The 53,149-nt window shown below is 68.7% G+C and carries 55 protein-coding genes and 1 riboswitch; of the genes, 17 read left to right on the forward strand and 38 right to left on the reverse strand.

Annotated elements, in window-relative coordinates; genetic code table 11:
• Nucleotides 1-9: 9 nt before the first annotated feature.
• From AC1D2H_RS27865 to AC1D2H_RS27875, 3 genes are read right to left on the reverse strand one after another with little or no spacing between them, the layout of a single operon-like run.
• A complete protein-coding gene (locus AC1D2H_RS27865) occupies nt 10-1,284 on the reverse strand; it encodes a 3-deoxy-D-manno-octulosonic acid transferase (RefSeq protein ID WP_478013135.1) in 1,275 nt (424 codons plus the stop codon).
• The gene (locus AC1D2H_RS27870) at nt 1,284-2,039 is read right to left on the reverse strand and encodes a tetratricopeptide repeat protein (RefSeq protein WP_478013136.1); all 756 of its coding nucleotides are present in this window, start codon (nt 2,037-2,039) and stop codon (nt 1,284-1,286) included. Before AC1D2H_RS27870 ends, AC1D2H_RS27865 begins: the two co-directional genes overlap by 1 nt.
• A 50-nt stretch (nt 2,040-2,089) precedes the next feature.
• Nucleotides 2,090-3,487 carry a phosphomannomutase/phosphoglucomutase gene (locus tag AC1D2H_RS27875; protein ID WP_478013137.1) on the reverse strand — a complete coding sequence of 466 codons (1,398 nt, stop codon included), beginning with the start codon at nt 3,485-3,487 and terminating at the stop codon, nt 2,090-2,092.
• Between the two features lie 136 nt (nt 3,488-3,623).
• On the opposite strand from AC1D2H_RS27875, the gene AC1D2H_RS27880 reads away from it, so the two are divergent.
• From AC1D2H_RS27880 to AC1D2H_RS27920, 9 genes are all read left to right on the forward strand, one after another.
• On the forward strand, nt 3,624-4,754 hold the full coding sequence (locus tag AC1D2H_RS27880) for a sensor histidine kinase (RefSeq protein WP_478013138.1): 1,131 nt from the start codon (nt 3,624-3,626) through the stop codon (nt 4,752-4,754).
• A complete protein-coding gene (locus AC1D2H_RS27885; protein WP_478013139.1) occupies nt 4,751-5,509 on the forward strand; it encodes a LytR/AlgR family response regulator transcription factor in 759 nt (252 codons plus the stop codon). The genes AC1D2H_RS27880 and AC1D2H_RS27885 overlap by 4 nt, the downstream gene beginning before the upstream one ends.
• A 29-nt stretch (nt 5,510-5,538) precedes the next feature.
• Entirely contained in the window at nt 5,539-6,264 is a 726-nt protein-coding gene (locus AC1D2H_RS27890) for a substrate-binding periplasmic protein (RefSeq protein ID WP_477929696.1), read from the forward strand.
• 73 nt (nt 6,265-6,337) lie between these two features.
• Nucleotides 6,338-7,780 carry an Ada metal-binding domain-containing protein gene (locus AC1D2H_RS27895; RefSeq protein WP_478013140.1) on the forward strand — a complete coding sequence of 481 codons (1,443 nt, stop codon included), beginning with the start codon at nt 6,338-6,340 and terminating at the stop codon, nt 7,778-7,780.
• The gene (locus AC1D2H_RS27900) at nt 7,777-8,268 is read left to right on the forward strand and encodes a methylated-DNA--[protein]-cysteine S-methyltransferase (protein WP_478013141.1); all 492 of its coding nucleotides are present in this window, start codon (nt 7,777-7,779) and stop codon (nt 8,266-8,268) included. The genes AC1D2H_RS27895 and AC1D2H_RS27900 overlap by 4 nt, the downstream gene beginning before the upstream one ends.
• Nucleotides 8,265-9,149, forward strand: a complete 885-nt coding sequence (locus tag AC1D2H_RS27905; protein WP_477929690.1) for a DMT family transporter — start codon at nt 8,265-8,267, stop codon at nt 9,147-9,149. Before AC1D2H_RS27900 ends, AC1D2H_RS27905 begins: the two co-directional genes overlap by 4 nt.
• A gap of 79 nt (nt 9,150-9,228) precedes the next feature.
• On the forward strand, nt 9,229-11,067 hold the full coding sequence (locus tag AC1D2H_RS27910; protein ID WP_478013142.1) for a right-handed parallel beta-helix repeat-containing protein: 1,839 nt from the start codon (nt 9,229-9,231) through the stop codon (nt 11,065-11,067).
• A 13-nt stretch (nt 11,068-11,080) separates the two neighbouring features.
• Nucleotides 11,081-11,494 (forward strand): VOC family protein, encoded by a 414-nt coding sequence (locus AC1D2H_RS27915; RefSeq protein ID WP_478013143.1) that lies wholly within the window; start codon nt 11,081-11,083, stop codon nt 11,492-11,494.
• A 117-nt stretch (nt 11,495-11,611) separates the two neighbouring features.
• Entirely contained in the window at nt 11,612-12,787 is a 1,176-nt protein-coding gene (locus tag AC1D2H_RS27920) for a Tle-like phospholipase domain-containing protein (RefSeq protein WP_478013144.1), read from the forward strand.
• 40 nt (nt 12,788-12,827) lie between these two features.
• On the opposite strand, the gene AC1D2H_RS27925 is transcribed toward AC1D2H_RS27920, so the two are convergent.
• From AC1D2H_RS27925 to AC1D2H_RS27990, 14 genes are all read right to left on the reverse strand, one after another.
• Nucleotides 12,828-14,633 (reverse strand): secretin N-terminal domain-containing protein, encoded by a 1,806-nt coding sequence (locus AC1D2H_RS27925; protein ID WP_478013145.1) that lies wholly within the window; start codon nt 14,631-14,633, stop codon nt 12,828-12,830.
• On the reverse strand, nt 14,630-15,028 hold the full coding sequence (locus tag AC1D2H_RS27930) for a hypothetical protein (RefSeq protein ID WP_478013146.1): 399 nt from the start codon (nt 15,026-15,028) through the stop codon (nt 14,630-14,632). Before AC1D2H_RS27930 ends, AC1D2H_RS27925 begins: the two co-directional genes overlap by 4 nt.
• A complete protein-coding gene (locus AC1D2H_RS27935; RefSeq protein ID WP_478013147.1) occupies nt 15,025-15,786 on the reverse strand; it encodes a hypothetical protein in 762 nt (253 codons plus the stop codon). Before AC1D2H_RS27935 ends, AC1D2H_RS27930 begins: the two co-directional genes overlap by 4 nt.
• Nucleotides 15,783-16,460, reverse strand: a complete 678-nt coding sequence (locus AC1D2H_RS27940) for a PilN domain-containing protein (protein WP_478013148.1) — start codon at nt 16,458-16,460, stop codon at nt 15,783-15,785. The genes AC1D2H_RS27935 and AC1D2H_RS27940 overlap by 4 nt, the downstream gene beginning before the upstream one ends.
• A 76-nt stretch (nt 16,461-16,536) precedes the next feature.
• Entirely contained in the window at nt 16,537-17,520 is a 984-nt protein-coding gene (locus AC1D2H_RS27945; RefSeq protein WP_478013149.1) for a hypothetical protein, read from the reverse strand.
• Nucleotides 17,520-21,131 carry a DUF6701 domain-containing protein gene (locus AC1D2H_RS27950; RefSeq protein WP_478013150.1) on the reverse strand — a complete coding sequence of 1,204 codons (3,612 nt, stop codon included), beginning with the start codon at nt 21,129-21,131 and terminating at the stop codon, nt 17,520-17,522. Before AC1D2H_RS27950 ends, AC1D2H_RS27945 begins: the two co-directional genes overlap by 1 nt.
• Nucleotides 21,104-21,544: an agglutinin biogenesis protein MshP gene (locus AC1D2H_RS27955; protein ID WP_478013151.1), complete on the reverse strand. Its 441-nt coding sequence runs from the start codon at nt 21,542-21,544 to the stop codon at nt 21,104-21,106. The genes AC1D2H_RS27950 and AC1D2H_RS27955 overlap by 28 nt, the downstream gene beginning before the upstream one ends.
• Nucleotides 21,545-21,627: 83 nt before the next feature.
• Nucleotides 21,628-22,452 carry a type II secretion system protein gene (locus AC1D2H_RS27960; RefSeq protein WP_477929670.1) on the reverse strand — a complete coding sequence of 275 codons (825 nt, stop codon included), beginning with the start codon at nt 22,450-22,452 and terminating at the stop codon, nt 21,628-21,630.
• Between the two features lie 2 nt (nt 22,453-22,454).
• Nucleotides 22,455-23,018, reverse strand: coding sequence for a type IV pilus modification PilV family protein (locus tag AC1D2H_RS27965; RefSeq protein WP_478013152.1), 564 nt, complete (start codon nt 23,016-23,018; stop codon nt 22,455-22,457).
• Nucleotides 23,019-23,055: 37 nt separating this feature from the next.
• Nucleotides 23,056-23,505 (reverse strand): prepilin-type N-terminal cleavage/methylation domain-containing protein, encoded by a 450-nt coding sequence (locus tag AC1D2H_RS27970; protein WP_478013153.1) that lies wholly within the window; start codon nt 23,503-23,505, stop codon nt 23,056-23,058.
• Entirely contained in the window at nt 23,505-23,879 is a 375-nt protein-coding gene (locus AC1D2H_RS27975; RefSeq protein ID WP_478013154.1) for a prepilin-type N-terminal cleavage/methylation domain-containing protein, read from the reverse strand. Before AC1D2H_RS27975 ends, AC1D2H_RS27970 begins: the two co-directional genes overlap by 1 nt.
• Nucleotides 23,880-24,031: 152 nt before the next feature.
• Nucleotides 24,032-25,261 (reverse strand): type II secretion system F family protein, encoded by a 1,230-nt coding sequence (locus tag AC1D2H_RS27980; RefSeq protein ID WP_477929662.1) that lies wholly within the window; start codon nt 25,259-25,261, stop codon nt 24,032-24,034.
• Nucleotides 25,262-25,499: 238 nt separating this feature from the next.
• Nucleotides 25,500-27,233: a GspE/PulE family protein gene (locus AC1D2H_RS27985; RefSeq protein ID WP_478013155.1), complete on the reverse strand. Its 1,734-nt coding sequence runs from the start codon at nt 27,231-27,233 to the stop codon at nt 25,500-25,502.
• A 17-nt stretch (nt 27,234-27,250) separates the two neighbouring features.
• Entirely contained in the window at nt 27,251-29,791 is a 2,541-nt protein-coding gene (locus AC1D2H_RS27990; protein ID WP_478013156.1) for a GspE/PulE family protein, read from the reverse strand.
• 107 nt (nt 29,792-29,898) lie between these two features.
• Here AC1D2H_RS27990 and pcp point away from each other — a divergent pair, with 107 nt between their 5' ends.
• A complete protein-coding gene (gene pcp / locus AC1D2H_RS27995; RefSeq protein ID WP_477929657.1) occupies nt 29,899-30,552 on the forward strand; it encodes a pyroglutamyl-peptidase I in 654 nt (217 codons plus the stop codon).
• On the opposite strand, the gene AC1D2H_RS28000 is transcribed toward pcp, so the two are convergent.
• The gene (locus tag AC1D2H_RS28000; protein WP_478013157.1) at nt 30,553-30,747 is read right to left on the reverse strand and encodes an anti-sigma factor family protein; all 195 of its coding nucleotides are present in this window, start codon (nt 30,745-30,747) and stop codon (nt 30,553-30,555) included. It lies immediately after the preceding gene.
• The gene (locus tag AC1D2H_RS28005) at nt 30,744-31,325 is read right to left on the reverse strand and encodes a sigma-70 family RNA polymerase sigma factor (RefSeq protein WP_477929653.1); all 582 of its coding nucleotides are present in this window, start codon (nt 31,323-31,325) and stop codon (nt 30,744-30,746) included. The genes AC1D2H_RS28000 and AC1D2H_RS28005 overlap by 4 nt, the downstream gene beginning before the upstream one ends.
• Nucleotides 31,326-31,426: 101 nt before the next feature.
• Between AC1D2H_RS28005 and AC1D2H_RS28010 the strand changes: the two genes are divergently transcribed.
• The 5 genes from AC1D2H_RS28010 to AC1D2H_RS28030 all read left to right on the forward strand — a co-directional run bounded on the left by AC1D2H_RS28010 (nt 31,427) and on the right by AC1D2H_RS28030 (nt 35,110).
• Nucleotides 31,427-31,687, forward strand: coding sequence for a BufA1 family periplasmic bufferin-type metallophore (locus AC1D2H_RS28010; protein WP_478013158.1), 261 nt, complete (start codon nt 31,427-31,429; stop codon nt 31,685-31,687).
• A gap of 4 nt (nt 31,688-31,691) precedes the next feature.
• Nucleotides 31,692-32,552: an MNIO family bufferin maturase gene (gene bufB, locus AC1D2H_RS28015; RefSeq protein WP_477929649.1), complete on the forward strand. Its 861-nt coding sequence runs from the start codon at nt 31,692-31,694 to the stop codon at nt 32,550-32,552.
• Nucleotides 32,549-33,247, forward strand: a complete 699-nt coding sequence (locus AC1D2H_RS28020) for an HvfC/BufC family peptide modification chaperone (protein ID WP_478013159.1) — start codon at nt 32,549-32,551, stop codon at nt 33,245-33,247. Before bufB ends, AC1D2H_RS28020 begins: the two co-directional genes overlap by 4 nt.
• Nucleotides 33,244-33,744: a DoxX family protein gene (locus tag AC1D2H_RS28025; RefSeq protein WP_478013160.1), complete on the forward strand. Its 501-nt coding sequence runs from the start codon at nt 33,244-33,246 to the stop codon at nt 33,742-33,744. The genes AC1D2H_RS28020 and AC1D2H_RS28025 overlap by 4 nt, the downstream gene beginning before the upstream one ends.
• 94 nt (nt 33,745-33,838) lie before the next feature.
• Nucleotides 33,839-35,110: a response regulator gene (locus AC1D2H_RS28030; protein ID WP_477929643.1), complete on the forward strand. Its 1,272-nt coding sequence runs from the start codon at nt 33,839-33,841 to the stop codon at nt 35,108-35,110.
• A gap of 18 nt (nt 35,111-35,128) precedes the next feature.
• Here AC1D2H_RS28030 and tolA read toward each other — a convergent pair whose 3' ends face one another.
• From tolA to AC1D2H_RS28120, 18 genes are all read right to left on the reverse strand, one after another.
• Nucleotides 35,129-35,983 (reverse strand): cell envelope integrity protein TolA, encoded by an 855-nt coding sequence (tolA, locus tag AC1D2H_RS28035; protein ID WP_478013161.1) that lies wholly within the window; start codon nt 35,981-35,983, stop codon nt 35,129-35,131.
• A 1-nt stretch (nt 35,984) separates the two neighbouring features.
• On the reverse strand, nt 35,985-36,419 hold the full coding sequence (gene tolR / locus AC1D2H_RS28040) for a protein TolR (RefSeq protein ID WP_477929639.1): 435 nt from the start codon (nt 36,417-36,419) through the stop codon (nt 35,985-35,987).
• Nucleotides 36,420-37,094 (reverse strand): protein TolQ, encoded by a 675-nt coding sequence (tolQ, locus tag AC1D2H_RS28045; protein ID WP_477929637.1) that lies wholly within the window; start codon nt 37,092-37,094, stop codon nt 36,420-36,422.
• Nucleotides 37,091-37,489 (reverse strand): tol-pal system-associated acyl-CoA thioesterase, encoded by a 399-nt coding sequence (gene ybgC, locus AC1D2H_RS28050; RefSeq protein ID WP_478013162.1) that lies wholly within the window; start codon nt 37,487-37,489, stop codon nt 37,091-37,093. The genes tolQ and ybgC overlap by 4 nt, the downstream gene beginning before the upstream one ends.
• Complete coding sequence (locus AC1D2H_RS28055) at nt 37,486-38,664, reverse strand: pyridoxal phosphate-dependent aminotransferase (RefSeq protein ID WP_478013163.1); 1,179 nt, start codon at nt 38,662-38,664, stop codon at nt 37,486-37,488. Before AC1D2H_RS28055 ends, ybgC begins: the two co-directional genes overlap by 4 nt.
• A 7-nt stretch (nt 38,665-38,671) precedes the next feature.
• Nucleotides 38,672-39,163, reverse strand: coding sequence for a transcription antitermination factor NusB (gene nusB / locus AC1D2H_RS28060; RefSeq protein ID WP_477929611.1), 492 nt, complete (start codon nt 39,161-39,163; stop codon nt 38,672-38,674).
• Complete coding sequence (gene ribH, locus AC1D2H_RS28065; protein ID WP_477929609.1) at nt 39,160-39,633, reverse strand: 6,7-dimethyl-8-ribityllumazine synthase; 474 nt, start codon at nt 39,631-39,633, stop codon at nt 39,160-39,162. Before ribH ends, nusB begins: the two co-directional genes overlap by 4 nt.
• A gap of 16 nt (nt 39,634-39,649) precedes the next feature.
• Complete coding sequence (gene ribBA, locus AC1D2H_RS28070; protein WP_478013164.1) at nt 39,650-40,747, reverse strand: bifunctional 3,4-dihydroxy-2-butanone-4-phosphate synthase/GTP cyclohydrolase II; 1,098 nt, start codon at nt 40,745-40,747, stop codon at nt 39,650-39,652.
• Between the two features lie 24 nt (nt 40,748-40,771).
• On the reverse strand, nt 40,772-41,803 hold the full coding sequence (gene ribD / locus AC1D2H_RS28075) for a bifunctional diaminohydroxyphosphoribosylaminopyrimidine deaminase/5-amino-6-(5-phosphoribosylamino)uracil reductase RibD (RefSeq protein WP_478013165.1): 1,032 nt from the start codon (nt 41,801-41,803) through the stop codon (nt 40,772-40,774).
• Nucleotides 41,804-41,823: 20 nt separating this feature from the next.
• A complete protein-coding gene (locus AC1D2H_RS28080) occupies nt 41,824-43,146 on the reverse strand; it encodes a type IV pilus modification PilV family protein (RefSeq protein WP_478013166.1) in 1,323 nt (440 codons plus the stop codon).
• A gap of 11 nt (nt 43,147-43,157) precedes the next feature.
• Complete coding sequence (locus tag AC1D2H_RS28085) at nt 43,158-44,492, reverse strand: PilX N-terminal domain-containing pilus assembly protein (RefSeq protein ID WP_478013167.1); 1,335 nt, start codon at nt 44,490-44,492, stop codon at nt 43,158-43,160.
• Nucleotides 44,489-45,223, reverse strand: a complete 735-nt coding sequence (locus AC1D2H_RS28090) for a PilW family protein (protein WP_477929600.1) — start codon at nt 45,221-45,223, stop codon at nt 44,489-44,491. Before AC1D2H_RS28090 ends, AC1D2H_RS28085 begins: the two co-directional genes overlap by 4 nt.
• Nucleotides 45,223-45,837 (reverse strand): pilus assembly FimT family protein, encoded by a 615-nt coding sequence (locus tag AC1D2H_RS28095; RefSeq protein ID WP_477929598.1) that lies wholly within the window; start codon nt 45,835-45,837, stop codon nt 45,223-45,225. Before AC1D2H_RS28095 ends, AC1D2H_RS28090 begins: the two co-directional genes overlap by 1 nt.
• Nucleotides 45,838-45,839: 2 nt before the next feature.
• Nucleotides 45,840-46,313 carry a type IV pilin protein gene (locus AC1D2H_RS28100; protein ID WP_477929596.1) on the reverse strand — a complete coding sequence of 158 codons (474 nt, stop codon included), beginning with the start codon at nt 46,311-46,313 and terminating at the stop codon, nt 45,840-45,842.
• Nucleotides 46,314-46,412: 99 nt separating this feature from the next.
• Nucleotides 46,413-46,964 carry a GspH/FimT family pseudopilin gene (locus AC1D2H_RS28105; RefSeq protein ID WP_478013168.1) on the reverse strand — a complete coding sequence of 184 codons (552 nt, stop codon included), beginning with the start codon at nt 46,962-46,964 and terminating at the stop codon, nt 46,413-46,415.
• 145 nt (nt 46,965-47,109) lie between these two features.
• Nucleotides 47,110-47,553, reverse strand: a complete 444-nt coding sequence (gene nrdR / locus AC1D2H_RS28110; RefSeq protein WP_477929592.1) for a transcriptional regulator NrdR — start codon at nt 47,551-47,553, stop codon at nt 47,110-47,112.
• Nucleotides 47,554-47,564: 11 nt separating this feature from the next.
• Nucleotides 47,565-48,818, reverse strand: coding sequence for a serine hydroxymethyltransferase (glyA, locus tag AC1D2H_RS28115; RefSeq protein WP_477929590.1), 1,254 nt, complete (start codon nt 48,816-48,818; stop codon nt 47,565-47,567).
• Between the two features lie 58 nt (nt 48,819-48,876).
• A riboswitch (ZMP/ZTP riboswitch) is annotated at nt 48,877-48,986 on the reverse strand.
• A gap of 87 nt (nt 48,987-49,073) precedes the next feature.
• Nucleotides 49,074-49,922: a lytic transglycosylase domain-containing protein gene (locus tag AC1D2H_RS28120; protein WP_478013169.1), complete on the reverse strand. Its 849-nt coding sequence runs from the start codon at nt 49,920-49,922 to the stop codon at nt 49,074-49,076.
• Between the two features lie 221 nt (nt 49,923-50,143).
• Here AC1D2H_RS28120 and ubiD point away from each other — a divergent pair, with 221 nt between their 5' ends.
• Nucleotides 50,144-51,682 carry a 4-hydroxy-3-polyprenylbenzoate decarboxylase gene (gene ubiD, locus AC1D2H_RS28125; RefSeq protein WP_478013170.1) on the forward strand — a complete coding sequence of 513 codons (1,539 nt, stop codon included), beginning with the start codon at nt 50,144-50,146 and terminating at the stop codon, nt 51,680-51,682.
• A gap of 152 nt (nt 51,683-51,834) precedes the next feature.
• On the opposite strand, the gene AC1D2H_RS28130 is transcribed toward ubiD, so the two are convergent.
• The gene (locus AC1D2H_RS28130) at nt 51,835-52,644 is read right to left on the reverse strand and encodes a YdcF family protein (RefSeq protein WP_478013171.1); all 810 of its coding nucleotides are present in this window, start codon (nt 52,642-52,644) and stop codon (nt 51,835-51,837) included.
• A gap of 16 nt (nt 52,645-52,660) precedes the next feature.
• Between AC1D2H_RS28130 and AC1D2H_RS28135 the strand changes: the two genes are divergently transcribed.
• Nucleotides 52,661-53,149, forward strand: a 489-nt coding sequence (locus tag AC1D2H_RS28135) for a DUF748 domain-containing protein (RefSeq protein WP_478013172.1), incomplete at its 3' end; no start/stop codon positions are given.

Consider the following 53,149-nt stretch of genomic DNA (forward strand, 5'->3'; position numbering starts at 1 on the left):
GTGCTGAAGTCATCGTGTGCTGATTGAAAGCAGGGCGGCCGCCATGCGAGCGGCCGCGCCCTGGTGGGCTCGGGAAAAGACCTGCGCGCGCGCCGCCATGGCTTGTCGGGCTGCCGCGTCGCCGCACAGGGCCAGGCCCCGGCCAACGGCATCAGGCAGATCGGCGCAGCGCAGCGCCGCGCCGGCCGCCACGGCCAGTTCGGTCGCTTCGGCGAAATTGAAAGTGTGAGGCCCGGCCAGCACCGGGCAGCCGCAGGCGGCGGCCTCGATGAGGTTCTGGCCACCCAGCGGCTCGAAGCTGCCGCCCAGCAGGGCGACGCCGGCCAGGCCGTAGTAGAGCGGCATCTCGCGCATGGAGTCGCCCAGCCAGACATCGGCGGCCAGCGCCTGCTCAGGCGGTTCGTCGCCCCAGCTGCTGCGGCGCGCCAGCGTCAGGCCGGCGGCCTCGATCAGCGCGGCGATCTCGTCGAAGCGCTGGGGGTGGCGAGGCACGATGGCCAGCAGCGGGCGAGGGGAGGGCTGGCGGACCCAGGCGTCGAGCAGCGCCTGCTCCTCGCCTTCACGGCTGACGGCCAGCATCAGCACGGGGCGGCTCAGCAAAGCCGCCCAGGCCTGGCCGCGGGCGATCAGGGCCGGGTCCATCGCGATGTCGTACTTCAGGTTGCCGGCCACCTCGACGCGGGCCATGCCCATGGTGCGGATGCGATCGGCATCGGCCTCGGTCTGCGCCAGGGCCAGCGTCATGCGGCGGGCCGCCGGTCGCATCAGCGCGGCAAGCCGCTGGCCCTGGCGCAGGCTTTTCTCGGACAGGCGCGCATTCGCCAGCACCATGGGCAGGCCAGCCTTCTCCGCCTCGCGCTGCAGCGTCGGCCAGACCTCGGTTTCCATCAGCACGCCCACGCGCGGCTGCCAGTGGCGCAGGAAGCGGCGCACGGCGCCGGGGGTGTCATAGGGTAGCCAGGTCTGGGCATCGCCCTTCCCCAGGAGGGCCTGGCCGGCTTCGTGGCCGGTGGCGGTGGAATGGGTCAGCAGCACCCGGAGCGCCGGGTCGCGGGCGCGCAAGGCGTCGATCAGGGCGCTGGCCGCACGCGTCTCGCCCAGCGACACGGCATGGATCCACAGCCGCCCGGGTTGGGCTGCGGCCTTGTAGAGGCCCAGCCTTTCGCCCAGGGCATGGCGGTAGGGCGCCTCCTTGGCGCCGCGCCGCCACAGCCGCAGCAGGTAGAACGGCGTCAGCAGCCGCAGCGCGGTCGCGTACAGGGCCAGCGCGAGGCCCTCAGGCATCACCCACCCTTGCGGGCCACTTCGTGCGCGGCCCTCAGGCGGCGCATGACTGGCGCGTTCAGCTCGCGGCTGACCGGGTTCCAGAGTTGCACCTGGCGATCGATCTCGGTCTGCAGGCGGGCCGCCGTGGCGGCGTCGCCGGTGGCGAGCGCCCAGATCGAGTACTCGGCATTGGCCTCGAAGCTGCCGAACTGGCGCACGGCGGCCTCGAAGCTTTCGCGGGCCTCGGCCTGCCGGCCGGTGCCGGCGAAACAGCGCGCCAACAGCAGCAGGACCTGGTCGGGCCGGTAGTCGGGCCGCTCGGCCTTGAGCACCTGCAGATGGCTGAGCGCCGCGTCGAAGCGCTGGCATTCGACATGGGCGCGCACGGCGCCGAAGCGCAGGTCGGGGTCGCTGGCGAACGGCCCCTTCAGCGTGCCCTCGTACAGCTCGGCCGCCTCCCTGGTCTCGCCGGCGTTCAGCAGGGCTTCGGCCAGGCGCATCTGGTTCTGTGCCGAGGGCGACACGTCGTAGACGATGCGCGCCTCGCGCACGTCACGGCCGGGGTCCATGGCCCGCGCGGCGGCCGACACGGCCTTGCGAGCGCCGTGGTCCAGCCGCGAGTTGGGCAGGTAGATGGCGAAGAAATAGACCACGCTGCCCAGCAGCGGAAACGCGAACAGGATGAAGAGCCAGTACAGCTGCTGGCCGCTGCGCACGACATGGACCGCGCAGAACAGCGCGATCAGGATGTGCAGGCCTCCGATCAATGGCATGAGGTTCTCCCTGGGGTGTGGTTTGAATCGGCTCTGCGGCCGTTATTCGTTCAGTGCCCGGCTGCGAAGGTCGCGTCGGGCTTCACGAGCTTGAGCTGTTCGAGCACGTCGTGCTGGATGCGATCCAGCGCCGCTTGCGTGTGGCCTTCGAAGCGCAGCACGAGCACGGGCGTCGTGTTGGACGGGCGGATCAGGCCGAAACCGTCGGCGTATTCGATGCGCAGGCCGTCGATGGTGATCAGCTCGGTCGCACCGGGGAAGCTCTCCAGCGTCGTCTGCGCCTTCAGCGTCTTGACGACCTCGTGGTGCTCGCCTTCGGCGCACGGCACGTTGATCTCGGGCGTGTTGAAGCTGTTGGGCAGGGCCTTCAGCGTCGCGCTCGGGTCGGCGTCGCGGCTCAGGATCTCCAGCATGCGGCCGGCCGTGTACATCGCGTCGTCGAAGCCATACCAGCGCTCGGCGAAGAAGATGTGGCCCGACAGCTCGCCGGCCAGCGGCGCGCCGGTTTCCTTCAGCTTGGCCTTGGCCAGCGAATGGCCCGTCATCCACATCAGCGGCTTGCCGCCATGCTCCCTGATCCACGGGGCCAGGCGCTGGGTGCACTTGACGTCGAAGATGATCTCGGCGCCCTTGTTGCGCTTCAGGATGTCGGCGGCCAGCAGCATGATCTGGCGGTCCGGCATGATCATCTCGCCGTCCTTGGTGACGATGCCGAGGCGGTCGCCGTCACCGTCGAAGGCCAGGCCCAGCTCGGCACCGGTGGCGTGGACGATCTTCTTCAGGTCCTCGAGGTTCTCGGGGCGCGAGGGATCGGGATGGTGGTTGGGGAAGTCACCGTCCACCTTGCTGAAGATGTCGATGACCTCGCAGCCCAGGGCGCGCAGGATGGCGGGTGCCGAGGCGCCGGGAATGCCGTTGCCGCTGTCGACGACGACCTTCATCGGGCGGGCCAGCTTGCAGTCCCTGACGATGCGGGCCGAGTACTCGGCGCCGACGTCCATTTTGCCGACGCGCCCTTTGCCCTTGGCGTAGTCCTCGGCCTCGATGCGCTCACGCAGGCCCTGGATCTGCTCGCCATAGACGGCGGCGCCCTTGAGCACCATCTTGAAGCCGTTGTAGTCCTTGGGGTTGTGGCTGCCCGTGACCATGATGCCGGAGTTGCAGCCGTGCTTGATGCGCGTGGCGGCGACGTAATAGAGCATGGGCGTCGTCACGGCGCCGATGTCGACGACGTCCAGGCCAGTGCTGGCCAGGCCGCGGATCAGCGCGGCAACGAGGCCGGGGCCGGACAGGCGGCCGTCGCGGCCGACGGCAACGGCCTTCTCGCCCAGGGCCTTGGCTTCGGTGCCGAAGGCGCGGCCCAGGTGCTCGGCGAGCTGCTCGTCCAAGGTTGTTCCGACGACGCCGCGGATGTCATAGGCCTTGAAGATGGTTGCGTTGACCTGCATGGAATGCCCTCGAAAACTGGGTTTGAAATCGCGGCGGATTGTAGGCAGGGCCGGTGGCTCTCCATTTGTCGCCTGCGCTGTCGATTCGTCGCCCATCCAGGGGTCAAGCCCGTGGCCCTTCCTACACTCGCGCTCCATGACATTCACCGAGGAATTCGCCCAGGCCCTGCGCCACCAGCGGGTGCTGATGAAGCACCGGCCCGATCGGGCGCGCTTCAGGTTGCTGGTCTACCTGATCTGGACGCTGGGCTTCGGCACCTTCTTTGCCGTCATGGCAGGGCTGCAGCGCGGCAACCTGGGGGCGCCCGACTGGTGGCGGGAACAGGTGCCGGGCAATCTGCTCGTCAGCTTCTGCGTGATGGTGAGCTTCTTCGTCTGCTTCCGCGGCTTCGAGAAGCTGGCCCCGCAGCGCTGGCTGGACACCATTTCGGGCTGGCGCGATTGGCGCTCGGGCATGTTCTATTCGGTTGCGTCGATCGCCTGCGCCTTGCTGGGCGTCATCATCGGACTGTGGTTCGTCGACCGCATCTGGTCGGGCCAGAACCTGCCGCAGATGCTGGGCAACCTGGGCTTCTGGCGCCAGTTCCTCATCGTGTCGGCGGTGATCTCTGTCGTGCTGGGCTGGCGGTATCGGGCCCGCTGGAAGCAGGAAGCCCTGCAGGCCCGCGTCACCGAGGCCCATCTGAAGCTGCTGCAGGGCCAGATCGAGCCGCACTTCCTGTTCAACACGCTGGCCAATGTGCAAAGCCTCATCGATTTCGACCCGGAGCGGGCGAAACTGATGCTGGAGCGCTTCACCGACTATCTGCGCGCCAGCCTCGGCCAGTTGCGCGGTGACGCGACGACGCTGGCCCAGGAGTTCGCAATGCTGGAGGCCTATCTCGGCCTGATGCAGTTGCGCATGGGTGAGCGCCTGAAGGTAGAGCTCTCCCTGCCGGCCGATCTCGGTGCGGTGGCGCTGCCGCCGCTGCTGGCCCAGCCCCTGGTCGAGAACGCCATCCACCATGGCCTGGAGCCCAAGATCGCGGGCGGCACGGTGACCGTCAGCGCCAGGCGGGTCGACGGCCGGCTGTGGATCGAGGTGGCCGACGACGGCCAAGGGCTCGATGCTCCCAGGCGTCGCGGCGGCAATGGCGTCGCCGTCGACAACATCCGCGAGCGCCTGAAGGCCCGCTTCGGTCCCTCCGCCACGCTCGAACTGCTGCCGCGCGACGGCGGCGGTACCCTCGCGCGCATCCAGCTCCCTCTGTCCACCCACACCTCATGACGACAGCCCTGATCGCAGACGACGAACCCCATCTGGTCCAGTATCTGAAGGCCCAGCTCGCCCAGGCCTGGCCCGAACTGGAGATCGTCAGGACCGCCGCCAACGGCGTCGAGGCCGCCGAGGCGATTGCCGAGCTCGAGCCCGACCTGGCCTTTCTCGACATCCAGATGCCCGGCCTGACCGGCCTGGAAGTGGCCCAGGGCATCGAAGGCGCGACGCGCGTCGTCTTCGTGACGGCCTATGACCAGTACGCCATCGAGGCCTTCGAGGCGCGCGCCGTCGATTACCTGCTCAAGCCGCTGAAGGCCGAGCGCCTGGCGGCCTGCGTGGCGCGTTTGCGCCAGCAGGCTGCGCCAGCCAGCGACGATGCATTGGCCGAGACCCTCAAGCGCCTGCTGCCCGGTGTGGCGACGATGGCAGCCGCACCGGCGCGGCTGCGCTATATCCGCGCCGCCCAGGGCGAGCTGATGCACCAGATCCCCGTCGACGAGGTGCTGTTCTTCCACGCCGACGACAAATACACCGTCGTGCAGACGGCGACGGCCGAGCACCTGATCCGCACGCCCATCTTTGAGCTCAGCGGCCAGCTCGACCCCGACCGGTTCTGGCAGGTGCACCGCTCCACCATCATCAACCTCGACCACCTCGCCGGGACGCGCCGCGACGAGCAGAGCCGGCTCTTCGTGCGCGTCCGCGGCCAGGCCAGGGAGCTGCCCGTCAGCCGGGCCTACGTCCATCTGTTCAAGGCGATGTAGGGCCGATGGGCTGGCGCTAGAGTCGGCCCATGCCCCTGTCACGTCGCTGCCTGTTGCTCGTTGCCCCGGCATCCCTGCTGGGCACGGCGCAGGCTGGGCCGCAGCTGGAATGGGTGGCGGGGGATCTGCCGCCCTTCGCCTGGTCGACGCCCGGCGGGCCGCGCGGTTTCGGCCATGAACTGGTGATGGCGATGGCGCAGCGCCTGGGCCGCCCGGAAACCGTGCAATACCTGCCCTGGGCGCGGGCGGTCCGCATGGCCGAGCAGGGTGGGCACTACGGCGTCTTCCCGCTCGCGCGCACGCCCGACCGCGAGACGCGCTTCCAGTGGCTGGCCCCGCTGATGACGGTGCGCTATGGCCTCTACACCCTCGCGACCGAATCGCGCCTGGACCTCGACCAATTGCGCGGCATGCGCGTCGGCGTGCTGCGCGGCTCGCCCATCGCGGCCAATCTGCGGGCCGAGGGGTTCACGACCCTCATCGAGTCCAAGGACTACCGCGACCTGCTGCGCCAGTTGCGCGGGCATGCACTGGATGCCGTCTATGCCGGCACGCCCATGCTCGAGTCGGCGATGGACCAATACGCCCAGCCCCGCATGCTGTTCGTCCTGCAGACGACGCTTGGCGAGGCGACGCTCTACCTGGCGGCCTCGCCGAACCTGGATGCCGCGGAGGCGCAGCGCTGGGTGGGCGCCTTCCGCCAACTGGAGGAAGACGGCACGGTCGCCCGCATCCGGCGCCGTTACATCCACTGAGCCAGGCGCCGGCCTTTAGGGGCATGTCCGAAAACTGCCAGGATCTGGCAGGGCCGCGGCCTAGACTGGCTGCATGTCCTCCGAACTCCTGCCCCCCGAAGCCGCCTACGCCGTGCTCCAGTCGCACGACGTCCGCTTCGACGGCCGGCTCTACGTCGGCGTCACGTCGACGGGCATCTACTGCCGCCCCGTCTGCCGTGTCCGCCTGCCGCGGCGGGAGAACTGCCGCTTCTTCGCGACGGCCGCCCAGGCCGAGGCCGAACGCTTTCGGCCCTGCATGAAGTGCCGGCCCGAACTGGCGCCGCGCGCCTTGCCCTGGACGACGATGGACGCCTCGCGCACGCTCGCCCAGCAGGCCGCCGCCTGGCTGGACGCCTGCGACGACGCCGAAGCCAGCGTCGAAGACCTGGCGGCCCATCTCGGCATCACGAGCCGCCACCTGCGCCGCATCTTCCAGGCCGAACATGGCGTCTCGCCGCTGCAATACCTGCAGACACGCCGCCTCTTGCTCGCCAAGGCCCTGCTGACCGACAGCACGCTGCCCGTCAGCGAGATCGCCTTCGCGGCCGGTTTCGCCAGCCTGCGCCGCTTCAATGCCGCCTTCATCGAGCATTACCGCCTGCAGCCCACGGCCCTGCGCCGGGAGGGCGGCGGTACGGCGTCCATGTCCCGGCTGCGGCTGAGCTACCGCCAACCCTATGACGTGGCCGGCGTCCTCGCCTTCCTGGCGCCACGCGCCATCGCCGGTGTCGAAAGCGTGGGGGAGGGCGGCGTCACGCGCAGTCTGGCCCTGATGCATGCCGGTGACCGCCATGCCGGCTGGCTGCGGGTGCGCTTCGACAAGCCGGGCGAGGTCGGCGTCGAGCTCTCGCCCACGCTGTGGCCCGCCGTCGGCTCGCTGTTGCCGCTGCTGCGGCGCTGGCTGGACCTGGATGCCGACCCCGAGACCATCGCCACGGCCCTGGGCGAGAGTGGCGTGCCGGGCCAGCGCCTGCCGGGTTGCCTCGATCGCTTCGAATTGACGGTGCGCGCCGTGTTGGGCCAGCAGGTCACCGTGGCCGCTGCGCGGACGCTGGCAGGCCGTTTTGTCGATCGCTTTGGCGAAGCCTTGCCGGATGCCCCCGAGGGCTGCCAGCGCCTGTTCCCGACACCGGAGCGCATCGCCACCGCGACCCGCGACGACATCGCGTCGCTGGGCATCATCGGCCGCCGCGCCGACAGCCTCATCGCGCTGGCGCAAGCCTGGCCGACGCTGGCCTTTGCGCGCCGCGAGGGCTCGCCCGATGCGGCCGCGGCGGAGTTGACCGCCATCCCAGGCATCGGCCCCTGGACGGCCAGCTACATGCTGATGCGCGGCTGGAGCTGGCCCGATGCCTTCCCGCCCGGCGACGTGGTGCTGCGCAAGGCGCTCAGCGCCGGCGGCGACCTCGTCTCGCCCAAGGCCTATCTCGAAGCCGCGGAGCGCTATCGCCCCTTCCGCAGCTACGCCGTCCTGCACCTCTGGAGACATTCATGAGCCACCATCACATCCTGCAGCGCCGCATCGCGACGCCCCTCGGCCCGCTGACGGCGGCGCGCAGCGCCACCGGCCTGTCGGGCCTCTGGTTCGACGGCCAGAAGCATCACCCCGGGCCGCTGGGCGTGCCCGAGGACGATGGCCATGACGCCGTGCTGTCGGCCACCGAAGCCGCCCTCAAGGCCTATTTCGCCGGCCGCGTCTTCACACTGCCACCGCTGGACCCGGCCGGCACGGCCTTCCAGCGCGAGGTCTGGCAGGCCCTGTTGGAGATCGCGCCAGGCGCGTCAGACACCTACGGCCATCTGGCCGAACGCCTGGGTCGAGCGCAGGCGGCAAGGGCCCTCGGCGCCGCTGTGGGGCGCAATCCCATCTCGGTACTGATTCCCTGCCACCGCGTCGTTGGCGCCGACGGCTCCTTGACCGGTTACGCCGGCGGGCTGGAGCGCAAGAAGGCCTTGCTGAGCCTGGAGGGCGCCACGGCATGAAGGCTTTCGACATCGGCGAACTCGTCCTGCTCGCGGCCCTGTGGGGCGCGTCCTTTCTCTTCATGCGCCTGGGCGCCCATGAGTTCGGGCCCATTGCGCTCGCGGCCGTGCGCGTCGGCCTGGCCAGCGCCATGCTGATCCCGCTGCTGGCCTCGCGCGGCAACCTGGCCGAACTGCGCAAGCACTGGAAGGGCCTGCTCATCGTCGGCGCGCTGAACAGCGCCATCCCGTTCGCGCTGTTCTCCTACGCGGCCCTGTCCATCACGGCGGGCCTGTCCAGCATCGTCAACGCGACGACGCCGCTGTGGACGGCCGTCGTCGCCTTCGTCTGGCTGCGCCAGGGGCTGACGCCCTGGCGCGTGCTCGGCCTCGTCATCGGCTTTGCCGGCGTGGCCTTCCTGGCCTGGGACAAGGCCAGCTTCAAGGCCGGCGAAGAAGATCATTCCGGCCTGCTTGCCGTGCTGGCCTGCGCGACGGCGACGCTCTGCTATGGCGTCGCGGCAAACGCGACCAAGCGCTACCTGACCGGCGCGTCGCCGCTGGCCGTCGCCACGGGCAGCCAGTTCGCCGCGGCGCTGCTGCTGGCCTTGCCGGCCGCCTGGCTCTGGCCCGCGGCCATGCCCAGCGGTGGCGCCTGGGGCGCCGCCCTGGCCCTGGCCGGCCTGTGCACGGCCCTGGCCTACATCCTGTATTTTCGCCTGATGAGCCGGGTCGGGCCGACCAATGCGGTGTCGGTCACCTTCCTGATCCCGCTGTTCGCCATCCTGTGGGGCGCCATCTTCCTGCAGGAGGCCATCACGGCCCAGATGGTGGCCGGTGGCGCCATCGTGCTGGTCGGCATCGCGCTGGCCCTGGGCCTGGTGGGGCCCAAGGCGCGCTGAGGGAGGAAAGCAGTCTCAAGACGTGGTAGCGTGCGGCCCACAAGAATTGGTAGCGCTACCTTTGGCGCCTGGAGACTGCATGACTTCCTCGCTTCCCATCCGCCGCTGGGTCGGCGCCTTGAGCCTGCTGGCCGCTCAATTCCTCAGTGCCTCCGCCATTGCCCAGCCCTCGGGCGGCCCCTATGGCCCCGTACCGCAGCGCTATGCGGTGCCCAAGGCGGCCCACGTCTATTTCGTGGCGCCCGACGGCAAGGCCGAAGCGTCCGGCGCATCGATCAACGCGCCGACGTCCATCGAGTCGGCCATCACCCGCGTCGTCACCGGCGACGCCATCGTCATGCGCGGCGGCACCTACCGCACTGGCGGCCTGCAGCTCAACCAGGGCATCACCATCCAGCCCTATCTGGACGAAGTTCCCGTCTTGAAAGGCACCCGGGTGGCCGCCGACTGGCAAAACCTGGGCAACAACCTCTGGCGCACCAGGTGGGCGACGCTGTTCCCGGCCCAGCCCATGGGCTGGTGGCAGCGTGAGCGCGAAGGCATGAAGACGCCGCTGCACCGCTTCAACAATGACATGGTCTTCGTCGACGGCGAGGCCCTGCAGTCGGCCGCCTGGGAGGGTGAGGTCGGCACCAAGGGCTTCTTCGTCGACTACGACAAGGGCCATGTCTACATCGGCACCAACCCGGCCGGCCATCTGGTCGAGATCACGGCCCACGACATCGCGCTGCACCGCCCCTCGCGCGCCGTGCACGGCAAGGCTTCCGACCGCAAGGGCCCGACGCTGCGCGGCCTGACCTTCACGCAATACGCCTACCGCGCCATCGACATCGAGGGCAAGAAGCCGTCCACCCAGGTGTCGGAAGAGCCCACCGACGACCCCGTCGGCCCGACACCCGAGGCCGAGCATGGCAAGGAGGTCGTCGGCACGCTGCTGGAGAACGTCACCATCAGCCATTGCTCGCGCGTGGCCGGCTATTTCCGCGGCGACAGGCTCGTCATCCGCAACTCGCTGATCAGCGACACCAGCACCGAGGGCATCTATGTCATCGGCTCATCCGACGTGCTGCTGGAGCGCAACCTGATCCGGCGCAACAACGTCGAGAAGCTGACCGGCTACTTCCCGGCGGCGGTGAAGATCTTCAACCAGTCCAACCGCGTCACCGTGCGCGACAACCTCATCGTCGAGCAGCCCAATTCCAACGGCGTCTGGTACGACGTCGGCAACCACGACGGCGTCTTCGTCAACAACTACGTCGAAGGCGCGCAGGCCGGCCTCTTCTTCGAGATCTCGAAGGGCGTCACGGTGGCCGGCAATGTCTTCGTCAACAACCAGCAGGGCATCCGCGTTCTGAACAGCGCGGGCGCCAAGGTCGTGCACAACACCTTCGTCAATTCGCCGGTGCTGATCGACCGCAACGAGCGCAGCGCCCAGGGCGACCACTTCGGCTGGCATCCGCAGACCGGGCCCGACGTCAACGAGCGCGTCGGCCATGTCTTCGAGGCCAATCTGCTGGTGGCCGATGCCAGTGTCAAGGGGCCGCTGCTGCGCGTCGAGCAGGCGGCCGTCACCTGCGGCAAGGTCACCGAGGCGATGGCGAGCCGCGTCGATGGCAATGTCTATCTGCGTGCCGGCACGGGGCAGCCCCTGGTCCATTGGGCGCCGGTGACGGGCGCAGCCTGCCAGACGGGCTTTGCCGACCTCGATGCCTTCCGCCAGGCGGTGCCGGGCGTGGAGGCCCGGGGCAGGGCGCTGCTGGCCTTTGAGGGCGCCGTGTTCAGCAGCCCGGAGCTGCGCCGCTTCGAGCTGGCACGTGTACCTGAGGGCATGCAGCCGCTGCCGGTGGCCACGGATCTGCGCAAGCTGCTGGGCTGGGAGGCGACGCATCTGCCGGGCGCCTTGCCGGCAGTGCGTTGACGGAGCAGCCATCATGCATTTCCAGCGCATTGCCCATGTCTGCCTGCATGTGACCGAGCTGTCGCGCTCGCTGGACTACTACGCGAAGCTGGGCTTCACCGAAGTCTTCCACTTCACCCGCAAAGGCAGGGACGTCGGCCGCTATCTGCAGGTCGCAGAGCAGTGCTATCTCGAACTGTTCGAGGAGCCAGGCCGTGGCCCGGTGGTGAACAACGGCATCGCCCACTTCTGCCTGGAGACCCAGGACCTGGAGGGCCTGATGGCGCATCTCGATGCCCAGGGCGTGGCCTACACACCCAAGAAATTGGGTGGTGACTTCACCTGGCAGATCTGGCTGCAGGACCCGGACGGCAACCCGTTCGAAGTCCATTGCTACACGGACAGGAGCATGCAGGTGCACGGCGGCAGCATGGAAGCGGATTGGTGACGTGTCGCCTGCCGCCGTCTCAGGCGGAACACCGATGCGAGCCGAGTGATGCTGAGCTAGCCTGCGCGGCGACTGTGGTGCCACGACGTATGGCGCCCTGCACACAGGGAGAGATGCATGAAACTGCTCAAACGGATTTTTTCCAGGGCCACGCTGTGGGCCGTCGTCGCCATCGTGCTGGTCACGACGGGCTGCGGTGCGTTGAAGACGTGGGACGCCGACAGCAAGTCGCATGACGCTCATAACGACACCACCGAAGCCGTCTTTCGCCAGGACCGCTACCTGGTGGATGCGGCCAAGCGCTTCGGCCTCATGGCCTTGTTTGCCGAGACGGCCTATCGCCGCGAGCTGACGCTGCCGGACGGCCAGCGCGACCGTGAGGCTTGCGGCTATCTCAAGGCCGACTGGAAGGGCAACCGCCTGCGCGGCATGCCGAGATCGGCCGACGACAGGCAAGGTTGGGAGCGTTGGGCGCCTGGCGGCGATGCCGAGCCGCCGTGCCGCAACAGCGAGAACGGCCTGTTCTACGAGACCTATGTCTACCGCGAGAAGCCGGAGCAGGAAGACAAGCCGGGCCGCATCACCAAGGCCGTGATTGCCTTCAGAGGTACGGAGAACCGATCAGGCCAATGGCTCTCCGATTGGAGCACCAGCTTTGCCGCGGCGTTTGGCCTTGAGTCCAGCCAGTACCGGGAGGCGCGTGACCATATTCCACAGCTCATCGCGCGCCTGCAGGACGAAAACAAGGCGATCGAGATCTATGCGGTGGGCCACTCCCTGGGCGGCGGGCTGGCCCAGCAGGCGGGCTATCTGTCGAAGGACGTCAAGGAGGTTTTCACCTTCAACACCAGCCCGGTGACGAATTGGACGAGGCTGAGGCATGAAGGCCTCGTCAGGCAGGCCTATCCCATCATCCACAGGATCTATCACGGCGGGGAGTTCCTGGAGGCGCCGCGCTTCGTCTCGACATCGACGACCTCGGCGCGCTATGGGCGGCACGACATCGGCGTGCAGTTCGGCAAGCGCAATGCTGCCAGCGGCCATTCGATGAAGATCCTTGCCTGCAACTTCGCCACGCTGCTGAGCCAGACCAAGGCGGCAGACGGGGATGCCGAGCATGCTTATCCGACGTCCTTCATCGACACCAAGGTCCTGCAGACCGAGATCATCCAGACCAAGCAGTTCCCGAAAGAGGAGGACGCGGAGCAGCAGCAGGCGCAGGCTCGCAAGCGCGCGGCCATCGGCGCCGACCCGAACCGGCGCGTCTGCGATCCCGATCCTGAGGACGCCTAGGAAGGCGCCGACGCTGGGTTGAACCGCGTCGGCAGAGGTCTCACTTCGGCGAGTCTGCCGCCGACCCGTCCAGCCTGATCACGCGCCGCGAGCGGCCTTCCGTGTCGTCCAGGGACTGGCTGACGAGGCGGTTGTGCTGCTCCCAGTCCTCCGCGCTGCGGATGATGCTGGGCTTGATGAGGACGACGAGCTCGCGCTTGCGGCCGTTGTTGGCGCGGTTGCCGAACAGCATCGATGTCAGCGGGTTGCTGTCGGCGCCCGGCACGCCGGAGCCGCGGCGGGTCGCTTCCATCTGCATCAGGCCGCCGATGGCGACGATATGGCCGTCGGGGATGCGCACGACGGTGTCGCTCTCGTTGACGCTGGCACTGGCCAGCGGCAGGCGGAAGTTGCCCACCGAACCGAGGTCGACCTGCTTGATCTTCTCGGTCACGTTGGACACCGAGGGGTGGATGTGCAGCGTGATCATGTCGGCCGCGTCGATCTGCGGCGTCACGTCCAGCGCGATGCCGCTGAAGAAGGGCGTCAGCGTCAGCGTCGGGATCTGGTTGGTCGTGCCGTTGGTGCCGGTCGTGCCGTTGTTGCTGCCGCTGTTGCTGCCGCTGATGCCGGTGATGAAGTAGTCGTCGGTGCCGACCTTCAGCACGGCCTTCTGGTTGTTCAGCGTCGCGATGCGCGGGCTGGACAGGATCTGCGTGTCGCCATGGCTCTCGACGAAGGCCAGCAGCGCCTGGAAGCCGCCGCGGGCCAGCGCCAGCCCGAGGGTGCCGCCGCCCGCCGAGGGCAGCGGGATGAGGTCGGGCCAGGCCGGGCTCTGCGTGCCGGTGGACAGCACGGGGAAGCCGCGCGAGTTGCTGACCAGCGGGTTGATGATGGTGCTGACGCCGGTCGGGATGGACGGGTTGACGCTGGTCTGGCCGATGCTGGTTCGTTCGCCGATGCGCGACCAGTCGATGCCGCTCTGGTAGCCCTCGCGCAGTTCGACCTCGACGATCTTGGCCTCCAGCATGACCTGGCGCTCGACGGCGATGCGCGTCGCCTTCAGCCAGGCCTCGACATGGCGCAGTTCGTCGGGCATGGCGCGCACGGCGACCGTGCCGGTCTGCGGGCTGACGATGACGGTGCGGCCATCGCCGTTGCCGACCAGGGCCTTCAAGGCATTCGTCGTCTCGGCCCAGAAGTCGCTGCTGACCTTGGTGCTGAGCTGGGTGCTGTCCTGCTGCAGCACGGTGTTGCTGCTGCCGTTGCTGCCATTGCTGCCGGTGGGCGTGTTGCCGCCGCTGCCGGTGTTGTTGGGCGTGCTGGCCGGTGCGGCGCCGGAGCTGACGCGCACGTCGCTGCGGCCGCTGCGCTGCAGGGCCAGGGCGTTGATCGTGAAGACGCGCGTCTGCAGCGCGGGCGGGAAGACGGTGATGCGGCGGCCGTCGATGGAGTAGTCGAAGCCATAGACGTCGCGGATGGCGTCCAGCGATTCGCGCAGCGTCACGCCCTTGAGCGTGACCGACAGCTGGCCCGATACGCTGGGGTGCACGAGCATGCTGTAGCGCGTGTCGCTCACCAGGGACAGGAAGACGTCGCGGGCCGGTGCGCCATTGACGATGAGGTCAAAGCGCGGTTCCGGCGGCAGTGCCGGGTAGGGGGCCGGCACCGGTGTGGCCAGGACGGCCGGCGCGGGCGCGCTGGATGCGGCCGAGGCCGGTGGCGCGGCGCGCTGGGCCTGCAGTTCCTCGCGCAGGGCCTGGCTGGGCTGGGCCACGCGCAGCGGCTTGTCGGCACAACCAGACAGTCCTGCCAGCAGCGCCGCGGCGATGCTCGTCAGCAGGAGTCGTTGGACGGGGGCCTTCATGGCTTCTCCTTGGATTTCTTGACGCCGGACGCCGCGGTTGCGACCTCCGGGGGCAGGCGCTTCTCGACGCCGCCGTACAGCGGCTCGCGCCTGACCTGGCCGGCCTCGCGCAGCCAGACGGCCTGTTCGGTGATGCGCTCGATGCGCGCGCCTTCGATCTGTTCGCCGACGCCATAGCGGCGGCCGCGTTGCACCACATAGGCCCGGCCGCCGGCGAAAACGACATGGCGGATGGCGTTCTCGACGGGCTCGACGCCGGACGCCGCCGACGCGGCCGAGGCGGCCGCCATGGCGCTGCGCAAGGCGGGCGGCCAGGCCGTCGGGTCGCGCGTGGGCTCGTCGGCGGCCTGGGCCTGGGCGGCGGCCAACAGCAGGGCGAGAAATGCCGCTTTCATGGCTGCACCTTCAGCAGATAGATCTGGGCCAGCAGGCGCGGCGCTTCGTTGGGGCCGTTGCTGCCCAGGCGCATCTCGCCCCAGCGCAGGGCCGGCAGTTCGTGCTCCAGGGCCTGCAGATAGCGCTGCGTGTCGCGATAGCTGCCCTGCAGCTGCAACTCGACACCCTGCCAGGCCATGCCCGGCATGGCGGGCAGCACGGGGCGTTGCGGGGCGACCGGTGCAGCAGGCGCGGAAGCGCCGGTCACCATGGCCACGACCGACACCGATGCCGACGGCAGGGTGACAGGCGTGTCTTCCAGCAGCGTCAGCCGCTCCAGCACCAGGCCGGGCTGCTGGGCCAGCACGCGCTGCAGCAGGGCCGACAGGCCCTCGGCCGGGTTGACGGCGCTGGCCTGGCGCAGCACGCTGTCCAGGCGGTGGCGTTCGTTGCGGGCGGCTTCGAGCTGGGCCTGCAATTGCGCGGCGGGGCTGGCGGCGCTGCTGCCGCTGGCGGCGATGAACTCTTCGCGCAGCTTGCGGATCTCGGTGGCCTGCTGGGCCTGGGCGTCGCTGCGCAGCTTGGCGCGGGCGGACTGCGGCGACAGCACGTAGTTGTCGAACAGCAGGACCAGCACGGCCACGATGCTGAGGAAGAGGATGGCGCGCTCGCGCAGGCTGAGGGCGTCGATGCGCTTGGCCTGGCGCTCCCAGCGCTGCAGCAGGGGCGCCAGGCGCCGGCGCAGCAGCGCGAGATCGATGGGGGTCTGAGCCTTCATCGCGTCGCTCCGGATGCAGCGGCCGCCGCCAGGGCCGGTGCGCTGACGACGCGGAAGGCCCAGACCGGCAGGCTGCTGCCGGCCAGCGGGCTGCCACGTGTCAGCAGCGGGTTGTTGCTGGTCTCGGTGCCCGGCGCCCCCAGGCGCTCGACGCGCAGGGCCGACAGTTCCTGGCCGGCCAGCAGCGGGTGGGCCGAGAGCTTGGCCAGCCAGGGCCGCAGCACGGCCGTGTCCAGCGTGCCGCCGACGAGTTCGACGCGGCCCGGTGTGTAGCGCAGCTCGCTGAGCCAGGCCGGCTCGGGCAGGGTGCGGGCAATCAGTGCCAGCAGGTCGGAATGGCGCTGCCCTGCGGCATCGTGGCCCAGCACCTGCAGCAGGGCGCGGCGGTCGGCGTTGCCCGCCTCCAGCGGCAGCAATTGCTGCTGCACGGTGGCTGCGTCCAGCGGGGCGGGCAGGTTGGCCCTGGCCACCATCAGTTGCTGGCGTTCAGCGGCGTACTGGGCAAGGACGGCTTGGTGTTCCAGCTCGGCGCTGCGGTCGCGCTGCTGCAGCCACAACGTCGTCGCCAGGCCGGCCAGGCACAGCAGGCCGGTCGCCTGCACCAGCGTCAGCGCCGAGAAATAGCGCTTGGGTGCCAGCAGGATGGGCGTGAGCAGATTGATTTGCTGGGCCATCAGCAGTGCCCGCCCGGCCGCCCGAAGGGCACTGGCGCCCCCTCGGGGGGCAGCGAATGAAGTGAGCGTGGGGGCATCACAGTTTTCTTGTCTCCGTGCGCAGGGCGGCGCCCAGCAGCGGCAGGCAGGCGCCCAGGGCCTTGGCGGCGTCGCCCTCGGGAGCCGGGGCCTGCGGCGCGAAGGCTTTCAGGGGGTCCAGGGCCACGGTGCGCTGGCCGAGTTCACGCTGGATCAGCGTCGCGACTTCGGCGCCATGTTCGGCCGTGATGACGTACAGGCGCGCCAGCGGCAGCTCGGGCCAGCTGCGCTCCCAGACGTCGATGGAGCGTTGCAGCTCGACGACCAGGGGCGACTCCTGGGTGGTGGTGGCATCGAAGGCGCCGCCGGGCTGGTATTCAAAGCCCAGCGGCAGCTCGGCGACACCGGCCTCGGCCTGCTCGCCGCGCGCCCGGGCCAGCAGGCCGGCATCGCCTTCGAGGCGGCGCGTGTAGAAGAGTTCGTCACCGGCACAGACGACGAGCAGGCAGTGACGCTCGTCGATGTGGACGGCGGCGCAGGCGCGTGCGGCCAGGTCGTCGGCGCGGGTCTGCACTGCCAGCAGATTGCGCAGGGCCGTTTCCCAGACGTCGACGATGGCGATGTTGTCGCTGATGGGCGCGGCGCCGTCGGTCAGCGCCTTGATGGCGCTGTTGCGGGCGGCGATGACGAAGAGCTGGCGCTGGGCCCGCTCGACGTCGCCGCCGACATGCATGACGTCCAGCGTCAGTTCCGCCACGTCGACGTCGACCATCTCCTTGATCTGCCAGCGCGCCGCGGCCTTCAGCTCCTCGGGCGGCACGCTGGGCGTGTCGACCTTGAGGATCTGGTAGTCCGCCGGGTCCAGCAGCGCGATGGCGTCGCCGGCGGGGACGGGTCTTGCCTCGGGCAGCAGGCCCCAGCGCAGCAGCCGGGCGGGATCATCACCGGGCGGGCCGTCGGTCAGCACGAAGGCGTGCTGCTCGCCAACACGGCGCAGCAGCAGGCGCTGGCCGCTTCGGCTGGGGGACCAGGGCCAACGCATCAGTAGTTTTCCCTTTGGTAGACGACGCCGTTGCTGCCGCGGTAAAGGCCCCAGGTGGCGCGGGCGCTGGGGTCACTGTTGCCGGCGCACCAGGCGCCGCGCAGGGCGGCCAGGTTGGCACCGGTCGTGGCGGCAGTCGTGCGCCAGCCGGCCGGCATGCAGGAGCTGTCGCTCGGGTTGGCGCCGACACCCAGTGCGATGGCGACGTCCATGCTGCCTACATGGCCGGCGCCGGGCCTGTTGAACGTGATGAAGGTATTGCCCACCGGGTTCACGGTGACCGAATTCGGATTCATGACGGCGTCGGCGGCCGCGAGCGTCCTGCGGAAGTTGCCGAAGCTGAGATTGGCAGCGGTGACGCGGGTGCAGGAATCCAATTCGTTGATCTTGTAGGTGTTGGTGACGCTGTCCCAGTATTGGGCGGTCAGCGGCAGGCTCAGCGTGCGGTCAGCGGCGCTCATGCCATTTTGTAGGCGCAGCCGACCATAGCGCAGGGGGATTTGCCCGAGCAATGTGCTGTCAGCAACGTTCGCGGGATAGTCAGTGTCGAGGTTGAAGGCCAGCATGCCGACGCCGTCGCCCGTCGTGGGCTCCGTCGACGCAATGCCGAACTGCGCGGCATTGAAAGGCCCGACCGGCGCGGCGCCGCGCGTCAGGTTGACGGTGAAGCTGACGTTCGCGACGCCGTTGTTCCAGACGCCGGCGCCGTTGGACAGGGTGTACTGGGCCGCCCTGAACATCGTCGTGCCGGAAATGCCGGCGAAGTTGTGGGTCGCTGGCGTCGCGGGGACGAGCTTGGCGAAGGCGCCGGTGTAGTTCTGTGTCGTCGCGCCAGTGGCGTTCTGGGCCGTCAGCGTGAAGGCGACGCCGATGTCCTCGCCCAGGTAGCTGAAGGCGGAGGCCGGCACGCAGGCCATGGCGCTGCGGTGGGTGAAAGCGGCGCCGCTGACGGCGAAGCCCGCCGGGATGAAGCGGCCGACACGGGTCTGCTGGGCGCTGCCGCTGGCATTGAACACCACGGCATCCAGGGCCAGGCCACTGGCCAGGAAGTTGCCAACCACGGCGCTGGTGTTGAGCTGGAAGCTGCCGACCTCACTGTAGGCCAGGTTGGCGACGGTGACCGTGCCCCCGGAGAAGCCGCTGACGACGTTGTTGCTGAGGCTGCCGAGCACGCCGCCCGCGGGCGTCTGCGAGGCGGCCACGGGGGTCAGGTTGACGCTGCTGTTGAAGCTCGCAGTCAGGCCGCTGGCGCTGACCTGGGCCAGGGTGGAGGCGGCATCGGGCACGCCGTCGCCGCCGCTGTCGGCACTGGCGCTCCAGCGGTAGGCGGCCACGGTCGCCGAGAAGCTGGCGCCGGCCCTGCCGAAGACGGTGTCGTTCGCATTGCTGCCGCCGGGGTTGGCGGTGCCGGCCAGCGTCAGGCCGCTGACGCCGATGGCGAAGGGTCGCACGGTCAGCGGGCCGAGGCTGCCGCTGATGGTGGCGCTGGCATAGGCGAGGGAGTCGTCGTCCAGGTTGAGGGTGTACTGGCCGATGTCGGTCGTGCCGAGATTCAGTGTGGCCACCCCCGCCGTGAAGGCGAGGGCGAGGTTGTTGCTGGATGGCCGCGTGGCGGGCACCGTGAGTGCGGGCGTGACGATGGTCGGCGCCGTCCAGCTGCCGCTGCTGTCGGTGCGCCACAGCTTCATGTTGCGCGTGCCGCTGAAGTCGGTGGCGACGCCGCAGCTGCCGGTGCTCGGGTCCTTCTTGATCAGCGAGACCTGCAGGTCGTGCGGACGGCCGGCCACGGCGATGTTGCTGCCGGCTATCTTGCTGCTCAGGTCCTCGGCCCACACAAAGGCGTTGTTGTTGAACTGAATGGCGGTCGACGTCGTCGTCGTGCTCGGCGTGAGGCTGTCCACCGCCGTGACCCGGACCGACTGGGCCAGGCTGTGCGAGAGCTGCAACCTGGCGACGCCGAAGTCGGTGGCGACGAAGCGGTAGCTGGCGTTGCCGCTGCCCGGCGTGCCGGGCGTCAGCACACCGAGGGGAATGGGCCCCGAGCCCAGCGCCCAGTCGCCACGGTTGCTGGAGGTGCTGAGGTTGACGGTGCCCGTGTAGCCCGTCATGACGGTGTTGCAGGCGGCGTCGCTGCAGGCCCGCACGGTGACGGTGGTGGGCGCGCAGGTGCTGGCGGTGGCGGCGCTGGGCAAGGCCTCGATGTGGTCCAGCGGCGGCGGGCAGCTGTGGGTCGGCGCCATGTCGGCCGTCAGCTCGACTGCGCTGATGTCGTAGTTGTAGACCCGCATCTCGTCGATGGTGCCGTTGGCCGAGTTGAGCGTGCCGTTGGTGGGCGCCGCCGTGCTGCGGTTGTCGCCGACGAAGAGGGTGCCGATGCTGTTGTCCAGGCTGCCCGTCGTCGTGGCGCTGGCGGCGCCGACCTGCAGGCCGTTGATGTAGATGCGCAGGCTGCTCTGGCCGGCGCCGGCCGCCAGGCGCCAGCTGATGGCGATGTGCTTCCAGGTGCCGGCGGTGACGACCTGCGCGGCGGTGGTGGCAGACAGCAGCGTGCCATTGCCGTCGGAGAGCGTCGCGCGCAGCGAGCCGTCGCTCTGGCGCACCAGGAAGAAGGGCCGGCTCGTCGACGTCGTGGCGTCCAGCAGCATGGCGGCGCCGCTGCTCCAGGTCGTGTTGGCGGCATACCAGAAGGTCACGGCGCCGCTGTCGCCGATGGCGGAGTTGACGTCCAGCAGCGTGTCGACGGCGCTGCTCGTGCTCGTCGTGTTGCTCGGGATGCTGAGGCCGCGGCAGACATAGCCGCCCGCCACGGTGGTGGCCGTGCCGGCACGTACGCCGTTGTTGCTGTTGGCGGTGCTGTCGGTGACCTCACCGACGCGGCCGCTGTAGCTGTACTCGTCGAAGCGGTACTCGGCGCGGCGGGTCGGCGTGCCGTTGGGCACGAACCAGCGGATGGCACTGCCGTTGGCGTTGTAGCCGCTGTTGTAGGAGTACTGGGTGGTGTCGGTGCTGCTGACCTGCACGCCGATGGTGGCGTTGGAGCCGCTGGCATTGGCGTTGCCGTACTGGTATTTGAACTCGCCGTTTTCGAACAGGATGATCTGGAAGGTGTAGGGCGTGCTGGTGTTGTATTGGTAGACGCCGTTCCAGGACACGACGACATAGCGGTTGGGCGCCGTGCCCTTCTGCTCCCAGGTCACGCCGCCGCTGCCGGCGCGGCTGGGGTCGAGGTCGGTCCAGTAGGCCAGGATGACGTTGGTGGTGGCCGCGTTCGTGCAGCCGCTCTGCGCCCCGGACGCCCCGGCGGGCAGGGTGGTGTTGGTGTAGGTGCGAAAGAAGCCGGTGTCGGTGCCGAACTGCAGGCCGCCGTTGGTCAGCACGCGCACCGAGGTGTAGGCGGTGCCGGCGAAGGTGAACTTGAAGCCGCCGGTGAAGGTGATCGTCGCCTTGTCGTCGTCACCGGGGTAGCTGGTGCAGGTGCGGTCCCAGGTGATGGTGTTGGCCGACGTCTCCCAGGCATAGCTGTCGCTGCGGAAGGTGTAGCTGGACGCGGCCTGGGCCAGGCCGCACAGCAGCGCGAGCGCGATCAGCAGGAGGTGGCGGGCAGCGTGCATGTCTTGTACGACAAGGTGCGGCTGAGCTGGCGCTCGGCGTATGCAGGTTCGGTGGTGCCGGCGTTGGGGCAGGCGCCGCCGCTCGTGATGTTGCAGGCGGTGGCCTGCACTTCGTAGAAGGCCAGGGTCAGGTCGCCGTCCACGACGGTCCCGGCGGCGGGGGTGCGTACGCAGGTGACCGTGACGGTGAAGTCGGAGAGCTGATCGGTCAGGGCGATGCTCTTGGCGGCGAAGCAGGCCGGCTGGGCAACACCGCCGCGCAGGACCTGGTAGCTGCCCCATTCCAGGCCGGCCAGGGCCGACTGGTAGGCCTTGGCCGCCGCCAGCTCACCGGCGGAGCCTAGCTGCTGGCGCTGGCTCAGCGAGGCCAGGGCCACACCCATGGCCGCCAGCGCCACCAGGATGAAGAGCATGGACATCATCGTGAAACCGGTACCCCGGTTCGCCAAACCGGTACTCCGGTTCGCTAAGCCGCGCTGGGATCGCATCGCTGTCCTCATGGCAGGTTGTCCACATGGACGGCGTGGTAGAGGGACACCGACTCCACCAGGGCGGCCTCGGCGGGGGTCTGCGGGGTGCGGTCCTGCAGCGTGATCTGCAGCGTGACGAGGGCAAAGCGGGCCGCGACGGCGCCGGGGTTGAAGTTGAAGGTGCAGGCCGAAACGTTGCGAGCCAGCACAGCGCTCGTGCCGCCGGACGGCGGGTCGGGCTGCACGGCGTTGAAGCCGTAGCCGGTATGGCGCGTCAGCGTCCTTGCGTTCAAGTCGCAGCGGTAGGTGACGGGCGGCTCGATGGCGTAGACGCGGTAGGGCGGCGCGAGCAGCGAGGTGGGCAGGGCGGCGCCGGTCAGGCCGACATTGGTCGCGTTGCCGGCGCCGCTGCTGGAGGTGCGCACATTGCTGAGCGTGTAGGCGTCGGCATCGGGAATGCCGGCGCCGAGGTTGTACCAAGCGAGTTGCTGGCTGGCGTGACTGAGCTTGAGGGCCGGTCCGACGATGGCGAAGCTGGCGTCTGCGACGCCGAACAGCAGGGCGTCCAGCGGTGGCTCGACGGCATAGCGTGCCGCGCCGCTGACGGGGATGAGCTCCAGGCTCATGCCGCTGGCGGAGACGCGGGCGCTGTTGGGCAGGGCCAGGCTCAGGTCGCGCGCGATACGGCGCAGGGCGGTGTCGGCCTGGTCGCCGAGCTGGGCACGGGCGCTGCTGGAGAAATAGGCCTTCGTCGCCGGCACGATGAAGACGGCCACGATGGCGATGACGATGCCGGTGATGGCGATGACCATCACCGACTCGATCAACGTGAAGCCGCGCTCGGTTCGCATGGTCAGTCCGCGCTGTTGGGGGCGTAGCGCGTGCGCCAGCCTTGCAGGCTGATGACGCTGCCGTCGGGGGCGGTGACGGTGACGGTGATTTTCAGCGCGTCGCCGGCCGCAGGGACGGTGTCCAGGGCCGCAGCGACGACGGCCACCGAGGCGGAGTAGCCCGACAGCCCGGTGATGGCCGTATTCGTCACGTCGCGGATGCCGGCCATGGAGAAGCCGGCGTAGTCGTTGACGTTGTTGAAGAAGTTGGCCGGGCCGTAGCGGGTCTGGCCGGCTTCGGGGCCGCTGTTCTCCGGCGACGTGCAGGCCGCGGCGTTGGCGACCGTGTCGACATTGGGGTCGATGGCCGGATCGCACCACGTGAAGGGCATCAGCTCGACCTCGCGCAGCAGCGATTCGGCGATGGCCAGCTGCTGGCGGCGGACCATGGGGTCGGTGCTCGCCGTTGTCGCGGTGACGAAGACCTTCAGGATCGCGGCCAGCGCGATGCCGACGACGACGACGAAGAGCAGCAGTTCGATCAGGGTCAGGCCGCGCGTGAGCCGCCTGCGGTGCATGGCCGGCATGCGGGAAATGCTAGCCGAGCAACCCATCATCCAAGCCTCAAGGTGTCGGGTAGATCAGGCCCGTATCCGCCTCGATGCGGTAGGCCTGGTTGTAGCTGCCGTAGGCGACGGTGACGCTCATGGCGCCCCCGCTGCTGGTGGCGGTCGCGCCGCTGTTGCCGCTGTTGAAGGTCACGGTGCCGCCTCCGGAGATGCAGGGGCTCTCGGTGGCCGGGCAGGGCAGGGCGTTGATGGCGGCGCCGCTGCCGTAGGCCCAGCTGACGCCGGTGGCCGTGATGGTGGCGACGATGGGGCGGCGCTGCTGCAGCGCCAGCCTCAGCATGGCCTGGTGGCGCGCCTGCAGGTCGTCGCCAAAAGTACGCAGCCGCCAGAGCGTCGTGTCCACCACCTTGGGGAGGGCGAACACCGCCAGGGCGGCTGTGATCACGAGAACGAGGATGAGCTCGATCAGCGTGAAGCCCGCGTCGGCGCGCGGGTGTCGGGTCATCAGGTACCGGTGACGGTGAACGTGGCCGTCTTGTTCGTGTGGCCGGTCAGCACGCAGGTGCTGACGGTGACGTTGGCGGTCACGGTGCTGTCGGTGGTCACCGAGAAGCCGGTGGGCAGCGGGCTTTGCAGCGCGCCGACGACGTCGGAGCACTTGCCCACGGTCACGCCATTGCTGGAGTTGGCCTTCTTGGCCGCGTAGTTGATGGCGGAGGCGGAGCTCAGGGCGCCGGCAACGCCGTTGACGGCCGCCTGCTTGGCGTCGTCGTCGACGGCGACGAACTTGGGCAGGGCGACGGCAGACAGCACGCCGAGGATGACGATGACCATCACCAGCTCGATCAGGGTGAAGCCAGCTTGCATAGACTTGTTCATGGGTGCCTTCCTGCGCTTGCTGCGCTGTGGTCCGGGGAGTGACGGGACTATCGGCCAGCGGGCCAGCGATGAGAAGTGAATAGCGCACGAGTTTTATGACGGGCCCACATCAGCCTGCAATCCGTTGCAAGCTTCACACCCCGGGCGTCGTTTCAACGCCCCATGGCCGCCTGGCCCAGGTTCCACAGCGGCAGGAAGACGCCCAGGGCCAGCACCAGCACCATGCCGCCGATGATGGTCAGCAGGATGGGCTCGATGGCCGCGGACAGGCCCTTGATGGCGAAGTCGGTCTCGCGCTCATACATCTGCGCGATCTCGGTCATCAGGGTGTCCAGTTCGCCGGTCTCCTCGCCCACCGCAATCATTTGCAGCACGATGGGGGTGAAGACGCCGGTGCCGGTCGCGCAGCGCGAGATGCTCTCGCCGCGTTCGACGCCGTCGCGCATCTGCTCGATGCGGGCGCCGATGTAGGCGTTGTCCACCGTCTGGGCCACGACGGTCAGCGCCTGGCTGATGGGCACGCCCGAGCTGCTGGCCAGCGCAAAGCTGCGCGCGAAGCGGGCCAGCGTGGCCTTCAGCACGATATTGCCGGCGATGGGCAGGCGCAGCTTGAAACGGTCCCAGGTGTAGCGGCCGCTCGGTGTCGCGATCCAGTTGCGCCAGGCCAGGAAGGCCCCGATGCCGGCGGCGACGACCAGCGGCCACCACTTCAAGGTCCAGGCGGAGAAGCCGAGCAGGATGCGCGTCATCAACGGCAGCTCGGTCTTGAAGTGGGAGAAAACGTCGGCGAACTTGGGCAGCACGAAGACGTTGATGACGATCAACGCGATGGCCATCGCGATGATGACCATGATGGGATAGCGCAGGGCCTGCTTGATGCGGGCGCGGATGTCGAGCTCGAACTCCAGGTGCTCGGCCAGGCGCTGGAAGACCTCGGTCAGCTTGCCCGTCAGCTCGCCGACGCGGGTCATGGCGACGTAGAAGGTGCTGAACACGGTCGGGTGGCGGGCGAAGGCGGTGCCCAGCTCGCGGCCCTGGTCCAGGCTGGCGCGCACGTCCTGGAGCAGGGCGATGATGCCGGGATGGCTGGTGGAGGCCTCCAGGCCGGCCAGCGCGCGCAGGATGGGTACGCCGGCCTTCTGCAGCGTGTAGAGCTGGCGCGTCAGGACCAGGGCGTCTTCCTGCGTGATGGGCTTGGCGAGCAGGGCTTCGAGCCAGTTGCTGCCACCGGCCACGCTGACGGCCTCGTTCGTCGCCTCGATGCTGACGGGCACGACGCCGCCGGCCATCAGCTGGGCGGCCACCGCGTCGCTGTTGAGGGCATCGACGATGCCTTCGACCAGTTCACCGCGCCCGTTGCGCCCTTTGAATGCGAAGTTCATACCAGGTATTCCGGGCCGAGCGCTGGGCCGCTCCCGAGCCGGCCCGCTTGGACGTGCGCTTGCGGCTCAATGCCGCAAGCATCGCCGTCCCCCAGGGGGCTGAGGCCGGACACGGCAAGTCCTGTGGACTTGTCGTGCCTGCCGAAGAGCAGCCGATGCGTCGGCTGCGCGGTCTGCAAGACCGGCCAGGCTCGCGCGCGTTCAGCGAGGCGAGATTGGACGAGGGGCTCCAACTCTGTCATTCAGCGTCCACGCTGATGCGCACCGCCTCGGCCAGCGAGGTCTTGTTTTCCCGCACCAGGGCCAGGCTGCGGTCGGCCAGGGTTTTGCCTCGCAGTGACTTGCGGGCAGCCGTCAGGAAGGCGCCGGCGTCGCTGTTCTGGATGGCCAGGGCCATGTCGGGGTCCATCTCCAGCATCTCGTAGATGCCGCGCCGGCCCTGGTAGCCGGTGCCGTTGCACTCGGCGCAGCCACGGCCGGCCACGCTCTTGACGGGCCCCGGCGCTTCGCCGTTCATGGCCAGCACCTCGTTGATCCAGGCCTGCTCCTGCGGCGAGGCCAGATGCGGCTCGGCGCAGTGCTTGCAGACGCCGCGCAGCAGGCGCTGGGCCAGCACGGCCTGCAGCGAGGTGGCGACCATGAAGGGCGGTGCGCCCATGTCCAGCAGGCGGAAGGGCGTGGAGACGGTGTCCTTGGTGTGCAGCGTGGACAGCAGCAGATGGCCGGTGATGGCGGCGCGCAGGCCGATCTCGGCCGTCTCGGCGTCGCGCATTTCGCCCACCAGGATGACGTCGGGATCCTGGCGCAGCGCGGCGCGCAGCACCTTGGCAAAGTCGAGCTCGATCTTGTCGTTGACCTGCACCTGGGTCAGACCGGGCAGGCGGTATTCGATCGGGTCCTCGGCCGTGATGATCTTCAGCTTCTCGGAGTCCAGCTCGGCCAGGGCCGCATAGAGCGTCGACGTCTTGCCTGAGCCGGTCGGCCCGGTCACCAGCAGCATGCCGGAGTCGCGCCCCAGCAATTCGCGGAAACGCTTGAGCATGTCGTCAGGCATGCCGATGTCGCCCAGGCGGCGCAGCGCCGAGCCCTGGCCCAACAGGCGCATGACGACGGATTCGCCGTACTGGCTGGGCATGGTGGACAGGCGCACGTCCAGCGTGCGGTCGGAGAGGCGCAGCGTGAAGCGGCCGTCCTGTGGCAGGCGCTTCTCGGAGATGTCGAGGCCGGCCATCAGCTTCAGGCGCTGGGCCAGGGCCGGTGCGATGCGCTTGTCGGCCTGCGTGAGCGTCTGCATCAGGCCGTCGACGCGGTTGCGGATCAGCAGCTCGCCCTCCTGGGGCTCGATGTGAACGTCGGAGGCGCCGGCACGCGTCGCGTCCTCGAACACCGACTGCAGCAGGCGCACCACCGGCGCGCCTTCCTGGCCGACGCTGGCCTGCAGCGCGCCGAAGTCGACGGCGTCGCCGATGTCCTTTTCCAGCGCCTTGGCCAGGCCGGAGATCTCGTCGCTGCGGCGGTAATGCTTGTCGAAGACGGCCGCCAGCTGGCTGTCGGCGACGACGGCCATGGCCAGGCGGCGCTTCAGGATCTTGGCCAGCTCGTCGAAGCCGAACAGGTCCAGCGGGTCGGCCATGGCAACCAGCAAGGTGTCGCCGCGTTCCTCCAGCACCAGGGCACGGAAGCGCCGCGCCGGCGTCTCGGGCAGCAGGCGCACCAGGTCGGTCTTGAGCGGGAAGGTCTTGAGGTTGACGAAGGGCGCGCGCAACTGGCGGGCCAGCACATGGGCCAGGGCCTCCTCGGTGATGAGGTTGGCCTCGATGAGGATGCGGCCCAGCTTCTTGCCGGTGGCGCGCTGCAGCTCCAGCGCCTGGCCGAGCTGTTCGGCCGAGATCAGCTGCTGTTCGACGAGGACGTCGCCCAGGCGCAGCTTGGGGCGGGGGGCGGCTGCGGCTTCTACGGGCGCTTCACTCATCGGCTCGAGCTTTCGGGTCAGGCGTTGCTGGTGGCTTGGACTTCGGCGAGGGTGGTGATGCCCTGCAAGACCTTGATGATGCCGTCCTGGCGCAGCGAACGCATGCCTTCGGCGAGGCCAGCGTGATGTAGTTCCTCGGCGCGGGCGCCGGTCTGGATCATGCGGCGTATGTCTTTGGACACAGTCAGCAGTTCGTGCAGGCCGGCACGTCCCTTGAAGCCACTGCCGCCGCAGGCCGTGCAGCCCGGGCTGTGGTACTTCATCAGCCGGCCGCCCTGGCCATAGGACTTGATCCAGTCCGACATCAGCGCGAGCTTGCTGGGCCTGCCCTCGGCGGGGAAGACATGCAGATAGTTGTCCAGCAGTTCCTGCAGCTCGGACTCGGTCAGGGGCTCGCTGGTCCGGCAGGCAGAGCAGCTGCGCCGCACCAGGCGCTGGGCCAGCACGGCCAGCAGCGAGTCGGCGAAGTTGAAGGGGTCCATGCCCATGTCGAGCAGGCGGGTGATGGTCTCGGGGGCGCTGTTGGTGTGCAGCGTGGACAGCACCAGGTGGCCCGTCAGCGAGGCCTCGACGGCGATCTCGGCCGTCTCCTGGTCGCGGATTTCGCCGACCATGATGACGTCGGGGTCGGCACGCAGGAAGGCGCGCAGGGCCTTGGCGAAGGTCCAGTCGATCTTGGGGTTCACCTGGACCTGGCGCAGGCCGGCCTGGGTGATTTCGACCGGGTCCTCGGCCGTCCAGATCTTGCGCTCGGGCGTGTTGATGTGGCTCAGCGCCGAGTGCAGCGTCGTCGTCTTGCCCGAGCCCGTCGGGCCGACGCACAGCACCATGCCGTAGGGCCGGGCCACGGCCGCCTGCAGGGCGGCCAGGTTGGCCGCGCTCAGGCCGATGCGTTCCAGCGGCATGGGCTTGCTGCTGGCCAGCAGGCGCATGACGACGTCTTCCAGGCCGTTGTTGGTCGGGATGGTGGCGACGCGCAGTTCCAGCTTGTGCTGGGGCGAGTACTTGGCGAAGTTGATCTTGCCGTCCTGCGGTTTGCGGCGCTCGGAGATGTCGAGGTCGCACATGATCTTGATGCGCGCGATCATCGCGTTGCGGTAGGTGTAGGGCAGCTCCAGATAGGGCTGCAGCACGCCGTCGCGGCGGAAGCGGATCTTGAGCTTGTCGCGGCCGGGGTAGGTCTCGATGTGGATGTCGGACACGCCCTGGTTGTGCGCCTCGATGATCATCGAGTTGATGAGCCGCACCAGCGAGTTGTCGCTCTGCTCGATGGGCGACTCTTCTTCCTTGGCCGTGCGCTCGCTGCTGTCGCGCTCCAGGCTCTCGATGAGCTTGTTGGAGCTTTCCAGCGTGAAGTCGGGCTGGAAGTCGGGCAGAGGGTCGACGCCGCCACTGCCACGCGGCAGGGCCTCGGCGCCGTAGCGGTCGAAGGCCGAGGGTATGGCGAACTGCAGCGTGCCGAGCTTGGTCAGCGTCGGCACGACCTTGAGCTGGGTGATGAACTCGACCTCGTCGATGGCGTCGCGCCGCGTCGGGTCCTCCATCGCGACGACGAGGCGGCCGTCGCGCAGCACCAGCGGCAGCACCTCCAGGCGCTTGGCCACCGCATGCGGCAGCTTGCGCACGGCGTCGGGCTCGACGGCGAAGTTCTCGACGTCGACGACCGGATAGCCCATCTTGCGCGCCAGCGCCGACTGCAACTGGGCCCGGCTGATGACGCCCCGGCGCACCAGCAGCTCGCCCAGCGGCACCGAGCGGTCGTCGCGCTGCTGCACCAGGGCCACTTCGAGCTGCTCCGGCGTGACCAGCTCCAGTGCCAGCAAGGCCTCGCCGATGCGCACCATGGGCATGCGGGCCTGCTGCTCGACGGCCTGCAGCAGTTGCTCGGCAGTGACGATCTGCTGGTTGACGAGGATGTCGCCGACGCGGCGCTGGCGCAGGTCGCTCTGCTCGACGGCCGCGGCGTTGAGCTGCTCGGGAGTGACGAGTTCGTCCTTCAGCAGCATGTCGCCCAGGCGCTCGCCGATCTCGAAATGCGCCAGCACCTCGCGCGGCACGAAGACACGGCGGACCGAGTCGTCATCGTCGGCCAGCGGCGGGAACAGGAAGAGGCCGAAGTTGTCGTGGTGGTGGCCGATGGTCACGCCCTTGAGCTCGTCGCCACCGTTGAAGACGATGCGGAAGTCGCTGCGTGGGCGCTGGTCCACGCTGAGCGGCGAGTTCAGGTCGCTGGCGTCACGTGGCGGCACCGCCAGGTTGCGCAGCAGCTTGACGGCGCGGAACTGGCTGAACTTCAGCGGCATGCTGTTGCGCGCCGGCGGCACATTGATCTGCACGATGCGATCGCTGGCATCGAACTGCAGCAACTGGCCCATGCTGCGGCTGTTGTTCAGGCCGAGGATCTCGCAGGCCTCGGGGCCGCGCTGCACCTGCGGCTGCGGGTAGGCGGCATAGGGCGGGCTGGGCCAGAGGAAACCGGAAGCCGGGCCCGTCGCGCCTGCGGCAGGGGAATCGGCATCGCCGTGGGGCCAGGACAGGGGCTGGGACGGGTCGGTCATGGGCGGGGGCAGCAGGGGGTGCCGATGATTATGAAGGGCGGTGGCCGGCCCGTTCCCCCGAAAAACACGGGTCGGCGGTAACGGTCGGGCTTCGAGACAATGCAGCCATGAACATCCTGATCACCGGTTTCGAACCCTTTGGTGGCGAGGCCATCAATCCGTCCTGGGAAGTCGCACGCGCCCTGCAGGGTCAGGTCATCGCGGGCGCCACGGTGCAGGCGCGCTGCCTGCCCACGAGCTTCGGCACGGCGCCCGCGGCGCTGGCCCAAGTGCTGGCCGAGGTGCGGCCCGAGCTGGCCATCGCGCTGGGCCAGGCCAGCGGCCGCACCGAGATCTCCATCGAACGCGTGGCCGTCAACCTCATCGACGCCCGCATCGCCGACAACGCCGGCGAGCGGCCGCAGGACGTGGCCGTGCGCGAGGGCGCGCCCGCGGCCTACTTCTCGACGCTGCCCATCAAGGCCATGCGCAACGGCCTGCGCGCCGCCGGCCACCCCGCCGGCCTGTCGCTGTCGGCCGGCGCCTTTGTCTGCAACCAGGTGTTCTTCGAGCTGCAGCACCAGCTGGCCGGCCGCGGCCTGATGAGCGGTTTCATCCACATCCCGGCCTTGCCCGAGCAGGCGGCGCGCAGCCAGCCGACGGTGGCCAGCATGAGCCTGGCGGCCCAGATCGACGCGATCAGGTTGGCGATCGCGATTGCCTTGTCGGGGGATGAAGAGCTGGCGTCAGCGGCGCCCGACGAAGGCGCGCCGGTGGCTTGATCATTCTTCGGTGTACTGGCGCCAGCGCGCGCTGGCGTGGCGCATCAGGTGGACCTGGCGGAAGAAGCGCCGGCAGTTGGTGCAGATGCGGTGGTGCAGGCGCAGCGACAGGCGCTCGGCCAGCGGCACGCGGCGGTCTTCGGCCTGCAGCGTGATCTGCGTGGCCTCCCGGCATGTGATCTTCAACTTGATCAAGTCGCTCCTCCAGCGGGCGCTGCGTTGAACCATCCGGCTTGCAGGCAGTCCCGCAGCCTCAGCCGGGCGCGGTGCAGCATGACCCACAGATTCGTCGGCGTGATCGCCAGTTCCTTACAGATCTCGTCGGAATCCAGCTCCAGCCACTCCCGCATCATGAAGAGGCGCCCCTGCTGGCCGGGCAGCTTCTCGACGCAGGCTTCCAGCACCCGCATGAAGTCGACCTGGCGCAGCGAGTCCTCCGGGTTGCCCCAGTCATGCTGGGCGTCGCGCCAATGGCCGTCGGTGGCGAACAGCAGCTCGTCCAGGTCCTCGCCGTCGTCGCTGCTGGCCGTCGTCGACAGCTCGCGGCAGTTCTTGCGGATCTGGTCGATGAGCTTGTGCTTGAGGATGCCGACCAGCCAGGTCTTGATCTGGCTGGCGCCGGTGAAGGCCTGCGGCTTCTCCAGCGCGGCGAGCAGGGTCTCGGACACCGCGTCCTCGGCCCAGGCCGGGTTGCGCAGCTGCAGCCGGGCGTACTTCAGCAGGGCGGGGCGCTGGGCCTCGATCTGGCGGCAGAAATCAGGGGACGCGGTCATGACGGCGGGCAGTGTAAGGACTTGGCAGTGTCTTGCGACTTGAGTCTCGCCGCCGCATCATCGGTCGCCTTTCCACCCCCCAACCTTTTGGAGACCTGTCCATGAAAACCCAAGCTCTCGTTTCTTCCGCTCTGGCCGCCGCCCTGTCCCTCGGTGTGGTCGCCCAGGCCCAGGCTGCTGATGCCGCCAAGGAAAAGTGCTACGGCATTGCCAAGGCCGGCCAGAACGACTGCGCCACCGCCAACGGCAGCCATTCCTGCGCCGGCCAGTCCAAGGCCGACAAGGACGCCAACGAGTGGAAGTACGTCGCCAAGGGCAGTTGCGAAAAGGAAGGCGGCAAGCTGACCGCCCCCAAGAAGTGACCGCTTGACCGCGATCCCTCCGGCGCCGGCCATGCCCTGTGTGGGCATAGGCTGGCGCCAGCCCCATTACGAGGCCTTGCTGGCCGAGCGCCCGGCGCTCGGCTTCATCGAGGTCCACTCCGAGAACTTCTTTGCCGACGGCGGCGTGACGCTCGCGGTGCTGGAGGCTGGCCGTGAGGCCTATGACCTCAGCCTGCACGGTGTCGGCCTGGCGCTGGGTTCGGCGGCGGGGCTGGACGCGGCCCACCTGGAGCGGCTCGCCCGCCTCGTCGGGCGCGTGCAGCCGCGCTGGGTGTCGGACCATGCCTGCTTCGCGCGCGTCGCGGGTTCTGGTTTGGGCCTGCATGCCGCGGACCTGCTGCCCATCCCCTTCACCGATGAGTCCCTCGCGCTGATGGTGGCTCATGTGCAGCAGGTGCAGGAGCGCCTCGCCCGGCCCATGCTGGTCGAGAACATCAGCGCCTATGTCGGCTGGGCCGGCGACACCCTGGCCGAGCCCGAGTTCTTCAACGAACTGGCGCGGCGCAGCGGCTGCGGCCTGCTGCTGGACGTCAACAACCTCTTCGTCAACGCGCGCAACGCCGGCCTGGCGCCGGACGCCGCCGCCCGCGAGGCCATGCGCTGGGTCGACGCGATCCGGCCCGGCAGCGTCGGTGAAATCCATCTGGCGGGCCACTGCGAGCAGGACGACGGCCTCGTCATCGACGACCACGGCAGCCGCGTGCGTGACGAGGTCTGGCGCGTCTACGAACACACCCTGCAGCGCCTCGGCCCGGTGCCGACGCTGATCGAATGGGACACCGCCGTGCCCGAGCTCGATGTGCTGCTGGCCGAGGCCCAGCGGGCGAGGGCGCTGCAGGCATGAAGGCCGATCAGCAGGCCTTCGTCGACGCGCTGCTAGGCCGCGCTCAGGCGCCGCCCGGCCTGATCGGCGCGGAGCGCGGCCTGGCCGCCTATCGCAACAACCTGAGGGCGCTGTCGGCCCAGGCCCTGGCCGTGCCCTTCGCGCGCCTGCACGAGGAACTCGGCGAAGACGAGTTCGCGTCGCTGGCCTGGACCTTCTGGCGTGCCCACCCGCCCGAGAGCGGCGACCTCGGGCAATGGGGCGGTGCGCTCGAAGGCTTTCTGCTCGAGCGCGCGGGTGCCGATTCCGGCCTGCCCGACATCGCCCGGCTGGACTGGGCGCTGCACAGCGCTGAACGTGCCGAAGACGTGGCGCTGAACGCCGATTCGCTGGCACTGCTGGGCAGCACTGCGCCCGAGCAGCTCTGGCTGCAGTTGCGGCCGGGCGTCGCGTTGCTGCAGCAGTCGGGCGGCCCGGTGCTGGTCTGGCGCCAGGGCTGGCGCGGGCAATGGCAGGCCTTGCCGGAAGCAGAAGCCGTCTTCGTGCAGGCGCTGCTCGACGAAGTGAATCTTTCCGCCGCGCTCGAAGCCGCCGCAGTGAAAGGTTCCGGGGCTGAAACCGACTTCGATTTCGGCGCCTGGCTGCAAGCCGCGCTTCAGAATGCCTGGCTGCATGAGGTCAGGTCGACACCCTCGAACCGGACCACGACACCATGAAAGCTCTGATCACCACCGCGTTGCGCGCCTTCACCGACCCCGGCCTGCAGCCCACCCGCCTGCCGGCGCCGCTGGACACGCTGGTGAGCCACCTGCAGTCGCTCGCGCTGCTGGCGGCGCGGCTCTATGTGGCGAAGGTCTTCTGGGCTTCCGGCCTCGTCAAGCTGCATGACTGGTCGGCGACGCTGGCGCTGTTCAACGACTACTACCAGGTGCCGCTGCTGCCGCCGGTGCTGGCCGCTTACATGGGCACGGCGGGCGAACTGGTGATCCCGGTGTTGCTGGTGCTCGGCCTGGCGGGTCGCTTCGCCGGCGTGGGCCTGTTCGTTGTCAACCTGATGGCGGCGCTTTCGCTGCCGGCAGAGGACCTGTCGCCCGCCGGCCTGGCTCAGCACACGCTGTGGGGCGTGCTGGCCCTGGCCATTGCGCTGTGGGGGGCGGGACGCTGGTCCGTCGATCGCGTGATCATGAACCGGGCGGCTGGCCGCGGGCGTTGAGGCCGGGCCGCTGCTGTAAGCGGCGGCGACATTTGGAAACGACAGGGCAACTGGGTTTGACCTAGTCTGACGGACAGTTAGCAACGGTCCGTCCATGGAGTTTTCAGAGCTGTTCACCCAGAGTGCGCGCGACGTGCTGCCGTACGCCAGAAGGAAGGGGCTGGTTGCCTACTTCGACTATCGCGGACCACACCTCGAGCTTCATGATCCTGGGCCCTATCTGCGTGCCGGCATCCACCGGATATTGCTCGGCATCGTCGACTGCTTCGAGTCCGGTTTCGTCATGTTCAGCGCGGAAGTCGAGCCGCCGGTCTATGGCCGCAGCAGCATCGTCATCCACGCGGCCGGCACGGGGGTGCATCGCCCCTCCGATGTCGTGGGCGTGCTGCAGCGTCTGCAACTTGTTTCCGAGGAGGCTGAAGGGCTGGTTGCAAGAGCAGACGCGCCCTGTCCGGTCACCGCCGGTTCGGTCCAGTTCGTCGACGCCGGACTTGACGGACTGGTCATCTCACTGGGCGGTGAAGTGGCCGCTGAGGAAGCGGCCTTCGAACACCTGCCGAACGCCGCGGGTTCGGTGGCATGGCTGGTCAGCCCTCTGCCCGGCGCGCTGGACTCGGTCGAGACGAGGTTGCGGCAGCTGGGCTGGCATGTGGTGACCTTCGAGCGGCTCGAGGAGGCCGTGGCGGCGACCTCCGCGACGCGAGCCCCGATGCTGATGATCGCGGCGGAGCACGACGGCCAGGAGCTGCCTCTGCTCGAACAGATCGCCCAGGCCCTGCCCAGCCTTTGGACGGTGCTGGCCGTGGTCTCCGGTTCGGACACCCTGCGCCTTCGGCGCCAGTGCCCGGTCGACATCCGGGTGCTCCCGCTCAGCCCGCTGGAACTGGAGCGCTTCACCGCGCATGTCGATACCCGCACGTCGACGGCCCTGTCGCGGCTGACATCGCCCACGCCGCTGTACGTGCAGGAGCATCGACGCGTGCTCGTCGTCGACGACAACGTCGTGAACCAGATCGTCGCGCGGGGTCAGCTTGAGGCCCTGGGCTATGAAGTGGTCGTGGCCGGTGACGGCATCGAGGCGCTCGATTCCTGCTGTGACGAGCCGCCCGACATGGTGCTGATGGACGTGGACATGCCGGTCATGGACGGCCTGGAAGCCAGCGAGCATCTGCGCTCCCTGCAGCGCGTCGGCAACCTGCCGCCTTTCCCCATCGTTGCCGCCACTGCCGGCGACACGGCTCTGCGCCGCAATGCCTGCCTGAAAGCCGGCATGGACGGCTTCCTCAGCAAGCCCATGGACCTTCAGGCACTGGCCGACGAACTGAGCCGGGTGCTGCCGGGACGGCCGATCTCGATGGAGGCTTGAGGCCTCGGGCCTGCAGGGCTATTCGCGCGGGCGGAAGGTCAGGATCAGGACCGGCGGCACGCGGCCGTCGACGTCGCGCGGCAGGGTCTCGGCCTTCTCGATGGCGCGCAGCACGGCGCGGTCCCAGTCCGCATCGGGGCTGGCCTTGAGCACCTTGCTGCCCAGGATGCGGCCGTCAGGCCCCAGCGTCACCTGCACCTCGGTCGTCGGGTTGGCAGCACCGTCGTCGGCATAGATGATGAGCGGGCGGATCTTGCCCTTGATGCGGCCCGCATAGCCGGCGGACGGCGCAGAGTTCTGCGCCGCAGCGCCGGTCGAACCGGGCGTGCCACCGGCCATGCCCTGGATGCGGCGCAGGTTCTCCTGGCGCAGCGCCTCGCGCTTGGCGTCGGCGTCCTTGGCTTCCTTCGCCTCTTTGGCGTCCTTGGCGGCCTTGTCCTTCTTGACGCGATCCTGCTCTTCCTTGGTCGCCTTCTCTTTCGCGGCCTTGTCCTTGGCTTCCTTCTCCTTGGCCGCCTTCTCGCGCTCGAGCCTGGCGGCCTCGTCGCGGGCCTTTTCTTCCTTGCGCTTCTTCTCTTTCGCGATGGCGATCTCGGCCTCGCGCTGCTCGGCGGCCGCTTCTTCCGCGGCACGCTGCTGGGCGCGGGTGTCGGGCTTGGGCGCTTCGGGTTCCGGTTCCGGCGGCGCCTCCTCGCGCGGCGCGGCGATCTGGGGCACGGCCGACCACAGCTCGGCCTCGAAGGCGGGCGAGGCGTCGCTGTGCCAGTTCAGCCCATAGCTGAGCGCGAGGATCAGCAGGCCGTGGGCGACCAGGGCCAGCGTGAGGCCGCGGCCGAGGCCGGCGGCTTCAGGAGGACGCAGGACAGCGTTCATTTCACTTGGCCGAGGCACCGCTCTTCACGGCCAGACCGACGCGCTGGATGCCGGCGCGCTGCAGCGCGTCCATGACCTGCACGACGGCCTCGTACTTGACGTTCTTGTCGGCCGAGATGACGACGGGGCTGGTGGCGTCCTTGCCCTGGGCCTTCTTGACGCGCTCGGCCAGGCGGTTGCTGGGGATCGATTCGGGCTCGAGCTGGTCGACCTTGATCTTCAGCTTCTCGTCGGTGCCGACGATGATCTGGATGACGTGCTCGGGCTGCTGGCGGCTCTTGCCCACGCTGGGCAGGTCGACCAGGCCCGTCGTGATCAGCGGCGCGCTGACCATGAAGATGATGAGCAGCACCAGCATCACATCGATGAACGGGACCATGTTGATCTCGTTCATCGTGCGGCGCCGGCGGCCGCCCCGGGAGGAGATGGCGGCCATTTAGTGTTGCGTCGCGTTGCGCTGCAGGATGTTGGAGAACTCCTCGATGAAGGTCTCCAGCGTGATCGCGCTGCGGTCGATCTGGCGTGCGAAGCGGTTGTAGGCCAGCACGGCGGGGATGGCCGCGAACAGGCCGATGGCCGTGGCGACCAGGGCTTCGGCGATGCCGGGCGCGACGGTGGCCAGCGTCACCTGCGTCAGATTGGACAGGCCGACGAAGGCGTGCATGATCCCCCAGATGGTGCCGAACAGGCCGACATAGGGTGAGACAGAACCGACCGAGGCGAGGAAGGACAGGTTGTGCTCCATCGCGTCGAGCTCGCGCTGGAAGCTGGCGCGCATCGCGCGGCGGGCGGCGTCGAGCAGGGCGCCCGAGTCGGTGACGCGCTTCTCGCGCAGCTTCAGGAACTCGCGCATGCCGGAGGCGAAGATGCGTTCCAGCGGTGCGCCGTCCGTGCGGCTGCCGACCGACTGGTAGAGGTCGTTCAAGTTCTTGCCGCTCCAGAACTCGGCCTCGAAGGCGTCGTTGCGGCGCTTGATCTGGCCCAGGCCGATCAGCTTGCCGAAGATGACGCTCCAGCTCGCGAGCGACACCAGCAGCAGGCCCGCGATGACGAGCTGCACGGCGAAGCTGGCGTGCAGGATCAGGGAGACGATGGAGAGGTCTTGGTTCATGCGGTGATCGCTGCGACGACCGAGTCGGGCAGGCGTTGGGGTTTCAGGTCGTCGGCGCGCACGCAGCCGATGCGGATCTCGCCTTCGCACAGCAGCGTGTCGCCGCGCAGCGCGCGTTGGCGCACGACAAGGCTGGCGCGGCCGGCCGGTTCGGGTTCGACGGTGACGGTCAACAGGTCGTCGAGCCTGGCCGGCGCGACATAGCGAAGGCTGGTGGCGGCAACGACAAAGATGAGGCCGGTGTCCTCGCGCAGCTGGTGCTGCTCGACGCCCGCCGCGCGCAGCCACTCGGTGCGGGCGCGCTCGAAGAACTTCAGGTAGTTGGCGTAGAAGACGATGCCGCCGGCGTCGGTGTCTTCCCAGTAGACGCGGATGGGGAACTGGAAGTCGCTCATGCGAGCACCTCGCGCAGGCGAGCGACGGCCTCGTGCAGGTCTTCGATGGATGAGGCGAAGGACAGGCGCATCCAGCGCTGCGGATCGGCCAGGCCGAAGTCGCGGCCAGGCGTCAACGCGACCTGGGCGCTCTGCAGCAGCTCATGAGCAAAGGCCCAGCTGTCGGCGTGGAAGCGGCTGATGTCCATCCAGGCATAGAAGGCGCCATCGGGCGGCACGGGCACGGTCAAGCCGAGGTCGTTGAGGGCCGGCACGATGAAGTCACGGCGCTCGCGCAGCACGGCGCGGCGGCGTTCGAATTCGGCGATGGACTCGGGCTCGAAGCAGGCCAGGGCCGCCTTCTGGGCCAGCGTGGACGGGCAGATGTAGAGGTTCTGCGCCAGGCGCTCGATGGCTGGAACAAGGACCGGGGGCAGCACCAGCCAGCCCAGGCGCCAGCCCGTCATGCCGAAGTATTTGGAGAAGCTGTTGACCGAGATGACGTCCTCGCCCAGGGCCAGTGCACTGTGGCCGAAATGCGCCTCGTAGCTCAGCGGCAGGTAGATCTCATCGACGACCGTGACCCCGCCGCGCTCGCGCACGAAGCCCACCATGTCGGCGAGCACCTCGGGCGCGATGGAGGTGCCGGTGGGGTTGCTGGGCGAAGCCAGCAGCACGCCGCGCGTCGCCGGTGTCCATGCTTCGCGCACTTGGTCGGCATCGAGCTGAAAGCGTTCGGCCGGGCCTGTGCGCAGCATCCGTGGCGTCGCGTCGGCGGCCGTCACGAAGTGGCGGTTGCAGGGATAGCAGGGGTCGGGCATCAGCACCTCGTCGCCGCGCTCGAAGAGAGCGAGGCAGGCGAGTTGCAGGGCCGCTGAAGCACCGGCGGTGACGGCAATGCGGGCCGGCGCAATGTCGAGACCAAAGCGCTGGCCGTACCAGCGCGAGATCGCCTCGCGCAGCGCGGGCAGGCCGAGGGCGTCGGTATAGGGCGTCGGACCTTGGGCGATGCGGGCCACGGCCTCACGCACCGCGGGCGCGGCGCCGAAGTCGGGCTCGCCGATATTGAGGCGGATCATGCGCCGACCACCCTGGGCTGGGTCGCACAAGGGGCCGGCCGCGACCTGGGCCGCGGCCTTGGCCAGCTCCATCACATAGAAGGGCTCGATGCGGTCGAGCCGGGCGGCCAACTTCACGGCTTGATCAGCGCTTGGCAGCGACCTCGGTCGGGCGCAGGTCGCCGGCCGCGCGGTCCAGCACGCCGTTCACATACTTGTGGCCGTCGGTGCCGCCAAAGGACTTGGCCAGCTCGACCGCCTCGTTGATGGCCACCCGGTAGGGGATGTCGATGCAGTGCTTGAGCTCGTAGGCGCCGATCATCAGGATGGCGTGCTCGATGGGCGAGAGCTCGGTGGTCTTGCGGTCGACGTGGCGCGACAGGATGGCGTCGAGGTCGGCGGCCTCGGCGACGCAACCGGCCAGCAGTGCGTCGTAGTGCTTGACGTCGAGCTTGGCATAGCCGTCCTGCTCGCGGCCCAGGGCCGTGATGGCACCGAGGTCCTCGCCGGTCAGCAGCCACTGGTAGAGGCCCTGCACCGCGGCCTCGCGCGAGCGGCGGCGCGCCGACTTGGCGGGGGCGCGCTTGGCACCGGGCTTGGTGGCCGTCTTGGAGGCGGTCTTCTGGGGTGCGTTCACTCGATCTCTTTCAGCAGGTTGGCCATCTCGACGGCGACGCGGGCGGCATCGCGGCCCTTGGGTTCGGCGCGGGCCCAGGCCTGGGCTTCGTTCTCGACGGTCAGGATGGCGTTCGCGATCGGAACGCCATGGTCCAGGCCGACGCGGGTCACGGCCGCGCCGCTCTCGTTGGCGACCAGCTCGAAGTGGTAGGTCTCGCCGCGGATGATGCAACCCAGCGCGATCAGCGCGTCGAAGTCATTGCTCTCGGCCAGGGCCTGCAGGGCCAGCGGCACCTCGAGTGCGCCGGGCACGGTGATGTGGCGGATGGCCTCGGTCGGCACGCCCAGCACCGACAGCTCGGCCAGGCAGGCACTGGCCAGCGACGAGGTGATGGCGTCGTTGAAGCGCGCCTGGACGATGGCGATGGTCAGCTCGCTGCCATCGAGTGCGCCCTCGAAACTGGGCAGGCCGGGTTCGGAATCTTGCATCTCGGGCCTTTCGGGGTCAGCAGTTGGGAGGGGCGGTGAAGCCGGTCACTTCGAGACCATAGCCGGCCATGCTCGGCATGCGGCGCGGGCTGCCGAGCAGGCGCATGCGGTGCACGCCCAGGGCCTTCAGGATCTGGGCACCGACGCCATAGGTGCGCAGGTCCATCGCACCCTTGCTGGCGGGTGCGGGTTCGCAGGCCTGCACGCGGGCCAGCACGCCAGCGGCGTCCTCGCCGCAGTTCAGCAACACGACCACACCGCCGGCGCTGGCCTTGACCGCGGCCAGCGCGGCGGGCAGGCCCCAGGAATGGCCGCAGGCGCCGGCTTCCAGCAGGTCCAGGACCGACAGCGGCTCGTGAACGCGCACGAGGACTTCGCTGTCGGGCGTCCACTGGCCGTGGCTGAGCGCCAGGTGGGTGCCGCCGGTGCGGTCGGTGAAGACCTGGCAATCGAACTCGCCCTGGGCCGTGTTCAGGCGCCGCTCGGCTACCCGCTGGATCAGGCTTTCGTGGCGGCTTCGGTACTCGATGAGGTCGGCGATGGTGCCGATCTTCAGGCCATGCTCGGCCGCGAAGATCTCGAGGTCGGGCAGGCGGGCCATGGTGCCGTCGTCCTTCATGATCTCGCAGATCACGGAGGTGGCCGACAGGCCGGCCATGCGGGAGAGGTCGCAGCCGGCCTCGGTATGGCCGGCGCGCATCAGCACGCCGCCATCCTGGGCCTGCAACGGGAAGATGTGGCCGGGTTGGACGAGGTCGCTGGCCTTGGCCTCAGGTGCCACGGCCGCCTGCACGGTGCGGGCCCGGTCGGCGGCGGAGATGCCGGTCGTGACGCCGGTCGCGGCCTCGATGGACACCGTGAAGGCGGTGCCATGCTGGGTGCCGTTGCGGCGCGTCATCGGCGGCAGTTGCAGGCGCTCGCAATGCTCGCGCGGCAGGGTCAGGCAGATCAGGCCGCGGCCGTAGCGGGCCATGAAGTTGATGGCTTCGGGCGTGACGAGGTCGGCCGCCAGCACGAGATCGCCTTCGTTCTCGCGGTCTTCCTCGTCGACGAGGATGACCATGCGGCCGGCGGCCAGCTCGGCCACCAGCTCGGGAATGGGGGAGATGGGCATAGCCGGTGATTGTAGGTGGCGACCCTAGGTCAGACGCAGCCGCAAGCGCAGATCCTGGCCGACTTGTGTGGCCTCAATGAAGCGCCAGCGACGGGCGTCGGCCAAACCGGGCAGCGAGCGCAGTGCCGCAAGCGGGCGGCCTTCGCCGATCAGCATCGGCGCCTGGTAGATCAACAGCTCATCGACGAGGCCGGCGTCGAGAAGGGCGCCGGACAGCGTCGGGCCGGCTTCGACATGCAGTTCGTTGATGCCCTGGCTGCCCAGTTCGGCCATCAGCGCCGCGAGATCGGACCGGCCGGGGCCGATGACGCGGACCTCACCGGGCGGCTGCAGGATGCGCGCACCGGGCGGCATGCGGCCCTGGGGGTCGAGCACGATGCGCAGCGGCTGGCGGGCCGTGGGTACGAGTCGCACGTCCAGGCGCGGATCGTCGGCCAGCACGGTGCCGATGCCGGTCAGCACGGCACCGGCACGGCGGCGCCAGGCATGACCATCGGTGCGGGCCGCTTCGCCGGTGATCCATTGGCTGCGCCCGTCGGGCAGGGCGGTGCGGCCATCGAGCGAGATGGCCGACTTCAGGCGCACGAAGGGTCGGCCGCGCCGCATACGCGAGAAGAAGCCGATATTGAGCTCGCTGGCCGCTTCGGCGCTGGCGGGGTCGGCGAGTTCGACCCGGAGACCGGCGGCCTTGAGGCGCGCCAGGCCTTGGCCGGCAACCTGGGGATTCGGGTCCTCGACAGCCGCGACGACGCGCGCGATGCCGGCGTCGATCAGCGCGTCGCAGCAGGGCGGCGTGCGGCCGTGATGGGAGCAGGGCTCGAGGGTGACCACCGCCGTGGCACCGCGCACGTCGTGGCCGCGCGCAGCGGCGTCGCGCAGGGCCATCACTTCGGCGTGCGCCTGGCCGGCCGGCTGGGTGTGGCCGGCGCCGAGCTCCCGGCCGTCGGGCGCCAGGATGACGCAGCCGACTCGGGGATTCGGGTCGGTCAGGCCGATGGCCTGCTCGGCCAGGGAGAGCGCTCGCTGCAGCGCCGCCGTGATTGCGGGCGAATTCATGCCGCCAGTCTAGCCAGCGGTCAAGGTTGCAGCTGCAGGGTCGAGTAGTCGGCGAACACGCCGGTGGCGGGGCTGACGGCAGGCGCCGTGGGGCAGGTCAGGTCGCCGCGGATGACCAGGAAGTTCTGGCGCGTCAACGAGGTCGCGACACGGGCATAGACGTCCGGATGCTCTTCGTTCTCCAGGTTCTTCCAGTCGGCGGTGAACATGCCGCCGCTGCCGTTGTAGTCGGCGCTGTAGCGGCAGACCCGGTATTCGGCGGCGGTCGTGCCGAGGTTGATGCCCGTCAGCTCCAGCCTGCCGGACCAGAGTTTCGTGGCGCTTTCCGGGTAGACGATGCAGTTGTAGGTGACAAAAAGCTGGGCGCTGGGCGCGCTGGCGGGGGCATCCTGGAAGCAGTCCGGCACGAACGGCGCCGCGGGCGGTGCAGGCGGTGTGGCGACAAAATTGTCCAGCACCACGTTGCCGCCGCTCATGACCGGCGCGCCTTGGGCGTTGAGCCGAGGCAGCGAATAGCTGCCGCCGACGAGGGCCACGCCCAGCGGAATGGCGGTGCCACCGGGCGCGCTCGGGTTGGCCGGATTGCTGTTGGAGAAGCGGACCACGCCGCTGAGCAGATAGCCGAGGATGGGGGTCTGGCAGGCGTAGACGTTGGCGGCCGTCAGCGCCGACTGCACGACGCCCGCATCCGTGCATCTGCCGGTGATGACGCCGGTGATGTTGTTGAAGACCCAGACCCGGTTGCTCGACCGGTCCGGATAGAAGGCACTGATCTTGCCGTCCAGTTGCTTGGCCCCGGGCGGGATGGCCGGGTTGCGCCCCCCCCCCTGCGTCACCGGCCCGGCGGGCGGCGTGAAGCCCACGGCCGCGCTGAACAGCGGGTCGACGGCCGCGATGACGGTGTCCAGATTGAGGAACTGGTTGTCGCCGGCGCGATCGGTCCAGGTCACGCCGACGCGGACCAGCTTGGCCTGGGCGTCGGCCAGCGTCGTGACCTGGCGCGTGACGTTGTAGGCGGTGTTCGAGTCGACGGGGGTGACCGCTGACGCAGCCGCCGCCGGGGTGGCGATGTCGCTGTAGGTCCGGGCAGTTGCCGGTGTCGCCGCGGTGCGGGTCAGTTCCGAAAAATCCTTCAGGCCGGCGATCTCGGCGCGGGCAATGCGCATGGCCTCGCTGCGTTGCTTGGCCAGGTCGCCGCCGCGGCGCAGATTGCTCATCAGGCCGACGAGGGCGAGCATGCCGAAGGACATCACCAGCAAGGCCACCAGGGCCTCGATCAGCGTGACGCCGCGCTGGCGGCGCGAGGCGCGGCGCAGGGCGTGGGGGTGCAGGAGCTTAGGCATGGCGGACTGGGTCACTTGGTGTCGCTGTCGATCCAGCCACCCGAGACGCGCGCATAGCTGCCCAGGCGGTTGCGCAGCTCGTTCGCGATGGCCTGCTGGTAGATGATGTCCATGCGTCCGATGGCGTCCATATTGCCCTGCACCACCACCATGCCCGTGACCTGCGAGGCCGCCGGGCTGTTGTTGGTCCAGTTCAGGTTGCCCAGCACCACCAGCATGCCGTTCAACTCCATCGGACCGGTGATGTCCACCTGACCGTTCACGACGATCACCACCGGCGCGGCCGCCGTGCCGATGGCCACATTGCCGCTGATGGCCATCGGCCCATTGACCGTCAGGATGCGCTTGCCTGCATTGACGGCGTTCACCAGATCCGTGCCGCAATTGCCGGCCGTGCAGCTGACGGCGCGCGCAGCGGGGTGGTTGGGATAGCGGGCCGGCGCCATGCCCATGAAGTTGCGGAAGAACTTGATGTTGCCTTCCGTGGTGTTCGGCAGGCTCTGCAGATAGCTGTCCATGAAGACACGCGCCTGGTCCGGCGGCGTGCCAGGCACGCTGTCCATGCGGTCGTCGTTCAAGGTCGGCGCCACGCCGCTGGACACGACGAGCAGGCCGGCCGTGCGCGCATCGGTGTTGTGCAGGCCGAGGCCGCCAGCGCCGGAAGTGGTCAGGTTGCCCTTGACGGTCAACGGCGCCGCCGGTGACGAAGGCACCGCAGCGACGAAGGCGACGGAGACCTGCTGCAGGGCCAGCGCCGCGGCCGTCTGGCTGCGCGCTTCCGAGTTGGTGCCGGTGCAGTTGTCGACACTGCTGTCCGAACAGCCATTGCCATCCAGCAGGAAATTGCCGTAGCGCAGGCTGGGCGGGGGGTCAGTGCCCAGCGCCACGCCGAAGCTCGGGATCAGCGCACCGCTCAGCGCCGTGGAGGGCTGTGGCGTGCGGGTATTGGGAACCGGGCAACGGCAGACCAGGCCGCTGCCGTTGGAGGAGCAATCGACGGCCAGAGGCGTCGGAACCGTCGTGATCTTGGGGGTCGTGGTGCGGTCCGCGGCCGAGACATTGAAATATTTGTCGACGAAGCGGGTGCCACCCGTGGCGACGGCGGCGCAGCTGTCGTCGATGGCCGTGCCATTCAACATGGCCACCGTCCACTCCACCCCCGCTTCAGCCATTTCCTGGGCCATGCTGGCGCGGTAATAGCTGCCGGCGATGCGCTGTTCGAACATCAGGCTGCGGTTGGCATAGGCAGCCAGCAGGGCCATGACGAGGAAGAGCACCATGACCACGACCAGCGTGGCGGCGCCGCGCTGGGGCCGGGCCTGCGGCATGGGATGTTGATGTTTCATGCCGGGCATGCCCCGCTGATGTCGTCGGCGCGCAGCTTCTCACTGACGACCAAGGTGCGCACGACGCTGCTGTCGGACTTGGCGACCGCCTTGATCGTGAAGTCGACGCGCCTGACGGTCTGGGTCGGGCAGGTGCCCGCAGCCTTGCAAGAGGGGTCGCAGAGATCGTCGAGCGGGATCTGCTGCGTGACGATGGTCGGCACGAAATCCTTGATCAGGACCACGTCCGGATCGGTGATGGGCTGCCAGTTGGCCTGGCCATTGGCGAGGAAACCGAGCTGGATGGAGAGCGACTCGGTGCCCTGGTTCCAGCGGATGCCGAACTGCTCGTTGGCCTTCACGACGTTGGTCGTGTTGCGCACGCCGCCACTGGTTCTGGCATAGCGGTAGTAGAGGTCGTGGCCGCCGGCGCTCTGCGTCAACTGGGTGTAGGGGCTGGACGCCGCTTCCTTGGCAGGCGTCGCGCCGGCATTGCGTTCGGGTTGCCAGACGCCATTGGAGGGCAGGCCGCGGTAACCGGCGCGGCGCAGGTCCTGCTGCAGCAAGTCGCCGGCGATGCGCAGATCCTGCTGCATCTGCACTTCAAGCATCAGGCGCCGGTGTTCGTTGATCTGCCGCGTGGCCACCACGGCCGCGCCGGCCGTGACGATCAGGCCGACGGTGATGCCGACCATCAGCTCAACCAGGCCCACGCCTCGCTGAGCCTTGCCGGACCTGGCATGTGTCGTCATCAGCTGCATGTGCCGTACCCACTCATCTTGGTGAACGCCGCAGCGCCGGACGCCGCCACGGCCGGCGCGCAGACCTTGACGCGCCCCGCGGGGTTGACCTCGACGCGCAGCGTGTAACCCTTCTTCAGGCCCGCCACGTCGACATGAAAATCGCTCATGCCCACGGTGTTCTGGTCGCGTGTGAATCTGATGTAGTTGCTCGCGCCCAGCGGCCAGGTGGCAATGGCGTCGAACTGCACATGCTTCCTGGGCAGCTGGAACAGGCGCAACACCCTCGAGGAAGTGCCGTCGCAGACATTGGCTGGCGCAGCGGTGCAGTCGCAGATGTTCAGGCCCGCGGTGGTCACGACCGCGGCGCAGCTCATGCCCGCGTTCGCACCCGGGTCGAATCGCACGATGAGCAGCGAATTGGTCGCGTTCGTTTCGGCCTTCGCGTACGTCAGGATGCCCGCCACCTCCTCGGCAGCGGCCGTGACGCGGCGCTTTTCCAGCAGGTCGGCCATGGACGGCACGGCCATGGCCAGCACGACGCCCAGGATGCCGAGGCTGACCATGATTTCGATCAGCGTCAGGCCGAGGATGCGGGCCTTAAGGGCATGAAGGTGTTTCTTCATGGCTATCGAGGCCAGCATTCGTTGGTGGTGACGCGATCCGAGCCACTGTTGCTGGGATCGCCCGTCGCCGAATAGACGGGCGTGGCGCCCACCAGCGTCACCGTCAGCGTCTTGCAGGTCACGTCCTTGGCCTGCTTGCTGCCGACGACGGGGGTCGCCGTTGCGGCATAGCCGGTGTCATAGGTTCCACCTGCGCCGACGCCTGCCAAGCTGATGGTGTACAGGGGCGTGATGTCCGAGACAGTCACCCCCAGCGCGGCCAGTGTGGATGCATAGGTGGCGGAATTGCCGCGGAAGCGCTCCTGCGCCTGCATGACGGCCGTGAGGGCCGAGATGGCGTCGGCGCGGCGGCCACGCTGCATCTGGGAGGTGTAGGCGGGGTAGGCGATCGCCGCGACGATGCCGGCGATGGCGAGCGCGACCATCAGCTCGATCAGGGTGAAGCCTTGGCTTCGCGAACGGGGGCAGGTGCGCATGGCCCGATTTTCGGCAGTACGTCACGACGATCAGTAACATTTCTGCCGCTCGTCTGCCGAGTTGTGCCGCTGGTCGGCAGCCACCACGAACAAGGGGGCTCAAGCGCAGCTGGGCATGCCGCTGACTTTTTCAGCGCCCACGTAGCAGCTGCGCACGCGGCCGGTGATGGCCACGACCTGACGGATGACCTGGCCGCCGTTCAGGCTGAGCTCGATGCTGCCGGTCTGGGTGACCAGACCCTGCTGGTGCTGGAACTGCAGCGTCTCGGCATTGCTGGAGAGGCGCACCGGCTGGCTTGCAGGCAGCCACTCGGTCTTGATGACGGCGCTGCTGGTCTTCCTGCAGACGGCCTTGCCGCCGGCGCAATCGCAGTCGTCCTTGGCGCCGATGTAGACCACGTAGCAGGCGTTGGCCCCCTTGCCGCTGACGCGGAAGAAGACCGATTCGCTCAGGCGGGCGGCTTCGCTGCGGGCCAGACGCAGGTCGCCGGCCAGGGTGTCGGCGCTGACGCGCAGTTGCTGCTGCTGGCGCAGCGTGCCCATCGCGGGCACCGCCTGGCCGACCAGGGCGGCGCAGATGCCGACGCTGGCGCACAGCTCGACGAGGGTGAAACCACGGCTTTGACGGCGGGTGTTGGCGGTGCGGTTCATGTCGGCTCCCTGGGTTCGTTGCGAATGAACGAACTCTAGAAAGCGCGGACCGTGACGTCTTTCCTCCTTTGGGCGGAGCGACGGGGGAGGGCGGCGGTGCCATCCCCCCAGTGCCCCTCCAAAGGGGGATAGGGTCAACCCGGAGTCAGATCTCGCGGATCAGTTGGCGGAACTCGTCCACGTCCTCGAAGCTGCGGTAGACCGAAGCGAAGCGCACATAGGCGACCTTGTCGATGCGCTTGAGCTCGCGCATCAGCAACTCGCCCAGGCGCGTGGATGCAATCTCGCGCGCGCCGCTGGCGAGCAGCTTTTCCTCGATGCGAGTGATGGCCGCATCGATCTGCTCGACGCTGACCGGCCGCTTGCGCAGGGCCAGCTGCATGGAGGCGCGCAGCTTGGCCGCATCGAAATCGGCGCGCCGCCCATCCTTCTTGACGACCGAGGGCATGGCGATGTCGGCCCGCTCATAGGTCGTGAAACGCTTGTCGCAGGACAGGCAGCGGCGCCGGCGCCGCACGACGTCGCCCTCATCCGACTCCCGGGTCTCGGCGACCTGGGTTTCGGTGTGAGAGCAGAACGGGCAGCGCATGGCAGGCCCGCTTAACCGCGATACACCGGGAAGGCGGCCGTCAGCTTGGCGACCTTCTCGCGCACGGCGGCGAGGTTGGCCTCGTCGTGGGGCTTGTCCAGCACGTCGGCGATCAGGTGGGCCGTGGCGCGCACCTGTTCTTCCTTGAAGCCGCGCGTCGTCATGGCCGGCGTGCCCAGGCGGATGCCGCTGGTGACCATGGGCTTTTGCGGGTCGTTGGGGATGCCGTTCTTGTTGCAGGTCATGTGGGCGGCGCCCAGGATGGCCTCGGCTTCCTTGCCGGTCAGGTTCTTGGGGCGCAGGTCCACCAGCATGACATGGCTCTCGGTGCCGCCGGAGACGATGCGCAGGCCGCGCTCGATCAGCGTGTCGGCCAGCACCTTGGCGTTCTTGACGACCTGTTCCTGGTAGGCCTTGAACTCGGGCGTCAGCGCTTCCTTGAAGGCCACGGCCTTGCCGGCGATGACATGCATCAGCGGGCCGCCCTGGATGCCGGGGAAGATGGCCGAGTTGATCTTCTTGGCGATCGCCTCGTCGTTCGTCAGGATGATGCCGCCGCGCGGGCCGCGCAGGCTCTTGTGCGTGGTGGACGTGACGACGTCGGCGTGCGGCAGCGGGTTCGGGTAGACGCCCGCGGCGATCAGGCCGGCGTAGTGGGCCATGTCGACCATGAAGTAGGCGCCGATCTCCTTGGCGATCTTGCCGAAGCGCTCGAAGTCGATGCGCAGGGAGTAGGCCGACGCACCGGCGATGATGAGCTTGGGCTTCTTCTCGCGCGCCAGGGCTTCCATGGCGTCGTAGTCGATCGCCTCATTGGCGTCCAGGCCGTAGCTGATGACGTTGAACCACTTGCCGCTCATGTTCAGCGCCATGCCGTGGGTCAGGTGGCCGCCTTCGGCCAGGCTCATGCCCATGATGGTGTCGCCGGGCTGCAGCAGCGCGAAGAAGGCGCCCTGGTTGGCCTGCGAGCCCGAGTTGGCCTGCACGTTGGCGTATTCGGCGCCGAACAAGGCCTTGAGGCGGTCGATGGCGAGCTGCTCGACGACGTCGACGTACTCGCAGCCACCGTAGTAGCGCTTGCCGGGGTAGCCCTCGGCGTACTTGTTCGTGAGCTGGCTGCCCTGGGCCTGCATGACGGCCGGCGAGGTGTAGTTCTCGCTGGCGATCAGCTCGATATGGTCTTCCTGGCGGCGGTTCTCGTTCTGGACGGCGGTCCAGATCTCGGGGTCAACCAGGGCGAGGGTGGAGGTGTTGCGGTCAAACATGGCTGGTGTTCCGAAGGTCAGGCGGTCAATCCCAGGCGATCACGGCAGGCGTGACGTCCAAGGCTGCCCAGGCGAACGGCTGATAGCGGTTGAAACCGCCTCACGCTCCCCGGTGGTGGCCCACCTCAGGTCAGCTCGTGACCCTGATCGCCAGTCGCGTGAACACCCAGTGTATGTCAGCGGCGCGCGGCCGTCCGGAGCCGCTGACGCACCCCCTCGGGGGCAGCTCGCAAAGCGAGCATGGGGGCCGCGTTTCTAGCGCAGCAGGGCCACTTGAGCAGAATCACCACCCGTGGGGGCCGACGCTGCCTCGCGCAGCGGGCGAGCCGTCGTCATGGTCGGCACGGTACGGCCGGCGGCGACGGCCTTCAGCAGGTCGTGCTCCGCCAGCACGCGGGCCGTGTAGCCCGTGTCTTCTGCGAGATTGGCGCCGCCGACGTAGAAGCGCAGGCCGTCCTCCAGGCTGCCGGCCCGCTGGATGCATTCCTTCAGCACCTGCACGCCGACGCGCAGATTCGTCACCGGGTCGAAAGCGGCGTGCGTGCCACCGAAGGCTTCGTATTTGTCGTCATGCACCCGGGTCATGACCTGCATGAGCCCTTGGGCGCCGACGGCGCTCTGGGCAAAAGGGTTGAAGCGCGACTCGATGGCCATGATGGCCAGGATCAGCGTCGGCTCGACCTTGGCGCGCTGGCCCACGGCCCAGGCTTCCTGCACGAGGCGGCTGATGGGCTCCGGCGCCACGCTGTAGCGGCGTGCCAGCCAATGGGCGACGGCCGCTTGCTGGCGGCTCAGTTCGCGCGGGTCGGTGGCGGTGGCGCGGGCGATGGCATCCGGCTCAGCGGCCGCGAACAGCGTGTTGCCCTCGGCTTCTGCGCGGGCTTCCTGGCGGGCGTTCAGCCAGCCCAGCGTGGCGGATTCCAGCTTCTCGCGCAGGCCTGCCTGGCTCGTGAACACCAGCAGCACCGACACCACGGCCAGCCCCAGCAGGGCCAGCGTGTTGTGGCTGACCACGAGCAGGCCGTTGCCGATGTCCTGAACGAACAGCGACGCCGAATCCCGCGTGTGGCGAGCCAGGCTGAACAGGTCTTGACGTGTCGTCATGCGACTCCTTGTGTCGTGGCCCGCCTCAGGCTGCCTCAGTTAGCGGGGCGGTCTGGGTGGGGCGACGGTGATAATTTCCCGGCCTATTGCTTTGGTCTGTGGCATCTGTGTGCCCGGAGGACCCGGCCGGTTGGGTTTCAGTAAAAACCCGAAGCGGCGAATTTTACGAGTCGAAGATAACCAGTCAAGGTTGTTTGGACTCTTCAAAACTACTTTTGGTTATGAAATACAGCGATCTGAGGGACTTCATGACCGGCCTGGAAGGCCTCGGAGAGCTCAAGCGCGTGCGCGAAAAAGTCTCGCCGGTACTGGAGATGACGGCCCTCAGCGACCGCGTGCTGCGGGCCGGTGGGCCGGCCCTGTTGTTCGAGGCGCCGACGGGCCATTCCACCCCCGCCTTGACCAATCTTTTCGGGACAACGCGTCGCGTCGCACTCGGCATGGGCGCTGAGTCTCTGGCCGATCTGAGGGATGTCGGCCGGGTGCTGGCCAGCCTCAAGGAGCCGGATCCGCCCAAGGGCTTGAAGGACGCCGGCAAGCTGCTCCAGATGGCCAAGGCGCTGTGGGACATGAAGCCGGCCGTGCAGCGCCGCGCGCCCTGCCAGGAAGAGAGCTTCGAGGGCGGCGACATCGACCTCGGTCGCCTGCCCATCCAGACCTGCTGGCCGGACGACGCAGCCCCCCTGATCACGTGGGGTCTGGTCATCACCCGGGGCCCGACACGGACCCGCCAGAACCTCGGCATCTACCGCCAGCAGCTGATTTCGCCCCGCCAGGTCATCATGCGCTGGCTGGCGCACCGTGGTGGTGCGCTGGATTTCAGAGACTTCTCTCTAGCCCATCCCGGCGAGCCGTTCCCGATCGCCGTGGCCCTGGGCGCCGACCCGGCCACCATCCTCGGTGCCGTCACGCCGGTTCCGGATTCGCTGTCCGAATACCAGTTCGCCGGCCTGCTGCGGGGTTCGCGCACGGAGCTCGTCAACACCGGCGTCGGCAAGAACCAGCCGCTGCAGGCGCCGGCCTCGGCCGAGATCGTGCTGGAAGGCCATATCCCCATCGCCGCGCCCGGCTACACCGGCGTCAGCGAGCACGGCGTGCCGCTGAAGGAGAAGGGCGGCTATCTGCACGCGCTGGAGGGGCCGTTCGGCGACCACACCGGCTATTACAACGAGCAGGACTGGTTCCCCGTCTTCGAGATCACGCGCCAGACCCAGCGCAAGAATCCGATCTACCACTCGACCTACACCGGCAAGCCACCCGACGAGCCGGCCATCCTCGGCGTCGCGCTCAACGAGGTCTTCGTGCCCATACTGCAGAAGCAGTTTCCGGAGATCGTCGACTTCTACCTGCCGCCCGAGGGTTGCAGCTACCGCATGGCCGTGGTCTCGATCAAGAAGGCCTACCCGGGACACGCCAAGCGGCTGATGTTCGGCATCTGGAGCTTTTTGCGCCAGTTCATGTACACCAAGTTCATCGTCGTCGTGGACGACGACATCGACACGCGCAACTGGCAGGAGGTGATCTGGGCCATCACCACCCGCATGGACCCGGTGCGCGACACCACGCTGGTGGACAACACCCCCATCGACTACCTTGACTTCGCCTCACCCGTCAGCGGCCTGGGCGGCAAGATGGGGTTGGATGCCACCAACAAATGGCCTGGGGAAACCAGCCGCGAATGGGGCCGTGGCATCAGCCTGCCGCCCGAGGTCACAAAGCGTGCCGAGGCGCTATTCGGGCAACTCTTCTTGAAGCCCTGACAGCGCTCGCCTACTGTTGGAATGCCTTTTCAGGCACAACCTCTGGCGCAATCCCTTGCGCGCCAGGAGCCCTTCGGCAAATCGCCGTGGAGCCCCAAGGTGGCATAGCCACCCACCCCGCCCGGCCTTAAAGCCCGGCGGGGTTTCTATTTCTAACGTCCTGCCCACCAGGCCAGCGTTTCGTAGGCGACGTAGCGCACTCGGGCGAAGCCTTCTACCGACGGGCACCAGTCGTCGAAGCTGCTCAGCGCATCGTCGCGCAGGCCCACGGGGGCCGGCAGCAGCTGGATGCCCAGTGGCGCGGCCTCGGCCTCGAAGGCGCGCATGGCGCGACGCATATGGGCGTCATGCGTGACCAGCACGATCTGCTTCACGCCCGCCTTCGCCAGCAAGGGCAGGGTCTGGGCGGCGTTCTCTCGTGTGTCGCGTGAACTGGCCTCCGTCCAGCGCAGCGCCAAGCCATAGTCCTGTGCCGCGACGCGGCCGACGATCGCGGCCTCGGGCTGGCGCAGCTCCGTTGCCGTCCAGCCGATGCCGCCGGAGAAGGCCAGCGGCCAGCCGCTGCGCCGGGCGACCCAGACGCCATAGGCCAGGCGTTCGGCGGTGATCCGCGTCGGTATGCCGGCGTCGAACTCCGGGGCATGGTGCCTCACGCCGCCGCCCAGCACGAGCACGGCGCCGTCGGTGCGGCCGCGCAGCGCGTTGACCTGGGTCGGTGCCAGTGCCGCAGGCTGGCCGACGGCCCGGCTCAGCAGTTCGCCGACCGCCTCGGTGGCCGACAGCCAGACACCCGCCAGCGCCAGGCCCAGCAGCAGCCCGCCGAAGCGCCGCCCACGCCTGAGCCGCCAGCCGCCCCAGACGGCCAGCAACAGCATCGGCGCAGGCGGCAGCGCGGCGGCCAGCAGCAGCGCCTTGAAACCCGGATAGTCGAGGGAGATCACCCGCGGCATCTTCGCCGACATCAATAATGCTTTTGCCGTGACGACCACCTTTCCCACCCCCCGCTCGCCCGCCCGCATCGCCCGAATCGGCCTTCTGACCGTTGCCGCCCTGTCGGCCGGGGCCACCTTGCTGCTGCTGATCGTGACGCTGGCGCTGCCGGGCTGGGTCACCGGCCGCGGCGCGGCGCTGGCGAGCGAGGCCCTGGGCCGGCCCGTCAGCATCGAAGAGGCCAGCTTCCAGCCCTGGCGCCTGGCCCTCATCGTCGAAGGCCTGAGCATCGGGGGCGCTGCGCCCCAGCAGCCGCCGCTGTTCAAGCTGCAGAAAATGGACGCGGCCCTGTCGCTGCGCTCCCTGCTGCGCGGCCGTGCCGTCATCGAATCGCTGTCCCTGACCCGGCCCGAGCTGCGCGTCGCCCGCGTGGCCGAGGGCCGCTATGACATCGACGACCTGATCCAGCGCTTTGCCGCCAAGCCGGGCGCGCCCGAGGAGGCCGACCCCGAGTTCGCCGTCTACAACATCGAACTG

The organism is Roseateles sp. P1_C1_2, from assembly GCF_056406535.1.

What these genes read in the sequence shown, in the direction of transcription:
- AC1D2H_RS27865 (WP_478013135.1), bottom strand. Translation starts at nt 1,284, where the DNA reads ATGCCTGAGGGCCTCGCGCTGGCCCTGTACGCGACCGCGCTGCGGCTG.
- AC1D2H_RS27870 (WP_478013136.1), bottom strand. Translation starts at nt 2,039, where the DNA reads ATGCCATTGATCGGAGGCCTGCACATCCTGATCGCGCTGTTCTGCGCG.
- AC1D2H_RS27875 (WP_478013137.1), bottom strand. Translation starts at nt 3,487, where the DNA reads ATGCAGGTCAACGCAACCATCTTCAAGGCCTATGACATCCGCGGCGTC.
- AC1D2H_RS27880 (WP_478013138.1), top strand. Translation starts at nt 3,624, where the DNA reads ATGACATTCACCGAGGAATTCGCCCAGGCCCTGCGCCACCAGCGGGTG.
- AC1D2H_RS27885 (WP_478013139.1), top strand. Translation starts at nt 4,751, where the DNA reads ATGACGACAGCCCTGATCGCAGACGACGAACCCCATCTGGTCCAGTAT.
- AC1D2H_RS27890 (WP_477929696.1), top strand. Translation starts at nt 5,539, where the DNA reads ATGCCCCTGTCACGTCGCTGCCTGTTGCTCGTTGCCCCGGCATCCCTG.
- AC1D2H_RS27895 (WP_478013140.1), top strand. Translation starts at nt 6,338, where the DNA reads ATGTCCTCCGAACTCCTGCCCCCCGAAGCCGCCTACGCCGTGCTCCAG.
- AC1D2H_RS27900 (WP_478013141.1), top strand. Translation starts at nt 7,777, where the DNA reads ATGAGCCACCATCACATCCTGCAGCGCCGCATCGCGACGCCCCTCGGC.
- AC1D2H_RS27905 (WP_477929690.1), top strand. Translation starts at nt 8,265, where the DNA reads ATGAAGGCTTTCGACATCGGCGAACTCGTCCTGCTCGCGGCCCTGTGG.
- AC1D2H_RS27910 (WP_478013142.1), top strand. Translation starts at nt 9,229, where the DNA reads ATGACTTCCTCGCTTCCCATCCGCCGCTGGGTCGGCGCCTTGAGCCTG.
- AC1D2H_RS27915 (WP_478013143.1), top strand. Translation starts at nt 11,081, where the DNA reads ATGCATTTCCAGCGCATTGCCCATGTCTGCCTGCATGTGACCGAGCTG.
- AC1D2H_RS27920 (WP_478013144.1), top strand. Translation starts at nt 11,612, where the DNA reads ATGAAACTGCTCAAACGGATTTTTTCCAGGGCCACGCTGTGGGCCGTC.
- AC1D2H_RS27925 (WP_478013145.1), bottom strand. Translation starts at nt 14,633, where the DNA reads ATGAAGGCCCCCGTCCAACGACTCCTGCTGACGAGCATCGCCGCGGCG.
- AC1D2H_RS27930 (WP_478013146.1), bottom strand. Translation starts at nt 15,028, where the DNA reads ATGAAAGCGGCATTTCTCGCCCTGCTGTTGGCCGCCGCCCAGGCCCAG.
- AC1D2H_RS27935 (WP_478013147.1), bottom strand. Translation starts at nt 15,786, where the DNA reads ATGAAGGCTCAGACCCCCATCGATCTCGCGCTGCTGCGCCGGCGCCTG.
- AC1D2H_RS27940 (WP_478013148.1), bottom strand. Translation starts at nt 16,460, where the DNA reads ATGGCCCAGCAAATCAATCTGCTCACGCCCATCCTGCTGGCACCCAAG.
- AC1D2H_RS27945 (WP_478013149.1), bottom strand. Translation starts at nt 17,520, where the DNA reads ATGCGTTGGCCCTGGTCCCCCAGCCGAAGCGGCCAGCGCCTGCTGCTG.
- AC1D2H_RS27950 (WP_478013150.1), bottom strand. Translation starts at nt 21,131, where the DNA reads ATGCACGCTGCCCGCCACCTCCTGCTGATCGCGCTCGCGCTGCTGTGC.
- AC1D2H_RS27955 (WP_478013151.1), bottom strand. Translation starts at nt 21,544, where the DNA reads ATGCTCTTCATCCTGGTGGCGCTGGCGGCCATGGGTGTGGCCCTGGCC.
- AC1D2H_RS27960 (WP_477929670.1), bottom strand. Translation starts at nt 22,452, where the DNA reads ATGCGAACCGAGCGCGGCTTCACGTTGATCGAGTCGGTGATGGTCATC.
- AC1D2H_RS27965 (WP_478013152.1), bottom strand. Translation starts at nt 23,018, where the DNA reads ATGCCGGCCATGCACCGCAGGCGGCTCACGCGCGGCCTGACCCTGATC.
- AC1D2H_RS27970 (WP_478013153.1), bottom strand. Translation starts at nt 23,505, where the DNA reads ATGACCCGACACCCGCGCGCCGACGCGGGCTTCACGCTGATCGAGCTC.
- AC1D2H_RS27975 (WP_478013154.1), bottom strand. Translation starts at nt 23,879, where the DNA reads ATGAACAAGTCTATGCAAGCTGGCTTCACCCTGATCGAGCTGGTGATG.
- AC1D2H_RS27980 (WP_477929662.1), bottom strand. Translation starts at nt 25,261, where the DNA reads ATGAACTTCGCATTCAAAGGGCGCAACGGGCGCGGTGAACTGGTCGAA.
- AC1D2H_RS27985 (WP_478013155.1), bottom strand. Translation starts at nt 27,233, where the DNA reads ATGAGTGAAGCGCCCGTAGAAGCCGCAGCCGCCCCCCGCCCCAAGCTG.
- AC1D2H_RS27990 (WP_478013156.1), bottom strand. Translation starts at nt 29,791, where the DNA reads ATGACCGACCCGTCCCAGCCCCTGTCCTGGCCCCACGGCGATGCCGAT.
- pcp (WP_477929657.1), top strand. Translation starts at nt 29,899, where the DNA reads ATGAACATCCTGATCACCGGTTTCGAACCCTTTGGTGGCGAGGCCATC.
- AC1D2H_RS28005 (WP_477929653.1), bottom strand. Translation starts at nt 31,325, where the DNA reads ATGACCGCGTCCCCTGATTTCTGCCGCCAGATCGAGGCCCAGCGCCCC.
- AC1D2H_RS28010 (WP_478013158.1), top strand. Translation starts at nt 31,427, where the DNA reads ATGAAAACCCAAGCTCTCGTTTCTTCCGCTCTGGCCGCCGCCCTGTCC.
- AC1D2H_RS28020 (WP_478013159.1), top strand. Translation starts at nt 32,549, where the DNA reads ATGAAGGCCGATCAGCAGGCCTTCGTCGACGCGCTGCTAGGCCGCGCT.
- AC1D2H_RS28025 (WP_478013160.1), top strand. Translation starts at nt 33,244, where the DNA reads ATGAAAGCTCTGATCACCACCGCGTTGCGCGCCTTCACCGACCCCGGC.
- AC1D2H_RS28030 (WP_477929643.1), top strand. Translation starts at nt 33,839, where the DNA reads ATGGAGTTTTCAGAGCTGTTCACCCAGAGTGCGCGCGACGTGCTGCCG.
- tolA (WP_478013161.1), bottom strand. Translation starts at nt 35,983, where the DNA reads ATGAACGCTGTCCTGCGTCCTCCTGAAGCCGCCGGCCTCGGCCGCGGC.
- tolR (WP_477929639.1), bottom strand. Translation starts at nt 36,419, where the DNA reads ATGGCCGCCATCTCCTCCCGGGGCGGCCGCCGGCGCCGCACGATGAAC.
- tolQ (WP_477929637.1), bottom strand. Translation starts at nt 37,094, where the DNA reads ATGAACCAAGACCTCTCCATCGTCTCCCTGATCCTGCACGCCAGCTTC.
- ybgC (WP_478013162.1), bottom strand. Translation starts at nt 37,489, where the DNA reads ATGAGCGACTTCCAGTTCCCCATCCGCGTCTACTGGGAAGACACCGAC.
- ribH (WP_477929609.1), bottom strand. Translation starts at nt 39,633, where the DNA reads ATGCAAGATTCCGAACCCGGCCTGCCCAGTTTCGAGGGCGCACTCGAT.
- ribBA (WP_478013164.1), bottom strand. Translation starts at nt 40,747, where the DNA reads ATGCCCATCTCCCCCATTCCCGAGCTGGTGGCCGAGCTGGCCGCCGGC.
- ribD (WP_478013165.1), bottom strand. Translation starts at nt 41,803, where the DNA reads ATGAATTCGCCCGCAATCACGGCGGCGCTGCAGCGAGCGCTCTCCCTG.
- AC1D2H_RS28080 (WP_478013166.1), bottom strand. Translation starts at nt 43,146, where the DNA reads ATGCCTAAGCTCCTGCACCCCCACGCCCTGCGCCGCGCCTCGCGCCGC.
- AC1D2H_RS28085 (WP_478013167.1), bottom strand. Translation starts at nt 44,492, where the DNA reads ATGAAACATCAACATCCCATGCCGCAGGCCCGGCCCCAGCGCGGCGCC.
- AC1D2H_RS28090 (WP_477929600.1), bottom strand. Translation starts at nt 45,223, where the DNA reads ATGACGACACATGCCAGGTCCGGCAAGGCTCAGCGAGGCGTGGGCCTG.
- AC1D2H_RS28095 (WP_477929598.1), bottom strand. Translation starts at nt 45,837, where the DNA reads ATGAAGAAACACCTTCATGCCCTTAAGGCCCGCATCCTCGGCCTGACG.
- AC1D2H_RS28100 (WP_477929596.1), bottom strand. Translation starts at nt 46,313, where the DNA reads ATGCGCACCTGCCCCCGTTCGCGAAGCCAAGGCTTCACCCTGATCGAG.
- AC1D2H_RS28105 (WP_478013168.1), bottom strand. Translation starts at nt 46,964, where the DNA reads ATGAACCGCACCGCCAACACCCGCCGTCAAAGCCGTGGTTTCACCCTC.
- nrdR (WP_477929592.1), bottom strand. Translation starts at nt 47,553, where the DNA reads ATGCGCTGCCCGTTCTGCTCTCACACCGAAACCCAGGTCGCCGAGACC.
- glyA (WP_477929590.1), bottom strand. Translation starts at nt 48,818, where the DNA reads ATGTTTGACCGCAACACCTCCACCCTCGCCCTGGTTGACCCCGAGATC.
- AC1D2H_RS28120 (WP_478013169.1), bottom strand. Translation starts at nt 49,922, where the DNA reads ATGACGACACGTCAAGACCTGTTCAGCCTGGCTCGCCACACGCGGGAT.
- ubiD (WP_478013170.1), top strand. Translation starts at nt 50,144, where the DNA reads ATGAAATACAGCGATCTGAGGGACTTCATGACCGGCCTGGAAGGCCTC.
- AC1D2H_RS28130 (WP_478013171.1), bottom strand. Translation starts at nt 52,644, where the DNA reads ATGTCGGCGAAGATGCCGCGGGTGATCTCCCTCGACTATCCGGGTTTC.